56 protein-coding genes and 1 other RNA gene (2 of these 57 cut by a window edge) are annotated in these 57,671 nt (G+C 31.0%); 29 read left to right on the top strand and 28 right to left on the bottom strand.

Annotation, left to right across the window (positions count from 1 at the left end):
• The 3 genes in view from INR78_RS13600 to INR78_RS13590 are tightly spaced (at most 3 nt apart) and all read right to left on the bottom strand, a layout consistent with a single transcriptional unit that may run on beyond the window.
• A protein-coding gene (locus tag INR78_RS13600; RefSeq protein WP_223076953.1) for an HAD-IA family hydrolase crosses the window boundary here: on the bottom strand, positions 1-9 show its start. It extends 603 nt beyond the left edge of the window; the window shows 9 of its 612 coding nt (coding positions 1-9); its start codon is at positions 7-9; its stop codon lies beyond the left edge, outside the window.
• Between the two features lie 3 nt (positions 10-12).
• Complete coding sequence (gene ribD, locus INR78_RS13595; RefSeq protein WP_255593087.1) at positions 13-999, bottom strand: bifunctional diaminohydroxyphosphoribosylaminopyrimidine deaminase/5-amino-6-(5-phosphoribosylamino)uracil reductase RibD; 987 nt, start codon at positions 997-999, stop codon at positions 13-15.
• Position 1,000: 1 nt separating this feature from the next.
• Positions 1,001-1,456 carry an LEA type 2 family protein gene (locus INR78_RS13590; protein ID WP_223076952.1) on the bottom strand — a complete coding sequence of 152 codons (456 nt, stop codon included), beginning with the start codon at positions 1,454-1,456 and terminating at the stop codon, positions 1,001-1,003.
• A gap of 65 nt (positions 1,457-1,521) precedes the next feature.
• Here INR78_RS13590 and INR78_RS13585 point away from each other — a divergent pair, with 65 nt between their 5' ends.
• The 4 genes from INR78_RS13585 to INR78_RS13570 all read left to right on the top strand — a co-directional run bounded on the left by INR78_RS13585 (position 1,522) and on the right by INR78_RS13570 (position 5,891).
• Positions 1,522-2,013 (top strand): GNAT family N-acetyltransferase, encoded by a 492-nt coding sequence (locus tag INR78_RS13585; protein ID WP_223076951.1) that lies wholly within the window; start codon positions 1,522-1,524, stop codon positions 2,011-2,013.
• A gap of 7 nt (positions 2,014-2,020) precedes the next feature.
• Positions 2,021-2,908 carry a peptide chain release factor N(5)-glutamine methyltransferase gene (gene prmC, locus INR78_RS13580; RefSeq protein WP_223076950.1) on the top strand — a complete coding sequence of 296 codons (888 nt, stop codon included), beginning with the start codon at positions 2,021-2,023 and terminating at the stop codon, positions 2,906-2,908.
• 18 nt (positions 2,909-2,926) lie between these two features.
• Entirely contained in the window at positions 2,927-4,921 is a 1,995-nt protein-coding gene (gene ligA / locus INR78_RS13575; protein ID WP_223076949.1) for an NAD-dependent DNA ligase LigA, read from the top strand.
• A gap of 253 nt (positions 4,922-5,174) precedes the next feature.
• The gene (locus INR78_RS13570) at positions 5,175-5,891 is read left to right on the top strand and encodes a hypothetical protein (protein ID WP_223076948.1); all 717 of its coding nucleotides are present in this window, start codon (positions 5,175-5,177) and stop codon (positions 5,889-5,891) included.
• Here the strand turns inward: INR78_RS13570 and INR78_RS13565 are convergent.
• Together INR78_RS13565 and INR78_RS13560 are read right to left on the bottom strand one after the other, a co-directional pair.
• Positions 5,881-6,798 carry a bifunctional UDP-sugar hydrolase/5'-nucleotidase gene (locus INR78_RS13565; protein ID WP_223076947.1) on the bottom strand — a complete coding sequence of 306 codons (918 nt, stop codon included), beginning with the start codon at positions 6,796-6,798 and terminating at the stop codon, positions 5,881-5,883. The genes INR78_RS13570 and INR78_RS13565 overlap by 11 nt on opposite strands.
• A 2-nt stretch (positions 6,799-6,800) precedes the next feature.
• Positions 6,801-7,556, bottom strand: coding sequence for a 5'-nucleotidase C-terminal domain-containing protein (locus tag INR78_RS13560; RefSeq protein WP_223076946.1), 756 nt, complete (start codon positions 7,554-7,556; stop codon positions 6,801-6,803).
• A gap of 71 nt (positions 7,557-7,627) precedes the next feature.
• Here INR78_RS13560 and INR78_RS13555 point away from each other — a divergent pair, with 71 nt between their 5' ends.
• The 14 genes from INR78_RS13555 (at position 7,628) to INR78_RS13490 (ending at position 22,891) form a co-directional block, all read left to right on the top strand.
• Positions 7,628-8,143 carry a hypothetical protein gene (locus INR78_RS13555; protein ID WP_223076945.1) on the top strand — a complete coding sequence of 172 codons (516 nt, stop codon included), beginning with the start codon at positions 7,628-7,630 and terminating at the stop codon, positions 8,141-8,143.
• Between the two features lie 2 nt (positions 8,144-8,145).
• Complete coding sequence (gene dapA / locus INR78_RS13550; RefSeq protein WP_223076944.1) at positions 8,146-9,033, top strand: 4-hydroxy-tetrahydrodipicolinate synthase; 888 nt, start codon at positions 8,146-8,148, stop codon at positions 9,031-9,033.
• Between the two features lie 108 nt (positions 9,034-9,141).
• Positions 9,142-9,942 carry an outer membrane protein assembly factor BamD gene (locus INR78_RS13545; protein ID WP_223076943.1) on the top strand — a complete coding sequence of 267 codons (801 nt, stop codon included), beginning with the start codon at positions 9,142-9,144 and terminating at the stop codon, positions 9,940-9,942.
• Between the two features lie 4 nt (positions 9,943-9,946).
• Positions 9,947-10,273, top strand: a complete 327-nt coding sequence (locus tag INR78_RS13540; RefSeq protein ID WP_027878752.1) for a DNA-directed RNA polymerase subunit omega — start codon at positions 9,947-9,949, stop codon at positions 10,271-10,273.
• A 7-nt stretch (positions 10,274-10,280) separates the two neighbouring features.
• Positions 10,281-11,492, top strand: a complete 1,212-nt coding sequence (coaBC, locus tag INR78_RS13535) for a bifunctional phosphopantothenoylcysteine decarboxylase/phosphopantothenate--cysteine ligase CoaBC (protein ID WP_223076942.1) — start codon at positions 10,281-10,283, stop codon at positions 11,490-11,492.
• On the top strand, positions 11,485-12,375 hold the full coding sequence (locus INR78_RS13530; protein ID WP_223076941.1) for a DUF4835 family protein: 891 nt from the start codon (positions 11,485-11,487) through the stop codon (positions 12,373-12,375). Before coaBC ends, INR78_RS13530 begins: the two co-directional genes overlap by 8 nt.
• Before the next feature lie 50 nt (positions 12,376-12,425).
• Positions 12,426-14,078, top strand: a complete 1,653-nt coding sequence (gene recN / locus INR78_RS13525; protein WP_223076940.1) for a DNA repair protein RecN — start codon at positions 12,426-12,428, stop codon at positions 14,076-14,078.
• An 82-nt stretch (positions 14,079-14,160) separates the two neighbouring features.
• A complete protein-coding gene (locus tag INR78_RS13520; protein ID WP_027878756.1) occupies positions 14,161-14,982 on the top strand; it encodes an enoyl-ACP reductase in 822 nt (273 codons plus the stop codon).
• 203 nt (positions 14,983-15,185) lie between these two features.
• Positions 15,186-17,909 carry a fibronectin type III domain-containing protein gene (locus INR78_RS13515; protein WP_223076939.1) on the top strand — a complete coding sequence of 908 codons (2,724 nt, stop codon included), beginning with the start codon at positions 15,186-15,188 and terminating at the stop codon, positions 17,907-17,909.
• Positions 17,910-17,981: 72 nt separating this feature from the next.
• Positions 17,982-18,986: a glycosyltransferase family 2 protein gene (locus tag INR78_RS13510; protein ID WP_223076938.1), complete on the top strand. Its 1,005-nt coding sequence runs from the start codon at positions 17,982-17,984 to the stop codon at positions 18,984-18,986.
• Positions 18,987-19,949, top strand: coding sequence for a CdaR family protein (locus INR78_RS13505; protein WP_223076937.1), 963 nt, complete (start codon positions 18,987-18,989; stop codon positions 19,947-19,949).
• Complete coding sequence (gene coaE, locus INR78_RS13500) at positions 19,946-20,542, top strand: dephospho-CoA kinase (protein ID WP_223076936.1); 597 nt, start codon at positions 19,946-19,948, stop codon at positions 20,540-20,542. Before INR78_RS13505 ends, coaE begins: the two co-directional genes overlap by 4 nt.
• Before the next feature lie 70 nt (positions 20,543-20,612).
• Entirely contained in the window at positions 20,613-22,178 is a 1,566-nt protein-coding gene (locus INR78_RS13495) for a sensor histidine kinase KdpD (RefSeq protein ID WP_027878761.1), read from the top strand.
• A 5-nt stretch (positions 22,179-22,183) separates the two neighbouring features.
• Positions 22,184-22,891 (top strand): response regulator transcription factor, encoded by a 708-nt coding sequence (locus INR78_RS13490; protein ID WP_027878762.1) that lies wholly within the window; start codon positions 22,184-22,186, stop codon positions 22,889-22,891.
• Between the two features lie 57 nt (positions 22,892-22,948).
• On the opposite strand, the gene miaA is transcribed toward INR78_RS13490, so the two are convergent.
• The 7 genes from miaA to INR78_RS13455 form a co-directional block, all read right to left on the bottom strand.
• Positions 22,949-23,857 (bottom strand): tRNA (adenosine(37)-N6)-dimethylallyltransferase MiaA, encoded by a 909-nt coding sequence (gene miaA / locus INR78_RS13485; RefSeq protein WP_370632463.1) that lies wholly within the window; start codon positions 23,855-23,857, stop codon positions 22,949-22,951.
• Positions 23,858-23,859: 2 nt separating this feature from the next.
• Positions 23,860-24,720, bottom strand: a complete 861-nt coding sequence (locus INR78_RS13480; RefSeq protein ID WP_223076935.1) for an ion transporter — start codon at positions 24,718-24,720, stop codon at positions 23,860-23,862.
• A gap of 22 nt (positions 24,721-24,742) precedes the next feature.
• Positions 24,743-26,104: an exonuclease domain-containing protein gene (locus INR78_RS13475; protein ID WP_223078077.1), complete on the bottom strand. Its 1,362-nt coding sequence runs from the start codon at positions 26,102-26,104 to the stop codon at positions 24,743-24,745.
• Positions 26,105-26,139: 35 nt separating this feature from the next.
• Positions 26,140-26,811 (bottom strand): YggS family pyridoxal phosphate-dependent enzyme, encoded by a 672-nt coding sequence (locus INR78_RS13470; protein ID WP_223076934.1) that lies wholly within the window; start codon positions 26,809-26,811, stop codon positions 26,140-26,142.
• A gap of 13 nt (positions 26,812-26,824) precedes the next feature.
• Complete coding sequence (locus tag INR78_RS13465) at positions 26,825-28,063, bottom strand: DUF1015 domain-containing protein (protein WP_223076933.1); 1,239 nt, start codon at positions 28,061-28,063, stop codon at positions 26,825-26,827.
• A 68-nt stretch (positions 28,064-28,131) separates the two neighbouring features.
• Positions 28,132-29,019 carry a 3-hydroxybutyryl-CoA dehydrogenase gene (locus INR78_RS13460; RefSeq protein ID WP_223076932.1) on the bottom strand — a complete coding sequence of 296 codons (888 nt, stop codon included), beginning with the start codon at positions 29,017-29,019 and terminating at the stop codon, positions 28,132-28,134.
• A gap of 56 nt (positions 29,020-29,075) precedes the next feature.
• Positions 29,076-30,035, bottom strand: coding sequence for a Gfo/Idh/MocA family protein (locus tag INR78_RS13455; RefSeq protein WP_223076931.1), 960 nt, complete (start codon positions 30,033-30,035; stop codon positions 29,076-29,078).
• A gap of 158 nt (positions 30,036-30,193) precedes the next feature.
• Between INR78_RS13455 and INR78_RS13450 the strand changes: the two genes are divergently transcribed.
• Complete coding sequence (locus tag INR78_RS13450) at positions 30,194-30,835, top strand: protein-L-isoaspartate(D-aspartate) O-methyltransferase (RefSeq protein ID WP_223076930.1); 642 nt, start codon at positions 30,194-30,196, stop codon at positions 30,833-30,835.
• Between the two features lie 36 nt (positions 30,836-30,871).
• On the opposite strand, the gene INR78_RS13445 is transcribed toward INR78_RS13450, so the two are convergent.
• The 6 genes from INR78_RS13445 to deoC form a co-directional block, all read right to left on the bottom strand.
• Positions 30,872-32,326, bottom strand: a complete 1,455-nt coding sequence (locus INR78_RS13445; protein ID WP_223076929.1) for a P-loop NTPase fold protein — start codon at positions 32,324-32,326, stop codon at positions 30,872-30,874.
• Between the two features lie 132 nt (positions 32,327-32,458).
• Entirely contained in the window at positions 32,459-34,924 is a 2,466-nt protein-coding gene (locus tag INR78_RS13440) for a DUF5686 and carboxypeptidase regulatory-like domain-containing protein (protein WP_223076928.1), read from the bottom strand.
• A 104-nt stretch (positions 34,925-35,028) separates the two neighbouring features.
• On the bottom strand, positions 35,029-35,487 hold the full coding sequence (smpB, locus tag INR78_RS13435) for an SsrA-binding protein SmpB (protein ID WP_223076927.1): 459 nt from the start codon (positions 35,485-35,487) through the stop codon (positions 35,029-35,031).
• Between the two features lie 22 nt (positions 35,488-35,509).
• A complete protein-coding gene (locus INR78_RS13430; RefSeq protein ID WP_223076926.1) occupies positions 35,510-36,028 on the bottom strand; it encodes a histidine phosphatase family protein in 519 nt (172 codons plus the stop codon).
• A gap of 7 nt (positions 36,029-36,035) precedes the next feature.
• Entirely contained in the window at positions 36,036-36,734 is a 699-nt protein-coding gene (gene deoD / locus INR78_RS13425; RefSeq protein ID WP_106678180.1) for a purine-nucleoside phosphorylase, read from the bottom strand.
• A 65-nt stretch (positions 36,735-36,799) separates the two neighbouring features.
• The gene (gene deoC / locus INR78_RS13420; protein ID WP_223076925.1) at positions 36,800-37,471 is read right to left on the bottom strand and encodes a deoxyribose-phosphate aldolase; all 672 of its coding nucleotides are present in this window, start codon (positions 37,469-37,471) and stop codon (positions 36,800-36,802) included.
• A 170-nt stretch (positions 37,472-37,641) separates the two neighbouring features.
• On the opposite strand from deoC, the gene INR78_RS13415 reads away from it, so the two are divergent.
• Positions 37,642-38,181 carry a hypothetical protein gene (locus tag INR78_RS13415; protein WP_051169803.1) on the top strand — a complete coding sequence of 180 codons (540 nt, stop codon included), beginning with the start codon at positions 37,642-37,644 and terminating at the stop codon, positions 38,179-38,181.
• A gap of 95 nt (positions 38,182-38,276) precedes the next feature.
• Here the strand turns inward: INR78_RS13415 and INR78_RS13410 are convergent, their stop codons facing one another.
• Together INR78_RS13410 and clpB are read right to left on the bottom strand one after the other, a co-directional pair.
• A complete protein-coding gene (locus INR78_RS13410) occupies positions 38,277-38,651 on the bottom strand; it encodes a hypothetical protein (RefSeq protein ID WP_223076924.1) in 375 nt (124 codons plus the stop codon).
• 165 nt (positions 38,652-38,816) lie between these two features.
• Positions 38,817-41,423, bottom strand: coding sequence for an ATP-dependent chaperone ClpB (clpB, locus tag INR78_RS13405; protein ID WP_223076923.1), 2,607 nt, complete (start codon positions 41,421-41,423; stop codon positions 38,817-38,819).
• Positions 41,424-41,606: 183 nt separating this feature from the next.
• Here clpB and ytxJ point away from each other — a divergent pair, with 183 nt between their 5' ends.
• Genes ytxJ through INR78_RS13390 form a run of 3 tightly spaced genes read left to right on the top strand, consistent with a single transcriptional unit; the run spans position 41,607 to position 43,112 of the window.
• On the top strand, positions 41,607-41,987 hold the full coding sequence (gene ytxJ, locus INR78_RS13400) for a bacillithiol system redox-active protein YtxJ (protein ID WP_223078076.1): 381 nt from the start codon (positions 41,607-41,609) through the stop codon (positions 41,985-41,987).
• Between the two features lie 10 nt (positions 41,988-41,997).
• Positions 41,998-42,507 (top strand): DUF3124 domain-containing protein, encoded by a 510-nt coding sequence (locus tag INR78_RS13395; protein ID WP_223076922.1) that lies wholly within the window; start codon positions 41,998-42,000, stop codon positions 42,505-42,507.
• Positions 42,507-43,112, top strand: coding sequence for a MarC family protein (locus INR78_RS13390; RefSeq protein ID WP_223076921.1), 606 nt, complete (start codon positions 42,507-42,509; stop codon positions 43,110-43,112). Before INR78_RS13395 ends, INR78_RS13390 begins: the two co-directional genes overlap by 1 nt.
• A gap of 30 nt (positions 43,113-43,142) precedes the next feature.
• Here INR78_RS13390 and INR78_RS13385 read toward each other — a convergent pair whose 3' ends face one another.
• Positions 43,143-44,324, bottom strand: a complete 1,182-nt coding sequence (locus INR78_RS13385) for a hypothetical protein (RefSeq protein ID WP_255593084.1) — start codon at positions 44,322-44,324, stop codon at positions 43,143-43,145.
• 118 nt (positions 44,325-44,442) lie between these two features.
• Positions 44,443-45,735 carry a fumarylacetoacetase gene (gene fahA, locus INR78_RS13380; RefSeq protein WP_027878783.1) on the bottom strand — a complete coding sequence of 431 codons (1,293 nt, stop codon included), beginning with the start codon at positions 45,733-45,735 and terminating at the stop codon, positions 44,443-44,445.
• A gap of 110 nt (positions 45,736-45,845) precedes the next feature.
• Between fahA and glyA the strand changes: the two genes are divergently transcribed.
• Positions 45,846-47,117, top strand: coding sequence for a serine hydroxymethyltransferase (glyA, locus tag INR78_RS13375; protein WP_223076920.1), 1,272 nt, complete (start codon positions 45,846-45,848; stop codon positions 47,115-47,117).
• A gap of 162 nt (positions 47,118-47,279) precedes the next feature.
• Here the strand turns inward: glyA and INR78_RS13370 are convergent, their stop codons facing one another.
• The 4 genes from INR78_RS13370 to INR78_RS13355 all read right to left on the bottom strand — a co-directional run bounded on the left by INR78_RS13370 (position 47,280) and on the right by INR78_RS13355 (position 51,411).
• Positions 47,280-48,842 (bottom strand): hypothetical protein, encoded by a 1,563-nt coding sequence (locus INR78_RS13370; protein WP_223076919.1) that lies wholly within the window; start codon positions 48,840-48,842, stop codon positions 47,280-47,282.
• Positions 48,843-49,139: 297 nt separating this feature from the next.
• Positions 49,140-49,520 carry a thioesterase family protein gene (locus INR78_RS13365; protein WP_223076918.1) on the bottom strand — a complete coding sequence of 127 codons (381 nt, stop codon included), beginning with the start codon at positions 49,518-49,520 and terminating at the stop codon, positions 49,140-49,142.
• A gap of 10 nt (positions 49,521-49,530) precedes the next feature.
• A complete protein-coding gene (locus INR78_RS13360; protein ID WP_223076917.1) occupies positions 49,531-50,274 on the bottom strand; it encodes a carboxypeptidase-like regulatory domain-containing protein in 744 nt (247 codons plus the stop codon).
• Positions 50,275-50,376: 102 nt separating this feature from the next.
• On the bottom strand, positions 50,377-51,411 hold the full coding sequence (locus INR78_RS13355) for a glutaminyl-peptide cyclotransferase (RefSeq protein WP_223076916.1): 1,035 nt from the start codon (positions 51,409-51,411) through the stop codon (positions 50,377-50,379).
• 88 nt (positions 51,412-51,499) lie between these two features.
• Between INR78_RS13355 and ffs the strand changes: the two genes are divergently transcribed.
• The 3 genes from ffs (at position 51,500) to fsa (ending at position 53,245) form a co-directional block, all read left to right on the top strand.
• Positions 51,500-51,598: signal recognition particle sRNA small type (gene ffs / locus INR78_RS13350), an RNA gene on the top strand.
• 87 nt (positions 51,599-51,685) lie between these two features.
• On the top strand, positions 51,686-52,486 hold the full coding sequence (locus tag INR78_RS13345; protein WP_223076915.1) for an SDR family oxidoreductase: 801 nt from the start codon (positions 51,686-51,688) through the stop codon (positions 52,484-52,486).
• Between the two features lie 105 nt (positions 52,487-52,591).
• Entirely contained in the window at positions 52,592-53,245 is a 654-nt protein-coding gene (fsa, locus tag INR78_RS13340) for a fructose-6-phosphate aldolase (RefSeq protein WP_223076914.1), read from the top strand.
• A gap of 54 nt (positions 53,246-53,299) precedes the next feature.
• On the opposite strand, the gene INR78_RS13335 is transcribed toward fsa, so the two are convergent.
• Both INR78_RS13335 and INR78_RS13330 read right to left on the bottom strand, forming a co-directional pair.
• Positions 53,300-53,713, bottom strand: a complete 414-nt coding sequence (locus tag INR78_RS13335; protein WP_223076913.1) for a DUF2452 domain-containing protein — start codon at positions 53,711-53,713, stop codon at positions 53,300-53,302.
• A 31-nt stretch (positions 53,714-53,744) separates the two neighbouring features.
• Positions 53,745-55,307, bottom strand: coding sequence for a YdiU family protein (locus INR78_RS13330; RefSeq protein WP_223076912.1), 1,563 nt, complete (start codon positions 55,305-55,307; stop codon positions 53,745-53,747).
• Between the two features lie 169 nt (positions 55,308-55,476).
• Here INR78_RS13330 and INR78_RS13325 point away from each other — a divergent pair, with 169 nt between their 5' ends.
• Complete coding sequence (locus tag INR78_RS13325; protein ID WP_223076911.1) at positions 55,477-57,261, top strand: helix-turn-helix domain-containing protein; 1,785 nt, start codon at positions 55,477-55,479, stop codon at positions 57,259-57,261.
• Between the two features lie 101 nt (positions 57,262-57,362).
• Positions 57,363-57,671, top strand: the beginning of a protein-coding gene (locus INR78_RS13320) for a serine hydrolase (RefSeq protein WP_223076910.1). It continues 771 nt past the right edge of the window; 309 of the gene's 1,080 nt are visible here — the first part of the coding sequence; the start codon lies at positions 57,363-57,365; the stop codon falls past the right edge of the window.

Genomic DNA, 57,671 nt, shown 5'->3' with positions numbered 1-57,671 from the left:
TTTAATCATTTATTAATTGTTTTCGTTTTTGTAAATAGACAACGTGTCTTCTAAAATATGAGACTTTTCAATGAGTTGTCCATTAAATTTTGGTGCTTTTACACCAGATTTAAATATTGTTTTTCCTTTAAAAACTCGTGCTTCGTCCCAAAGGTTTTCATCAATAAACAGTTGTAATGTTTTTGCGCCACCTTCAATAATTACTGAGTTTATTTCAGATTTAAATAATTGATCGCAAATAGCTTTTACAGTTCTGTCTTTAAAGGTTAAAGTTTCAGCTTCAGCATTAAAAACTAAAAAAGTTTTATCCAGACTTTCGTTTTTATCTAACACAATTCGTGTTGGATTTTTACCAGTCCAATCTCGTACAGTTAACGTAGGATTGTCTTGTAAAACGGTATTTGTACCCACCAAAATAGCTTGTTCTTCGGCGCGCCATTTGTGTACTAACTGTCTAGAAAATGTATTGGTTATCCAAACTGGAGCTTGTTTGTCTCTTTGGTTTGGAGCAATAAAACCGTCTTCGGTTTCTGCCCATTTTAAAATAATATAAGGTCGTTTTTTATTATGAAATGTAAAAAAACGCTTGTGATGCGCTTTGCAATCTTCTTCACAAATACCAATTCTAACTTTGCAACCAGCTTCCATTAATTTTTTAATGCCTTTCCCTGCAACTTCAGGATTGTCATCTACACAACCAATTACAACATTTGGGATTTTGTGATGAATAATTAAATCGCTACAAGGTGGCGTTTTTCCGTAATGGCTGCAAGGTTCTAAGGTTACATAAAGTGTTGCTTTTTGTAGCAAACTTTTATCGGCTACTTTATTTATAGCATTAACTTCGGCGTGATTACCGCCATAAGCGCTAGTAAAAGCTTCGGCAATTATTTTGTTGTCAACTACAATAACACAACCAACCATTGGATTTGGGCGTGTTGTTCCTAATCCGTTTTTGGCAATTTGTAAAGCGCGTTGTATGTAAAATTGATCGTTCAAATTATAGTTTGATTTTTACGTTATCAATAACATCTACGTGGTATTTGTGCGAAAATCCCATGATTTTATAATCAATATCACCAACGTACTGTACTTTCATGTTTTTGGTTAGTAAGCTACCTAAAAGACTGCTTAAGTTTTTATCACTAAATAAACTATCTGTTGGAATTTTTGCGCGTAACGGAATGGTAAATTTATCTTTTGCAGGCACGTCAAAACTTTCGGTAGTAACAGACGAGATTTCGTTGTTATTAATAATTACTTTAAGATCATCTGTTTTTAAAGTACCGCCAATATCGTTAGGATTTAAAAATTCTGCTTCCGCTTTAAGCGTAATAAACTTAGAATTAGAATCTTCAACCTCAATAGTATTTACGCCAATAAATTCTGGTGTTTCGTTAACTGTACAGTTAAAAAAACAAGCCAATATTGTTAATAAGAATAACGCTTTCTTCATTGTTCTGTGATTAGGTTTGTTGTATCTTCAACCTCTAAAAATTTGTGTAAAAATAGCATTTTAAAGTGAGTAATTCGACTATTGAAATAAGAGAAATCCAACCAGAAGACAATAAGCAAATGGAAGCTGTAATTCGCGAAGTTTTTATAGAGTACAACTTGCCTTTAGTTGGTACGGCTTACGCAGATGCAGAAACACCAAAAATGTTTGAGTCTTACGCAGGCGATAAAGAAGTGTATTTTGTGGTTACTGTAGATGGAAAAGTTGAAGGTGGCGGCGGACTTAAACCACTTAACAACGCGCAAAACGAAGTTTGCGAAATCCAAAAAATGTATTTTTCTAATCGCTTACGCGGAAAAGGTTACGGTAAAAAATTATTTGTAAAATGCTTAGAAACCGCAAAATCTTATGGTTTTAAAAAAGCATATATAGAAACTATTCCAGAGCTTAAAGAAGCCATACATATTTATGAAACGAATGGTTTTAAGTTTTTAGATGGACCTTTAGGTGATACCGGTCATTTTAATTGTGGTATTTGGATGTTGAAAGATTTATAATGGTTTAATGAAATTAAAAGATTTAAAACACAAATTTCACGAGCATTTAGACGCCATTTACGATAAAGAAGAAGTGCAAACTTTTTTCTTTATGATTACAGAATACTACAATGCTATTAAACGTATTGATTTAGCTTTAAATACAGACTTGACTATTAAAGATGACTTTGTTTTAAAGTATGAAAGTGCTTTAAAAGCCTTAAAAAATCATGAACCAATACAATATATTATTGGACAAACTGAATTTTATGGATTGCCATTTTATGTTAATGAAAACACATTAATCCCAAGACCAGAAACTGAAGAATTGGTTGAATTAATTTTATCTAATATAACTACTAACGGTCAACTTGAGCTTATTAAAGGTGATCATCAATTTAATATTTTAGATATTGGTACAGGAACAGGTTGTATCGCTATTAGCTTAGCAAAACAATTGCCAAATGCTAATGTTTCTGCGATAGATGTTTCTGCGAAAGCGTTAGAAATGGCAAATAAAAATGCACAACTAAACCAAGTAGATATCGATTTTATTGAAAATGATATATTAAAAATCTGTAATTCTGAACTTAATTCAGCAACCAAATTTGATGTCATCGTTTCTAATCCACCATACGTTAGACAATTAGAGAAACAGCAAATGCAAGACAATGTGCTTAATCACGAGCCACATTTAGCATTGTTTGTCGAAGATGAAAATCCGCTAATATTTTATAGAGCAATTACACAATTTGCGACCAAAAATTTAAAACCAAATGGCGAATTGTATTTTGAAATTAATGAATATCTTGGAAAAGAAATGATTACGCTTTTAGAAGAATTTGGCTTTAAAAATATTCAGTTAAAGCAAGATCTTTTTGGAAAGGATAGAATGATTTGTGGTGTACTAAAATAAAGAACAAGTGACAAACCAATGAATATAGAACAGAAAATAACCCAACTACGTGACGAGCTTCGTCAGCATAACTATAATTACTACGTGCTTGATAATCCAACGATTAGCGATTACGATTTTGATATAAAACTTAAAGAATTACAAGCTTTAGAAGCAGCGCATCCAGAGTTTTATGACGCAAATTCTCCAACCTTACGTGTTGGTGGCGAAGTGACTAAAAACTTTAAAACGGTTGTACATGCACACAGAATGTACAGTTTGGATAATTCGTATTCTTTAGAAGATTTAAAAGATTGGGAAACTAGAATTAAAAAGTTGGTAGATGGTGATGTGCAATATACTTGCGAGCTTAAATATGATGGTGCATCTATAAATTTAACTTATAAAAACGGTACGTTAGTGCAAGCTGTTACACGTGGCGATGGTGTACAAGGTGATGATGTAACAGCAAACGTAAAAACCATAAATTCCGTGCCATTACAATTAAAACCGCCATTTCCTGAGCAATTTGAGATTAGAGGTGAAATTGTGCTTCCGTTTGAAGGATTTAACAAAATGAATGAAGAGCGAATTACTAACGGAGAAGAACCATATAGAAATCCGCGAAACACCGCATCTGGAAGTTTAAAACTACAAGATAGTGCCGAAGTAGCAAAGCGACCATTAGACTGTTTGTTATATGGTTTGGTTGGTAGTAATTTCAATTTCACAACGCAATTTGAAAGTTTAGAACGCGCCAGACAAATGGGTTTTAAAGCACCAAAAGAATCTAAATTATGCAATACAATAGATGAAGTTTTTGAATTTATAAACTATTGGGATCAAGCAAGGCATGAGTTACCTTACGAGACTGATGGAGTTGTAGTAAAAGTCAATAGTTTATACCAACAAGAAGAATTAGGTTTTACCGCCAAAGCACCACGTTGGGCAATCGCATATAAATTTAAAGCAGAGCAGGTAAGTACTGTTTTAAATGAAATTACTTATCAAGTTGGTCGTACTGGCGCCATTACACCAGTTGCTAATTTATTACCAGTAGAATTGGCAGGAACCATAGTAAAACGTGCGTCTTTACACAATGCAGATCAAATTGAAAAACTTGATATTAGAGTAGGAGATACGGTTTATGTAGAAAAAGGTGGCGAAATTATTCCTAAAATTATAGCGGTTAATTTAGAAGAACGACCAGCAGATTCTAAACCAACAGAATACATTACTAATTGTCCAGAGTGTAATACACCATTAGAACGTATTGAAGGCGAAGCAAAGCATTACTGTCCAAATTATAATGGTTGTAATCCTCAGATTATTGGAAGGATTCAGCATTATATTTCAAGAAAAGCAATGGATATTGAAGGTTTAGGTGGCGAAACCGTTGCGCTTTTAGTTAATGCTGGATTGATTAACAACTTTGCAGATTTGTATGAATTAACTAAAGAAGATATCCTTCCGTTAGAGCGAATGGCAGAAAAAAGCGCCGATAATTTAATTGCTGGTATTGAGGCTTCAAAGCAAATACCGTTTGAGCGTGTGTTGTTTGCTGTCGGTATACGTTTTGTAGGCGAAACTGTTGCTAAAAAACTAGCAAAACATTACAAATCTATTGATGCTTTACAAAATGCGAGTATTGAAGAGTTGGTTAATGTAGATGAAATTGGAACCAAAATAGCAGAAAGTGTAGTCGACTTCTTTTCAAATGAAGAAAATCAAAAAATCATTAGTAGATTAAAATCTTATGGTGTTCAGTTAGAAATTTCAGCAGAAAAATTAGCCAATCAAACCAATAAGTTAGAAGGGAATATTTTTGTTGTTTCAGGTGTGTTTTATCAAGTGTCAAGAACAGAACTTAAAAAACTAATTGAAGATAATGGAGGTAAAGTGTCTTCATCAATTTCATCTAAAACAAATTATGTAGTTGCAGGCGATAAAATGGGACCAAGTAAAAAGGAAAAAGCAGAAAAAATAGGTGTAGAGATTATAAGTGAGGAAGACTTTTTATTAATGATTAAATAGTAGGAATTTTCCTTGTAAAAATACAATTGTGGTAAAAACCGTAAAATTATTATATTCTTATACTTTTTTGTTTTTATTCATTTTTGTTTAGTTTTTTTTGTTTTTTTGTGTTTATTTTTAGTTTTTTGTTGCTAAAATATAATTATTATTAATAAAATTTAATCGCATTAACGTTCGTGTGTTTCGGTAAAACGCACAATTATTTGGTTAAAGTGTTTGTTAATGATATATTTGTTTTTCAAATGAGTAATTAATGAAGTTAAACAAATACAAAACAGTAACTTTTGTGTTAGTTATTTTGGTTGTAATATCATTATTTGGTAATTTATTTCAGAATAATATTCTGTCAGAAATTGCTTGGGTATTAATATTACCAACACTTATTTATTTTTATTCCATAAAGAAAAAACACAAAAATGTATTCTTTACTGTGTTTTTAATAGGTTTTGCGATTTCAGAATTTTTTAAAATGTGGATTTTCACTTCAGAATTATTTAATCATTATATTTCATATGTATTTATAATGACTGCGTATTGTAGTTTAATTACATTTTTTTTGAAAGGAATGGATGCAAAGCGACTGATTAAAAAATTTAAATTTCATATTTTTATTTTAATCACATTTAATCTATATATCTTGTATACGCTTAATCAGATGATATTACAAGATGATTCTTTGGAGGTTTTTACATTTCTGTTTTTTTTGGAAGTATTTTATAATCTATTAATCTTATCAATACTTTCTATGTCCTTATTGTATTATTTATACACTGAAACTAAGCAAGCGTTATTGCTGTTTTTAGCTTGCGTTTGTATTGTATTTTCTGAAATGATACAAGTAGCCTACTATTTTATAACAGAAGAAATTTTCTTAAAAATAGGCTACATTGTCTTAATGGCGATAGGGTTTAGCTTTATTTATTTTTATATTCTTTTAGACATAAAAAGCAAATCGTTAATTAAACAATAATCGAAGTTCCGTTAGCAGATTTACTCTTGCCTGCATCAAAATAAAAGTCTATTTTGCCTAAGTTAATGCCGTAACAACCTACCTGGTTTACAAGTACATTTTTGCCTTCTAAATTTTTTGCAACAGTTGGTTTTGGTAAAAACGTGTGTGTATGACCACCAATAATTAAGTCTATGTTTTTAGTTGATTTTGCTAGGTTTAAATCGCTAATTTTTTCTGGAGATTTGCTATAATGGTAACCTAAATGCGATAAGCAGATAATAAGATCGCATTGTTCTTGGTCTTTAAGAATTCTAGTCATTTCTTGAGACGTTTCAATAGGGTCTAAGTACACTGTTTCTTTGTACATTTTTTTATCTACTAAACCGTCTAATTTAATACCAATACCAAAAACACCTATTTTGATACCGTCTTTAATAAATATTTGATACGGTTTTACATGTGTATCCATTATAGTATTTTTAAAATCGTAATTGGCACTAATAAACTGAAAATTTGCATGAGGTAGTTGCGCATAAAGTCCGTCAATACCATTATCAAAATCATGATTACCAATAGTTGCAGCATCATATTTAAGTTTGCTCATTAGTTTAAATTCTAATTCGCCTCCATAATAATTAAAGTAAGGTGTTCCTTGAAAAATATCTCCTGCATCAAGAAGTAAAGTATTTGGGTTTTCTTTCCTAATACTTTCAATTAGTGTGGCACGTCTAGCAACACCACCTTGGTTTGCGTTACGGCTATCATCAGGTCCAAAAGGATCTATATGACTGTGTACGTCGTTAGTATGTAACACTGTAATTTTTTTAGTAGAAGAACCTGCTGCAAACGAAGAAAATCCATATCCTCCAATAGTTGCAAGTGCTGTCGCTGCTGTTGCTTGTTGTATAAAATCTCTACGTTTCATGCTTATTGTATTTGGGTAAATCTATCGTCTAATTTTGGATTAATAGTGTCTACTTTTTTAAAGTAGTCAATCATTGCGTTTCTTATTTTATAGTCTAAAGTGTAGACAGTGTCATTGGTTTTAAAAAACTTCATATTATCACCACCATTGTATAAATAATCATTAGTGGCTACATAATAAGTTTTATTACTATCTATTTTTTCTTTATTAATTAAAGCTTCAACTATATTATAATTTTTATCTATGGTTAATTTTAAACCTTCAATAGGATGCGCTTTTTTTGCTTTGCTTAGATAGTAAACTAAGCTGTCAATTTGTTGTCCTTTTAAAGCTACGACAACTATACTGTTTTCAAAAGGCATGACCTGATAAGCTGTTTCTGTAGTAATATTTCCTTTGTTAATAGCAGCTCTAATTCCGCCATGATTTAGTAAAACCATGTCAATGTTTTTTTCTGTTCTTTTATTAAAAATAGGATTACCTTCTTCTAAAACAATGTGCGCCATCAAATTACCAATTGCAGTATTTAAATTTCCGTCTTTTTTGTGGTAAGTTTTTGGTGCGTAAGACAACACTTTGCTCATGTCTTTTTCAAGGTTGTCTCTAAAAGGTTTTATAAAATCATCAATTTCTGTATCTAAAGCAATACTGTCTGACACAGGGATTTGTTTACCTTCAATTTTACTTAAATGATGCTCTTGTTTACAAGAAAACAAAAGACATATAATAGCTATTATTAGAAAGGAATTTTTTTGCATAATAATGTTGAAAAATTTCAAGTTAAATTCATGATACAATTACTACATTTGCATCAAAGCAATAAAGATAAATGATTTTAAAAGGTTTAAAAGAAAAATCTAATAAAAACTACATTGATAAATGTGTTAAAAATCGAGTAATGGTTTCTAACAGTAATATTATCAAAACAGTAGGGTTTATAGTAGACGATTCTGAATTTTTAGACCTTGATTGGATTAATAAATTATCAGAAGTTTTAAAAGTAAAAAAAGAAAACTTCGAAATATTAGCTCTAACAAATCCAAAATCTAAAACCGAAAGTATTTATCCAAATACATTTTCAAGAAAAGATTTAGGTTGGAAAGGAAATGCAAAAACCGAAACCTTAAAATCATTTCTTAACAAAAAAAGTGATTTGCTTATAAGTTATTATATTTCAGATAAACTTCCTTTAGTATTTGCTACAGCAACAAGTGAAGCCAAATTTAAAGTAGGTCTTATAGAAGAAACAAATGTTAATGATTTAGTCATAAAAACAGATATAAAAGACACGTCAACTTTTGAAAACGAGTTGGTTAAATATTTACGCATATTAAATAAACTATAGTTATGAATAACCCTTTTTTAGGCACAGGAATTGCAATTGTGACACCATATAACCAAGATGGATCGGTAGACCATGAAGCATTAAAAAAGATTGTAAATTTTAACGTAGAAAACGGTACAAATTACATAGTAATTAGTGGTACAACAGGAGAAAGTGTTACAATTACCAAACAAGAAAAAAAGGAGATTGTAAAAACTATAAAAGAAGCTAACGATAACAGGTTGCCACTAGTTTTAGGTATTGGAGGTAATAACACAGCTGCAGTTATTGAAGAGATAAACGCAACAGATTTATCAGATTTTGCTGGTATTTTATCAGTCTCTCCATACTATTCAAAGCCAACACAAGAAGGCATGTATCAACATTTTAAAGCAATTGCAGAAGCTTGTCCCGTACCAATTATCTTATATAATGTTCCTGGTCGTACCGCAAAAAATATGGAGCCAGCAACAGTTTTAAGGTTAGCTAATGATTTTGAAAATATAGTAGCAGTAAAAGAAGCTGGTAATAACCTACAACAGTATTATGAATTATTAAGAGATAAACCAGAAGATTTCTCTATAATTTCAGGCGATGACGATTTAGCTTTAGGTGTTGTTTTAGCAGGTGGAGCAGGAGTGATTTCGGTTATTGGTCAAGCATTTCCAAAGGAATTTTCAAAAATGATACAATTAGGATTAGAAGGTAAAGCAAAAGATGCTTATAATATTCATTATAAATTAATGGAAATTGTTGGCTTAATTTTCTCTGAAAACAACCCAGCTGGTATTAAAGCAGTTTTAAAAACTTTAGACTTGTGCTCTGATAAAGTAAGGTTGCCTTTAGTTGAAGCATCTTCGGAATTAAAAAACAAGATAGAAAGTTTTGTTTCAGCATTTTATAAAAGTTAAATAATGCTTAAACCTATTTTAAACTATAATCTAACGATTACTTTAGCGTTTAAATTATATTTTTAAAATCCATTTAAATAGCGTATTTTTGCGCTTCGTTAAAATTTTATGAAGCATTTATTTTACATTTTAGTCGCATCTGTTTTATTAAGTTCTTGTGGTGAATTTCAAAAGGTTTTAAAATCTGAAGATACAGCTGCAAAGTTTCAGTTAGGAGAACAATTGTATAACGAAGGTAAGTATAACAAAGCCAATCGTTTATTTACTCAAATTGTGCCTTCTTACAGAGGTAAACCTCAGGCAGAAAAGTTAATGTATCTATATGCAAATACTTTTTATGAAACAGGAGAGCATTATTTAGCAGGTTATCAATTTGAAAGATTTGTAACCGCATATCCAAGAAGCGAAAAGTTAGAAGAAGCCTATTATAAAAGTGCAATTAGTTATGCAGCATTGTCACCTGTATATTCTAAAGATCAACACGAAACAAAACACGCATTAGAAAAATTACAATTATTTGCTAATTTATACCCAAACTCTAGCTATATGCCAGAGATAAACCAAACTGTAAAAGATTTACAATACAAATTAGAGTTAAAAGCGTATAGTACAGCAAAGCAATATAATCATATAACAGATTACAAAGCTTCGATAAAATCTTTTGATAACTTTATAGTAGATTTTCCTGGGTCAAGCTTACGCGAAAAAGCATTGTTTTACAGGTTTGATTCTGCTTATCAATTAGCAATAAAAAGTATTGAAGATAAAAAACAAGAACGTTTAGAAAAAGCATTAACTTATTATAATGCTTTCAAAAAATTATACGCACAGTCCGAGTTTATTGAAGATGCAGATAAAATGAACGAAGACATTATTAAACAATTAGAACAATATAGTACAAATAGCTAATATTATGGATTTAAAAAAAATCGATGCTCCAGCATCTACAGTAACGTACAACAGAAATGAAGTAGATGCTCAAACAAATAACATTTACGAAGCAATTTCTATTATATCAAGAAGAGCTGAGCAAATTAATTCTGAAATCAAAAAAGAATTAATAGAGAAGTTAGAAGAGTTTGCTACTTACAATGATAGCTTAGAAGAAATCTTTGAAAACAAAGAGCAAATTGAAGTTTCTAAATTCTACGAAAAATTACCAAAACCACATGCTTTAGCGGTAAAAGAGTGGTTAGACGAAAAAATCTACTACCGTAATACAGAAGAAGACAACAAATAATAAACTAATGTCAATTTTAAGCGGCAAAAATATACTATTAGGCGTTAGCGCTGGTATTGCTGCATATAAAACAGCTACATTAGTTAGACAATTTATAAAAGCAGGTGCCAATGTACAAGTAGTCATGACACCTGCTTCTAAGGATTTTGTAACACCGTTAACATTATCCACTCTATCTAAAAATCCAGTTTACTCTACATTTACAGACGAAGAAGACGAAAACGCCACATGGAATAACCACGTAGAGCTAGGTCTTTGGGCAGATTACTTTGTAATCGCACCAGCAACAGCAAATACATTGTCAAAAATGGCAAATGGTACTTGCGATAATTTGTTATTAGCAACCTATTTATCGGCTAAATGTAAAGTGTATTTTGCACCAGCAATGGATTTGGATATGTACAAACATCCATCTACTTTAAATTCTTTTAAAAAACTACAATCCTTTGGTAATGTTATGATTCCTGCAACTTCAGGCGAATTAGCTAGCGGATTAGTAGGGCAAGGTAGAATGGCAGAACCAGAAGATATCGTTTCATTTATTGAAAAAGATATTTTAAATGGACTTCCGTTAAACGGAAAAAAAGTAATGATTACAGCAGGTCCAACCTACGAAGCTATAGATCCTGTTCGGTTTATAGGTAATCATTCCTCAGGAAAAATGGGTTTCGAGATTGCTAAAGCAGCAGCAAATTTAGGCGCAGAAGTTATTATAATTTCTGGTCCAACACATCAAAAGGTAACTCATAACTTAATTACCGTTGTACCTGTTGTAAGTGCTCAAGACATGTATGAAGCGGCGCACAACTATTTTAAATCTGTTGATGTTGCTATTGCAGCAGCAGCAGTTGCAGATTACAAGCCAAAAGAAGTAGCAACTCAAAAAATAAAAAAGGCAGAATCTACGTTATCCTTAGAATTAGAAAAAACAAAAGATGTCTTAGCGTCTTTAGGGCAAATTAAAGAACAACAATTTTTAGTTGGTTTTGCTTTAGAAACCAACAATGAACTGGAAAATGCAAAAAGCAAGCTTAAAAGAAAGAATTTAGATTTAATTGTTTTAAATTCGTTACAAGACAAAGGTGCAGGTTTTAAATCAGATACTAATAAAGTAACGTTAATAGATAAAAACGAAACAATTAATACTTTTGAATTAAAATCTAAAACCGAAGTTGCTAAAGACATTTTAAACACCATAATATCAGCTTTAGATGCGTAATATTTTTATTATTTTATTCTTAATTTCTTGCAATGTTTCATTGTTTGCACAAGAGTTTAACGCTAATGTTGTTGTAAATGCACAGCTAACAGGTAATGAAAATTTACAGCAATTTAAAACTCTAGAAAATCAGTTAAAAGAGTTTATTTCTAACACAAAATGGACTAATAAAACATTTTTACCACAAGAGAGAATTAACTGTAATTTGGTTATAAATATTAACGAATATTCTGGTAATAATTACAGTGCAACATTACAAATACAGTCGTCTAGACCAGTATTTGGTTCTACTTATACAACACCGGTATATAACATTAACGATAAAGATTTTTCTTTTGAGTATGTCGAGTTTCAAAACCTGATCTACAACCCAAATCAATACGTTTCTAATTTAATTTCTGTGCTATCATTTCATGTATACATGATTTTGGGGATGGATGCAGACTCTTTTCAGAAAAATGGAGGCGACATCTATTTTAAACAAGCACAAAATATTAGTAACTTTTCACAACAAACAGGTTATTCTGGCTGGAAGTTAGAAGACGGTTTGCAAAGTAGATTTGCTTTAATAGATAACCTAATGTCTCCAACTTATAAGGAGTTTAGAGACGTAATGTACAATTACCATAGAAGAGGATTAGACCAAATGAGTACTAATTTAAAGGATGCAAAAAACGAAATAGTTTTAGCGCTTTTAAATTTTAAAGAGATGAATAGAAGACGACCAAACTCTTATTTATCAAGGATATTTTTTGATGCAAAAGCAGAAGAAATTGAGCAAATATTTTCAAGTGGTCCAAGTGTAGATATCGTAGATTTGGTAGATACACTAAATAAAGTAGCGCCAATACATTCGTCTAAATGGCGAAACATTAAGTTTTAAAGCTTACGGCTTAGATTTAGTTTTCAACTTTATTATTTTCAAATTAAAATATGCTAACTGGATTATCCATAAAAAACTACGCATTAATAGATCAATTACAGGTCAATTTTAATGACGGATTTACTATTATTACTGGTGAAACTGGTGCAGGTAAATCTATTCTTTTAGGCGGTTTATCTCTAATTTTAGGTAAGCGTGCAGATCTATCTAGTTTAAGAGATACCGAAAAAAAATGTATCATAGAAGCTACTTTTGATATATCAAACTATAATTTGAAGTCTCTTTTTATAGCTGAAGATTTAGATTACGAAGCGCAAACTATAATAAGAAGAGAAATTTTACCATCAGGAAAATCTAGAGCGTTTGTTAACGATTCTCCAGTAAAATTAAATAGTCTTCAACTGTTAGGCGAAAAGTTGATAGATATACATTCTCAACACGAAACATTACAATTAACAGATGATAATTTTCAGTTTCAAGTAATTGATGCTTTAGCAGAAACTTCAGAAAACTTAGTGACTTATAAAGGATATTTAAAAACATATAAATCACTTCAAAAGGAATTAAAGCAACTTCAACAATTTCAAGCAGAAGCGATAAAGGAACACGACTATAATTCATTTTTATTATACGAATTAGTGTCGGCAAACCTAAAACCAGACGAGTTAGCAGAACTTGAAGAAGAATTTGAAGTGTTAAGTAACGTAGAGTCTATTCAAGAAAAATTAGAATCGGTAAACCAATTATTAAGTGAAGAGCAAATAGGTGTTTTGACCAATTTAAGAGAAGTAAAAAACACGATGCAAAAATTAGCGTTAATTTCTGCTAATTATAAAGACTTGTCAGAACGCGTCAATAGTACTTTAATTGAATTGGATGATGTAGCGACAGAAGTTGAACGTTTTCAAACGGAATTAGACGTTAACCCAAAACGACTTGAAGAAGTCGAAGGTAAACTATCTGCAATCAACAATCTAATGCAAAAACATATTGTGCAGACCATACCAGAGTTAATTGAAATTAGAGAACAATTAGCACAAAAGGTAGAAGCTACAGAAAATGTTGATAAAGATATTTTAAATAAAGAAAAAGAGATAAAAGCAGTGGTCAAGCAATTAGATAGTGAAGCTGCAATAATCACAAAAAAACGTAATGAAGCTATACCAAAATTAATTACTCAATTAGAAGCGATTTTATCGCAATTAGGTATGCCAAATGCTCAGTTTAAAATTACTTTAAACAAAAGCGAAATCTTTTTATTTAATGGTAAAGACGAATTAGATTTCTTATTTTCAGCAAATAAAGGCGGACAATTTAATACGCTTAAAAAAGCAGCTTCTGGTGGTGAATTGTCAAGAATTATGCTGGCGATTAAATCAATACTTTCAAAATATATAAAACTACCAAGTATAATTTTTGATGAAATTGATACAGGTGTTTCTGGAGAAATTTCTAATAAAATGGCAGAGATTATGTCGCAAATGAGTCAAAAAATGCAGGTATTTAGTATAACCCATTTACCGCAAATCGCGGCAAAAGGTAACACTCATTTTAAAGTTTACAAGCAAGATATCGATAATGTAACTACATCTAATCTAGTTAAATTAGAATATGATGAAAGAGTAGTAGAGCTTGCGCAAATGCTTGGCGGAGCTGCCTTATCAGAATCTGCAATAGCTCATGCCAAACAATTATTAAATTAAAGTAACTTAAGTAATAGTTATTTTATAAATTTGAATTCTTAAAGACACAAGGTTAATAAAATTAAAAGAAACAACTAAAAATATGTCATTCAATTTATTAAAAGGAAAAAAAGGAATCATATTTGGAGCATTGGATCCAAATTCAATAGCTTGGAAAACAGCAGAAAGAGTACATGAAGAAGGCGGAGAGTTTGTTCTAACTAACGCACCAATAGCAATGCGTATGGGACAAATAGATGAGTTAGCAAGTAAAACAGGTTCTCATATTATACCTGCAGACGCAACATCTTTAGAAGATTTAGAAAACTTAGTAGAAAAATCTATGGAACTTTTAGGAGGAAAAATAGATTTTGTACTTCACTCTATAGGAATGTCTGTTAACGTACGTAAAGGACGTGCTTACACAGATCAAAATTATGATTGGACACAAAAAGGAACAGATGTATCTGCAATGTCTTTTCATAAAACGATGCAAACATTATATAAGAAGGATGCAATGAACGAATGGGGAAGTATTGTAGCTTTAACTTACATGGCTGCACAACGCGTATTTCCAGATTATAATGATATGGCAGATAATAAAGCCTATTTAGAGAGTATAGCACGTAGCTTTGGTTATTTCTTTGGAAGAGATAAAAAAGTAAGAGTAAATACAATTTCTCAATCACCAACACCAACAACAGCAGGTCAAGGTGTAAAAGGATTTGATGGATTTATTTCTTATGCAGAAAAAATGTCGCCTTTAGGTAATGCAACAGCAATAGATTGTGCTAACTATACAATTACGTTATTTAGTGACTTAACAAAAAGAGTTACCTTACAAAACCTATATAACGATGGAGGATTTAGTAATATGGGAGTAAGTGATGCGGTAATGGAAGCTTTTGTAGATAAAGAGCAATAAAAACCTTAAAAAAATATAAATACTTTAAACGTCTTACTTCGGTAAGACGTTTTTTTTGAATGAATATGCTGAAAATTTAAACAATTATCATTTCACCCTTTTTATATGTTTTTTAACGATTTGTTTACGTGATAGCAAAATCATTAACAATAAATTAATACTTTTAGGAAGTAAACTAAAATTTAACTAAACTTATAATTAATATGAAAAAAATTACTTTATTGCTTTTTGCAATTTTTTCTTTGACCTTTTGTTGGCAGAGTATGGCACAAGTCACCGTAGGTACAGGAACCTATACAAATGCTTATAGTGCATATCCACTAGGTGCTTTTTACGGATATTCTTATGCTCAATCTATTTATTTAGCGTCAGAAATTAATGCTTCTGGAGACATTACTGCCATCACTTTTGAAATGGCAGATGCAGATGCTATTCCAAATTCTGATGACATGATAGATTTATGGATAGGTCATACTACTAAAGTAGAATTTGATACTACATCTGATTGGGTAGATGTTTCTACATTAACCCAAGTAATGACTAGTGGGACTTTAACTAAATCTGGTACTACTATAACTTTTACGTTTAATGCTCCATTTACATATAATGGAACAGATAACCTTATTATTGCTTTAGATGCAAGCGAACCTAATTATGATACTAGTGGAGATATGATAGTAGGTACTAATGTTGGTGCTAATAGAACATTAAGACATATAAGTGATTCTGTGAATTTTGACCCAGAAGCACCTATAACAGGAGTATTAACCAATTATATTGGAAACGCTACATTTATGGGGATTGCTCAAGCATGTCCATCTCCTTCAGACCTAACAGCGACAAACATTATGACTACATCTGCAGATTTATCATGGACAGCAGGAGGAACAGAAACTTTATGGAATGTTGAGATCGTTGATGTTACAGCAGGTGGTACAGTAACAGGAACAGTTACAGATTCAGGTGTTGCAAACCCTTTCTTGGCATCAGGGTTAACTCCTGATAATAGTTATGAATATTATGTTCAAGCAGATTGTGGTGGTGATACAAGTGCATGGGTTGGACCATTCTCTTTTTCTACTTTGCCTACATGTGCAGAACCTTCAAGTTTAACTATTACAAATATAACAACAACATCTGCAGATTTAAGTTGGACAGTTGGAGGGACAGAGACCTCATGGAATATTGAGTTAGTAGATGTGACAGCAGGTGGAACAGTAACAGGAACAGCAACATCAACAGGAATAACAAATCCATATACATTATCAGGTCTTACAGCAGGTAATCAATATGAATATTATGTACAAGCAGATTGTGGTGGTGGAGATACAAGTACTTGGGTTGGTCCTTATACTTTTACTACATTATGTAATCCTATAACTTCATATCCATGGTCAGAGGACTTTGAATCAGTTTCTACACCAGATTTACCTTCTTGTTGGAGTCATATTAATAATAATGGAGATACAGATAATTGGAGAACTTACACGACTTATGGAGTAGGTGGATCAACAACAGCAGGACTTTATACAGATTTTAATTCAGGTAATAATGATGATTATTTAGTATTACCTCAATTTACATTAACAGGTAATGAACGTTTAAAATTTAGTGTAAGAGCTAGAAGTTCTTCAGAACCAAATGACTATAGAGTAGTGTTATCTACTTCAGGAAGCACACCAACAGATTTTACCGAAGAATTATTACCATTAACTCAAGTTTCTAGTACAACACAGACTGAGATAGCGCCTATAGATTTAAGTAGTTATACAGGAGATGTATATATAGCAATACATGTTCCATCTGGAGGTTTAGATGGTTATTATATCTATTTTGATGAATTTGTAGTAGAGCCAATCCCAAGCTGTGTAGAACCTTCAGATTTAACAGCAACAAATATCATGGCTACTTCAGCTGATTTAGGTTGGACAGAAAACGGAACAGCCTCAACTTACAATGTAGAAGTTGTATTAGCAGGCGATGCTGCAACAGGTACTGCAACTGATACAGCTGTAGCTAATGGTTTTACAAAGAGTGGCTTAACTGACAATACAGACTACGAATTCTACGTACAAGCCATTTGTGGTGGTGACACTAGTGTTTGGTCTGGTCCTTATGCATTTACTACATTATGTGCAGCTATAGTACCTAACTATATTGCTGATTTTTCTACAATAGCACCAAGTTGTTGGACAGAAGGTAATAATACTGATGTAGCTACTGGTCCAGATGGAAATAACGGAAGCTGGACTAATGATGACTTTTTAAATACAGTAGGTATAGAAGCAGCTAAAATCAATTTGTATTCTAACACTCAGCAAGATTGGTTGGTGAGTCCAGTATTTGATTTTTCGTCTGGTGGATACGGATTAGCTTTTGATGTTGGTGTTACAGCATGGAACTCTACTGTTGCGGAGACACCTAACCTAATGGGTTCTGATGATGAGGTACTTTTATTAATTTCAGAAGATAATGGTGTAACTTGGACTACTCTAGAGGCATTTAATGTTGAAAATGCACCGTCACACACAGGTGATAATAAGATATATGATCTTAGTACAATAACATCTTCTACAGTTAAGTTTGCATTTTGGGCAACAGAAGGCTCAGTAGATGATGCAGAAGATATAGACTTTTTTGTAGCCAATTTTAATGTTGATTCATATGCTACTTTAGGAGTTTCAGAAGTTGAAGATAAAGCAACATTTACTTACTATCCAAACCCAGTAAACAATAACTTAACATTATCTGCTCAAAAAGAGATTAATAATGTGTCTGTTTACAATATGGTTGGTCAAGAGGTATTTAGAAATGTACCAAATGCTATGACAGAAGTTGTAGATATGTCTAGCTTACAAGCTGGTGCTTACTTTGTTAAAGTAACTATCGGTAATGCAACTAAGACAGTAAAAGTTATTAAAAACTAACTTTTAATATATATAATAAAAGAGCCACCTATTTAGGTGGCTTTTTTTATGGGTTTAACTTACTTTTGTTTTATGAAATTAGAGTTTTCATTTATAATCCCAGTTTATAATCGTCCAAATGAAATAGAAGAACTACTACAAAGTTTTTCTAAATTAAAAGGAGATATCCCTTTTGAGGTTGTTATTATTGAAGATGGTTCTACTTTAACCTCTAAAGCGGTAATTAGAAAGTATCAGTCAATTTTGGATATTTCATATTTTTTTAAACCAAATTCTGGTCCTGGAGATTCTAGAAATTACGGGATGAAAAAAGCAAAAGGTAATTACTTTATTATATTAGATAGCGATTGCCTTTTACCATCAAATTATTTAATTGAAGTAAAAAATAGTTTAGATAACGATTATGTAGATTGTTTTGGTGGTCCTGACGCTGCACATAAAAGTTTTACATCACTTCAAAAAGCAATAGATTTTAGTATGACTTCTGTAATTACTACAGGAGGAATTAGAGGAAATAAAAAATCTGTAGACAAATTTCAACCAAGAAGTTTTAATATGGGATTATCTAAAAAAGGGTTTTTAGATACTAACGGTTTTGGAAATATCCATCCTGGTGAAGATCCTGATTTATCTATTAGATTATGGAACTTGGGTTATAAAACCAAACTGATACCAGAAGCATTTGTCTATCATAAACGTCGTATATCTTGGTCTAAATTTTATAAACAAGTATATAAGTTTGGGTCGGTAAGACCAATCTTAAATTTATGGCATCCTTCAACAAAAAAAATTACCTATTGGTTTCCTAGTGTGTTTATTACAGGTTTATTATTTTCAATAGTGTTAGCTGTATTAAACGTTTATTTACCAATATTAGCTTATGTTTTGTATTTTAGTGTTGCTTTTATTTTAGCTATTTTAAAGACAAAAAACTTAATGGTTGCTATTAAAAGTGTCTTAGCAATTATAATTCAGTTTTTTGGTTATGGATATGGTTTTTTAAAGTCAACTATAATATTATCTTTAAGTAGTAAAAAGCCAGAAGATCTATTTCCTAGTTTATTTTTTAAATCATAAATGAGTCCAATAAAAAATAAAATATCACAATTATTTAAAAGTAAAAAACTTAATGTTTTTGTGCTTTTTTTTGTTATTTCTTTGACCATTTTAATATTATCTAAATTATCACAAAATTATCAAGGTACTTTAGTTTTTAAAGTAAAGCCTACAAATGCTAAAGAAACTCAGGTTATTTTAAACGATACATCTAATCAATTAAAAATTACTTTAGACACTTATGGTTTTAAATGGTTAAGGTATGCAATTAATAAACCAACAGTTGAAGTCGATTTAGAATCTGATGTGATTTTAAAAGATTCAACTTTAATTTGGACAGAAAAAAAAGGATTTTCAAATATTAGCAAGCAATTTGGTAAAAATATAAAGGTTGTAAACGTAAATCCAGATAGTTTAATATTTAGATACGATGTTAACCAAATAAAAAAGATTCCAGTAAAAACAGATTTTAATATAACTTATGCGCAAGGCTTTAACACTTTAGATAACGTTAAAGTTTATCCAGATTCTATTAAAATAATTGGTCCAGCTAGTTTGTTAAAAGATATAAACTACGTAAAAACTAAACATAAAGATTTTAAAGATTTAAAATCAAATGTCAATACAATAGTAGATTTGGTTATAGATAGTATTAGTGATGATGTTAAAGTTGAAACAAATAAAGTTCAGTTTAAAATAGAAGTTTCAAAGTTTACAGAAGGTGTTGTTACATTACCTATATCAATAATTAATGTTCCAGATCATATAAAAATCAATTACTTTCCTAAACAATTAACAGTTAAATACGCTACAACAATCGATAATTTTAATTCAATTTCTGAAGAAGATTTTAAAATAGAATGTGATTACAAAAACTCAAAAAATAAATCATATTTAATACCCAAAATTGTTACTAAACCAAATAACATAAAAAATGTTAGGCTACAAGAGCAACAAATAGAATTTATTATAACCCAACAATGAAAACTTTAGTAGGATTAACTGGCGGAATAGGAAGTGGTAAAACCACAATAGCTAATTTTTTTAAAGAGTTAGGTGTGCCAATTTATATTGCAGATACAGAAGCAAAAGCGCTTATGAATCGGTCTAAAGTAATTAAAAGAAAATTAATAGCTCTGTTTGGTGATAATGCTTATCAAAACGGAAAATTAAATCGTGATTTTTTATCAAAACAAATCTTTAACAATAAAGATTTATTACAAAAAATGAATGCTATTGTCCATCCAAAAGTAGCTAGTCACTTTAAAAGATGGGTAAAAAAACAAGAAGCGCCTTACGTAATTAGTGAAGCAGCAATCCTTTTTGAAAACGGTAGCTATAAAAAATATGACTACATAATAACGGTTACAGCACCAGAAGAAGTTAGGCTAAAAAGAGTTATGTCTAGAGATAGTGCGTCAAAAGAAAAAGTAAAATCTGTGATGAATAACCAATGGAAAGATGAAGAAAAAATTAAGCTTTCAGATTATGTAATTCAAAATATAAATCTAGAAGAAGCTAAAGCCCAAGTACTACAAATACATCAAAATCTGTTACAAAAACTACAAAAAGACTAAATTTTAACATTTTTGTTAATGTAAGGTTAAAAGCAAGGAAGGGTAAATGTTAAAATCTTAATTTTGGGTGATGAACAAAAGAGTTTTTCTTGCTTTAGTTGTCTTAATGAGCCTGTCCTTGATAGGGATAATATTAGTGCAGGCTTACTATATCAACAATTCTCTTAGAAACACAGAAGAGCAATTTAATTTTAATGTAAAAAAAGCATTAAGTTATGTTTCTAAAACAATAGAAGATCAAGAGTATAATAAACATCTTTTTTGGGTTACAAAATCTATACAAGAAAGCGGAACAAAAGCAGATACAACTGCAATTTTAAACTTTTATGTAGAGCAAAAAAATAGAGATAATAACGAAACCCTAATTTACAGAAACGGTATTTTAGAAGAAAATTTTAAACTATCGTCTGCGCTCTTTGACATAGGTTTAGATAGTATAAACGTAAAAAGAATACTAAGCGAAAAAGAAACTAAAGTAGTAGATAACAATTTAGTTGAAGGTGGTACAAGCCTAACAGCACTTTTATCAGAAATTAGTACAAAAGAATATGCAGAAGTCTTCTCTAAAAACTCTTACGAAGAGTTTGCATATAGAAGACCAATACACAAGCGTGTTACAGTAGACGAAATTAATAGACTTCTTAGTTTAAAACTATTAGAAGACGATATAGATATAGATTACGAATTTGCCATTTACAGTAACGAATTAGCAACAAAAGTAAAAACAGAAGATTTTGAAAAAAATGAAGGCGCTACCTTTAGTGTTCCAATTTTTTTAAACAAAAATGATAAAAACAACTATAGACTACTAGTTAATTTCCCTGATCGTAAAGAGTTTATTCTTTCTTCAATTATGACTATGCTAATATTATCAATAGTATTTACATCGGTAATTATCTTAGCATACTCAAGTGCACTTTATCAATTAATTAAACAACGTCAAATCTCACAAATAAAGACAGACTTTATTAATAACATGACGCACGAATTTAAAACGCCAATAGCAACAATTAATTTGGCATTAGATTCTATAAAAAACCCTAAAATATTAGAAGATAAAGATAAAGTATTACGTTATTTAGGAATGATACGTGAAGAAAACAAACGTATGCACGCACAAGTAGAAAACGTTTTAAGAATATCTAAACTTGAAAAAAATGAACTAAACATAAGTAAAGAACGAGTAGATCTGCATGAATTAGTCGAAGAAGCAATAATGCACGTAGAACTAATAATTGAAGATAGAGGTGGAGAGATAACCGTTAATCTAAACGCAGACAAAACCTCTGTTTTAGCAAACGACTCTCATTTTACAAATGTATTAGTAAATATTCTGGATAATGCCATTAAGTATTCTCCAGAAGCACCAAAAATAATAGTAACAACAGAAGTTGTAGGTAATAATATTTTAGTGCACGTAAAAGACCACGGAAGTGGTATGAGCAAATCAGCACAAAAACGTGTGTTCGAAAAATTTTATAGAGAACATACAGGAGATATACATAATGTAAAAGGACATGGGTTAGGATTAGCCTATGTAAAAAGAATAATAGAAGACCATCAAGGTCACATATCGGTAGAAAGTGAAAAAGACAAAGGAAGTACGTTTACAATCAAACTTCCGTTAATATCATAAAAACTATGGAAGAAGTACAAAAAAGAATACTATTAGTAGAAGACGATCCAAATTTTGGAACTGTCCTTAAAGATTATTTAACTATGAATGATTACGAAGTAACACATGCCAAAAACGGTATGGAAGGCTTCGAAAAATTTAAAAGAGGTGATTTTGATTTATGTATCTTAGACGTCATGATGCCTTATAAGGATGGTTTTACTTTAGCTAAAGAAATTAGAGAAAAAAACGAAGATATTCCTATTGTTTTCCTTACAGCAAAAGCTATGAAAGAAGACGTGCTTAAAGGATATAAAGTAGGAGCAGATGATTACTTAAATAAACCTTTTGATAGCGAAGTACTTTTAATGAAAATTAAAGCTATCATGCAACGTAAAGCAACAGACTCTTTAGCAGATAGTAAACAATTTGAATTTACTATTGGAGATTTTCATTTAAACTCTAAATTAAGATTTCTTACGTTTAAAGAAGACGAGCCAATTAAGCTATCGCCAAAAGAAAACGAATTACTACGTTTATTAGCGTTACATGAGAATGATTTAATGCCTCGTGAACTTGCTTTAACAAAAATTTGGAGAGATGATAACTATTTTACATCAAGAAGTATGGATGTTTACATAGCAAAACTTAGAAAATATTTAAAAGTAGATCCTAATGTTGAAATTTTAAATATTCACGGAGAAGGATTTAGATTAGTCGTTAATAAAGACTAGTTTTAGTTTAATTTACAATAAAAAAGGTCAGCTAATTATTAGCTGACCTTTTTTTTACTACATAGTATTTTTTATTGACGTTATAATTTTTTCTAAAGGAGCTAAATAGTCAAACCAAAGTGTGTCATTGTTTCTTTTAAACCAGGTTAATTGTCGTTTAGCAAATCTTCGGCTATTTTTTTTAATTTCAGAAATAGCAAAGTCTAATGACCAAGTATTGTCTAAAGCGTTAAAGATTTCTTTGTAACCAACCGTATTTAATGCGTTTAAATGTTTGTATTCAATTAAAGATTTAACTTCATCAATTAAACCATTTTCAACCATAATATCAACACGCTTGTTAATACGGTTGTAAATAATCTCTCTATCTGCTGTTAGACCAATTGTAATTGTTTTAAATGGTCTTTTGTTTTTTTCTTTATTTAAAAACGAAGAATATGGTTTGTTTGTTCCTATACAAATTTCTAAAGCACGAATAACACGATGTGGATTATCAATAGCAATTGTATTATAAGCAACTATATCTAAATTTTTAAGCTGAAGCTGAAGCGCTTCCAAACCTTCCTTTTTAAGTGTATAATTAAGTTGTTCTCTAATTTTTGGATCTACATCAGGAAAATAATCTAATCCTTTTGTCACAGCATCTACATACAAACCTGAGCCGCCAACCATAATTACTATATCATGTTTTTGATGTAGCTCTTCAATTTTTTTTAGCGCATCTTTTTCAAAAGCACCAACATTGTAATCTTCTGTAATGGATTTATGATGAATAAAATGATGCGGAGCAGCAGCTAATTCTTCTTCTGTTGGAGCAGCAGTACCAATACTCATTTCTTTAAAAAACTGTCTAGAATCTGCCGAAATTATTTCAGTCTTAAAATAATTTGCCAATTTTATGCTAAGCGCTGTTTTGCCAATTGCTGTAGGACCAACAATAGAAATTAAGTATTTTTTATTGTTCAAAATTAATGAAGGTTATTACCGCAGGTTTTACAAAAATTAGCATCGTTATCATGGTCTTTTTCAAGACAATTACTGCAAATTTGTGTGTTTGTTCTTATTTGTTTTACTGTTGGTTTTTTTATGGTTTGTGTGTTCTCTTTATAATTTTTAGAATATTCTACAGATACAATTCCTGTAGGAATAGCAATAACACCATAACCAATAATCATTATTATTGAAGAAATTAATTGTCCTAATGCAGTAGCTGGAGCAATATCGCCATAACCTACAGTTGTAAGTGTAACTATTGCCCAGTACACGCTTCTTGGTATGCTTGTAAAGCCACTATCTTGACCACTTTCTACTATGTACATTACAGCGCCAAGAATAACACAAACTATAAGCACAAAAAATACAAATACAGCTATTTTTGCACGACTTGCTCTAAGCGCTTTAATTAGATTATTAGACTCACCAACATATCTTGCTAGTTTTAAAATTCTAAATACGCGCATTAATCGTAATGCTCTAAAGGCTATTAAAGAGTGCGACCCGAGTATAAAAAAGGATAAATATTTAGGAATTGTAGATAATAAATCTACAACTCCGTAAAAACTAAAAATGTATTTTTTAGGCTGAGTTACCACAGCTATACGTGCAATATATTCTATAGTAAAAAGTATGGTTATGACCCATTCTGCTGCATTTAAAAAATCGATATATTTTGTAGCAAACTCTTCTACACTTTCAAGCATAACTAAAATTATACTTGTAATTATTAGAAGTAGTAAAATAATGTCAAACAATTTTCCGGCAGGTGTATCTGCTTCATAAATAATTTCATGAAGTTTCTCTTTCCAGTTATTTTGTTTGTTGGCTTTCATATAAATAAAAGTACAATTAAAATTATAATTGAATGATTTTTAGACGCTTATTACGTCTTAAATAGCTTTGTATGATATGTTGTTGATCTCTATTATTTTCCATTGGTGTGATAATAGATTCCAAAATATCTAAATTATTAATTTGATAGTTTAAGCTGTAAAAACCAAACCCTTTAAAAATGCCATTTTTAATTAAAATAGCACTACGTTCGTCAACATCACGACCTCGATCTATAATCACCATATTTTGTTGGTCGTAGCTATGTTTTTTTAATAATTGATTAACGCGATTATTGTAGTCTTCTGCAGATTCTTCCTGTATACAAGCGCCTTTACATTTTTTTAATTCGTAATTAAAACAGCTTGTGTTGGTTTTATAAATTCCTGTTAGTTTTTGGCAAAGATTATAGTCTTCTATTGCTTTTTCTAAAAAGTGTTTACCGCTTTGTCTGTTGCTAAACGTTGTAATATTAGCTTTGTCTTTATAGGCTTTATCAATGGTTAGATTTATATAACCTCTATGGTCTGTAAAACTGTAAAGTGCATGCGTAAAAATATTACGTCTTAACGCTCTATTAAAAGCAGGTTTTGTTTTTTTAATTTCTTCACTTTCTTTTAAAAGCGCAACTAATTCGCTTCCTGTTTTTTCAAAAGTAACTGCAGCGACCAAACTTTGTATTTTTTTTGACTTTGGATTTGTACCCGTAAAATGTTGATTAACGCGGTTTTTTATGTTTTTGCTTTTGCCTATGTAAATAATTTCTCCGTCCGATTTATGAATGTAATACACGCCAGTTTCACTAGGTAAATCTTGAACTATATCTATTAACCTTGGTTCCATTTGAAATTTAGGCTCTTTTCTAACGGACTCTTGTATAATGTTTTTATTAGTGTCTTTATCTAGTAATAACTGAAATAATTTAACCGTAGCTTTTGCATCTCCTGCTGCACGATGCCTATCGCTTACTGGTATTCCTAAAGCGCGAACAAGTTTACCTAAACTATAGCTTTTTTGGTCTGGAATTAAATCTTTAGAAAGCTCTACAGTGCATAGCGTTTCACGTTCGTAATCAAAACCTAATCGTTTAAATTCTGTACGAAGTATGCGATAATCAAATTTCGCATTGTGAGCTACTAATATGGTGTTTTCGGTAATTTCTACGATACGTTTAGCAACTTCATAAAACTTAGGCGCATTTTTAAGCATATTACTATTAATCCCAGTAAGATTAACCACAAATGGCTGAATCTCTCTTTCGGGATTGACTAAACTTATAAATTGATCTACAACTTTATGTCCATCAAATTTATAAATAGCAATTTCGGTAATACCTTCTTCATTGTATTTACCGCCTGTAGTTTCTATGTCGACTATTGAATATATTTGTTTATGCGTTTTTTTGTTAATCTGATTATTAACTAATTGTTGTAATTTCTTTCGCCAAAAATACTACTTCCAACGCGAACCATTGTACTACCGCATTCTATAGCTAATTTGTAATCGCCACTCATGCCCATACTAATAGTTTGCAAGTTGCAATTTGAAGTTTGTATGTCTTTTAAATCGTCAAAAGCAGATTTTAAGCGTAAAAATTCTTCTTTTATTTGATCTTTATTATCTGTAAATGTTGCCATTCCCATAAGACCAACGATGTTTATGTTTTTTAATTCTGAAACGGTTTCAGAAAGCAATAATTCTTCAGAATCTTTAATGCGCATTCCAAATTTACTATCTTCTTCAGCAATTTTAATTTGAAGTAAACAGTTAATTATTCTATCGTGTTTTATGGCTTGTTTGTTTATTTCTTTTAGTAGTTTAAGACTATCTACACCGTGAATTAAATCTACAAACTCAGCCATATATTTAACCTTGTTACGCTGTACATGACCAATCATATGCCATTTAATATCCTTTGGCATTTCTTGATACTTATCTGCCATTTCTTGGATTTTATTTTCTCCAAAAATGCGTTGTCCAGCGTTGTAAGCTTCCATTAGATCGCTTACAGGTTTTGTTTTAGATACAGCTACAAGTGTAACATGATCTGGTAATGTTTGTTTTATAGTAGCTAAGTTATGTTTTATGCTCATAGATTAAATTGAATTAAAACTCATAAATAGTAACGCCACTTCTTAATTTAGGTTCTATATATGTGCTTTTTGGTGGCATTGTTAGATTTTGGTCTGCGATAAGTTTCATTTGCTCGATAGTTGCAGGAATCATACCAAATCCAACTTTAAAAGTGTTACTATCTACCATACTTTTTAAATTTACAATGTCTTTTTTACCGCTTAAATACATAATGCGGTTATCGTTTCTTAGATCTGTAATGCCTAAAATTGGTTCTAAGATAGTTTTGTATAGTATTTGCGCATCTAATTGATCTAAAGCGGTATTAAAAATATAATTAGATTTTCTTAAATACAACGAATAAAACTCACCATCTAAATACATACTAAAATGATGTTGTTTAGTAGGTTGATAAGGCATGATACCTCTGTTTTCTATTCTAAACATCGTATCTAGTTGAATTAAAAACTCTTCTTTTGTTAATCCGTTTAAATCTTTAACCAAGCGATTAAATTGATTAATTTTTAATTCTTCTTCACAGATTAAATAACTCATAAAATAATTATAAGTTTCGTTTCCTGTATGTTGTAGATTGTTAGATTTTAAATCTTCACAAAGTAATTTTGAAGACGAAGATCTATGATGTCCATCTGCTATATATAATTTTTTTATGTTGCTAAACGCATCGCTAATAGCGTTTATATCTTCGGGATTATCAATTAACCAAAGGTAATGCGTATCTCGGTAAGTAGTAGTAAACTCAAACTCTGCACGTTCCTTTTGTTTTTCCTTAATAATCGCGCTAATAGTATTATTTTTAGGATAGGTAAGTAGTACAGGCTCTGCATTAAACCCAACTGTTTTTAAATAATCTTTAAAAATAACTTCTCTAGACGCAATGGTATCTTCGTGTTTTTTTATAACGTTGTTGTTATAATCTTCAACACTTGCAGCTGCAACAATACCATTAAACTCTTGATTATCTCTATCTACAATTTTGTAAATGTAATAACAAGGTGATTGATCTTGAATAAAAATACCATCTTCTTTAAACTCTAAATATCTGTTTTTTACAAGATTGTATCTAGCTTCTCCAGAAATTTCTTTATCATATTTATAACCTGGATTAACAATATGTAAAAAAGAAAACGGATTATAATCTAATCTTGCCTCACGTTCGGCTTGCGTATAGCTTTGATACGATCTTGAAGCAACTAGACTTACCTTGTCTCTTGTTGGTCTTACAGCTTTAAATGGTAAAATTTTACTCATAAACAAAAACAAAATAAGGTAAACATCAACTTTAGTTGAATTTACCTTATTGTCTGATTATTATTTAATTAACTAAATTGTTTTGAAACGTTTTCGGCTTTTCTACTTTCTGAATAATCGTAAAAACCTTCTCCAGATTTTACACCTAATTTACCTGCACGAACCATATTTACTAATAATGGGCAAGGTGCGTATTTAGGGTTTTTAAATCCGTTGTACATCACTTCTAAGATGGATAAACATACATCAAGACCAATAAAATCTGCTAATTGTAATGGTCCCATTGGATGTGCCATACCTAACTTCATTACGGTATCAATTTCAGTAACACCAGCAACACCGTTGTATAACGTTTCGATAGACTCGTTAATCATTGGCATTAAAATACGATTGGCAACAAAACCAGGATAATCATTAACTTCTACAGGAACTTTACCTAAAGTTTTAGATAATTCCATAATCGTATTTGTAACCTCATCTGTCGTGTTGTAACCTCTAATAATTTCTACTAATTTCATGATTGGTACAGGATTCATAAAATGCATACCAATCACTTTGTCAGGTCTGTTGGTTACAGCAGCAATCTGTGTGATAGAAATAGAAGATGTGTTTGTTGCTAAGATGGTTTCTTCCGGACAAACTTCGCTTAACTGCTTAAAGATTTTAAGTTTTAAGTCTACATTTTCGGTAGCTGCTTCTACAACTAAACCAACATTTTTAACGCCATCTTCTGTAGTTGTAAATGTGGTAATGTTTGCTAAAGTTTCAGCTTTATCAGCTTCTGTAATTTTTTCTTTAGCGACCATGCGATCTAAATTTTTTGCAATGGTATCCATACCTCTTTTTAAAGACGCGTCGCTAATGTCTATTAAGTTAACTTTAAATCCTGATTGTGCAAAAGTATGGGCAATACCATTACCCATTGTTCCTGCGCCAATAACTGCTACATGTTTCATGTTTGTATGTTGAATTTTATTTCCGCGAAAGCGAAATTTTTAAATTATAAATTAGTTTAAAATTGATCGATAATCATTGTGGCTACACGTAAAGCCTCTGTACCATCGTGTAATGTTACAACTGGTGTTGTGTTAGTGTTTATGGCGTTGGCAAAACTTTCTAGCTCGTCTAAAATGGCATTGTTAGCTGATATTTCTGGGTTGTCAAAATAGATTTGCTTTTTAATACCTTCGGCATTTTGTAAAATCATATCAAAATCTCCAGGTTGTTCTGGTGCGTCTTTCATTTTTACGACTTCACATTTCTTTTCTAAAAAGTCTACCGAAATGTATGCATCACGCTGGAAAAAACGTGTTTTACGCATGTTTTTAAGTGAAATTCTACTTGCTGTAATATTGGCTACGCAACCGTTAACAAACTCGATACGCGCATTTGCAATATCTGGTGTGTCACTAATTACCGAAACGCCACTTGCAGATACGTTTTTAACTTTAGATTTTACAACGCTTAAAATAACGTCTATATCGTGAATCATTAAGTCTAAAACCACAGGTACGTCTGTACCACGTGGATTAAATTCGGCCAATCGATGCGCTTCAATAAACATTGGGCTATCTAATTGGTCTTTTACTGCTGTAAATGCAGGATTAAAACGCTCTACATGACCAACTTGACCTTTTACACCGTGTTCTGCAACCAAAGTTCTAATAGCTTCTGCTTCTTGCACCGTGTTAGTAATTGGTTTTTCAATAAAAATATGTTTGCCTTTTTTAATGGCTTGTCTAGCGCAGTCAAAGTGCGATAATGTTGGTGTAACAATATCTACAACATCTACTGCGTCAATTAATTTTTCTATAGTTTCAAAATATTTGTAGCCAAATTCAGCTTCTACTTTTTTACCGTTTTCTTGGTCTGCATCGTAAAAACCTACTAATTCAAATTTTTCTGATTGTTTAAGTAGTCTTAAATGAATTTTTCCAAGGTGACCAGCACCTAATACACCAGCTTTAAGCATAGATTATTCTGTTTTTAACAAAAATAAGTTTTTTAAACAGTTTTTTAAATGAATTTGATAATTAAATCTTTGATTTAAGAAGAATTTATAAATTGAAAATTTTTATTTTGAGCTTCAAAATTTTAAAGTAATTTTAGCCTTCTAAACTAGCCCATATTTTGAAAGATACGTTTAAACATAAAGGATTAAGACAGAAACTAGTAGCAGTTTTAAAAGCAAAAGGTATTACTAATAACGATGTTTTAAATGCTATTGGTAAGATACCAAGACACTTATTTATGGATTCTAGTTTTTTAGATCATGCGTATCAAGATAAGGCGTTTCCTATTGCGGCAGATCAAACCATATCGCAGCCTTATACGGTAGCTTTTCAAACCGAATTAATGCAAGTAAAACGTGGTGATAAAGTTTTAGAAATTGGTACAGGTAGCGGTTATCAAACTGCTGTGTTATGCGAGCTTGGTGCTAAAGTGTATAGTATAGAAAGACAACATGAATTATTTAAACTAACCAGTCGTTTTTTACCAAAAATAGGCTATCGTGCTAAAAAACTAATATTTGGTGATGGCTATAAAGGGTTGGTAGAAGAAGCACCTTTTGATAGTATTATTGTTACTGCTGGCGCACCATTTGTACCAAAACCCTTATTAGCGCAACTTAAAATTGATGGTCGTTTGGTAATACCTGTTGGAGATAACGTGCAAACCATGACACTTTTTGTTAGAAAAGGGCAAACCGATTTTGAAAAAACTGAGTTTGGCGAGTTTAGATTTGTACCGCTATTGGAGGATAAGAATTAGTCGAGAATTAGCAACTACTTATAGCCATTGTTGCGTTTAGTTTTTTATTCTTGTTAAATTTAGATATTCTTCAAAAGCTATTTTTAAAAGTGGTGCAAATGGGAAGTCCAACCTCTTTATATCAGGATTATCAAGGTATGTAACTTCTTTAATATTTGCAGTTGTTTCGTCTCTCCAACCTCCATACCTCATAGCAGAATATTTAATAGAAATATTTAAATCAGCGTTATTATATTCAAAATCACCTTCTGAGGTTTTATGATTTTTGTAATCTATTAAAGCTATCAAATCCCCATATCGTCTAAGTTGTATTTCATCAACAAGCTTTGAAGGATTTCTTTCTGCTAGTTTTTCTAGTGCTGTTCTCAAGCTTGTTATTGAGCCATAAAATGAGATTAAGAAATCAAAAACTAATATTTTCTGAAAATGCCAACTAGATGCTCTATTGTGATTTTTACCAATTTTAAAATCAAAGAATTTTAACGTATACTCTTTATCAAATAGTTTTAATAACGTTCTAAGGTTTAATAAATCATTGTTAATTAAATCTTCTAAAATTTCTTTAAAATTTACTGTAGTGGTTCTATTTCTTGCACCTAAGTTTATTATGTGGTCGTATTCACCTTGTATTTTAATTGACGCTAATATTGTTTCAACTGATTTACTTACAATTTCTTTGTTATCAAAGTAGTGGATTTCTCTACTATAAAATTTATCAATATATCCTGAGAAGTCTACTTTTGTCCCATATTTTGAATGGAATAAATTTCTAATGTTTTCAATGTCACAAACAAGGATTATTTTATGGAATCCAAATTTATTTTCGTTAAAATTCCCAATGTCAAAATGACAAGCAAAGACGTTTAGTATTCTAAAAATGTGTTCAGGGTCAAGTCTATCTAAATCATCTATAACCAGAACTATTTCTTTATCACTTTCTTTAAGTTTTTCAATTAGTCCTGAAATCAATTCGGTTATTCTGTTTTCCTCATAAATAGAATTGTCTCTTGCGGTTAATTCTTTTAAAAAATCGATTAACTCTTTTTTTTCGTCAATCTGTGATTCAGAGTTATGCTCTTTAATATTGTTTACGATTTTTTTTAAATTTTCATAAATATCACTGAAAGCTTTTCCGATTTTCCCACCACTTTTTGCTAAAAGAGACATCGTATCTAAAAAATTATCTTTTAAATAAAACTGAGCGGTCAGCAATTTTGAAAAATCTGTTTTTTCATATTCTACATTTTTACCAAGAAGTTCGAAAGCAATATCATATTTTATATAATCTATTATGTCATCGTTATTTGATATTGAATAGTTGACTGGCGACAGTAAGAATAGTTCGTAATCATCCAAATGTTTATTGAAAAATTCCTTTAAAAAATAGGTTTTTCCTATACCAAATATTCCTGAAAAAATCATCTGGTTATTATCTGGAAGAGTTATGTGAGATTTAAATCTTTCAATTTCGGATGTAATGTCGATTTTCAATTTTTCGCGATTATTTTAAATTAGGAATAATGAACTGATAATGCAAATTTCCAATTCGCATTATCCTTTATCAAACGAAGTTAATTGATTTTTTATTCAATATCAAATCTAGATTTGCAGTGTAAAATTCAATTAAAAACTAAACCCAAACAAAAAGGTATCATTAACTAATCCGCTTCCAGAATAAGCGCGCACGTAATCTACACGTAAAAACCTAACTTTTCCCCAACCTAAGTTACTTAAACCTATAGAGAACTCGTTGTAAGGCTTGTTTTCTTTAGTTAATGCAGCGTTGTAGCCTAATACTAAATTGTAGTTAAGTTTATTTATTAAAGGGATTTTATTTAAAATATAGCCTTTAAAGTTGTGCTCTGTATGGATTTCGGCATAGTTGTTATTGGTACTTAAATCGTAATATGGTAAGATTTTAAAGCTGTTTATATAATTGCCATCCATAACAATATTGGTTTGGTTTCCGTTAAAGTGATGGTAATCTATAAACGCAATATTATCTGCATTATTAAATACGCCAGCTTTTAAGAAGTAAGTTAAATCTCCTTTGTTGCTTAAGTTTACATTTTGATATAATTGCGCTTTAAACAAATCAAAATTGTAGTTGCTAATGCTGCTGCCAAATCCTTTTTCGTAACCTAAAAATAGCGTCGGAATTTTACTATTCGGGATGTTATATTTTCCGTTAGGATAACTTAAATAGTTTTGACCAAAATTAATACGCGTGTTTAAATTTAGCTTATATATATGATGATTTGCAAAAGAAGGAATACCGTAAGCAGTAGGATCTACTGGATTGTTACTAGTGTATTCTCTGTCTGCTTTTGGGTACCAAGCTTGATCTGTGGTATTGAAAAGTGATTTTCGGTTATTGTAACTTAAATTAGAGTAGAAGTGAAGCCCATTGACTAATTCTTGATTATAATTTGCTTGTACAAAACTACGGTCGTAAAGCTTTAAATAGTTTTTTTCGAACCATAAAGAATACGATGTATTTAATAAAGGTAAACTAGTTAAACTTGGATTAAATTGCTCTACTTTACTACCACCAGAAAGCGATACAAATGCACGATTTTTATTGTTGAATCTATAGTTTATAGTACCGGTACCTCGTAATCTATCATCTGCAAAACCATAATTAACATCAGATTTTATGTTGAAATATTTTTCGCTGTCTTTATAGCGTTTTGTATAATCTGCGGTTACTGTTCCGTTCCAACCTTGAACAGTATTAAATTGAATTGCTGAAATTGGAGATGAAATTGAAAAACGTTTCTTTTTAAACGAATTTTTATACGTGTAACCGCCTAAAATATCACCAAGTTTAAATTTATTTTCTACTTGATCTACCGAATCTAAGTAAGGCTGAGATTCTCTAACCAATTGTATGCTATCTTTTTTGATGTAATCTTTAACTTCTGCATCTGTAAGTGGTACAGGTCGTTTTTCTTGCCAATATAAGCTGTCTTTTTTGTTGGCGTTATCTTTAAATGAAAGAATCTCGCGTGAGAAATTGTTCTTATCTAAGTTAGGATTAAAATCATAGTCGCTGTAGACTGCGGTAAAGCGTCCGCTACCATTAAAGCCCATAAAACCAAAGGTGAAATCGAATATTTGAGAAATTTTTCCCCAAACCTTTTCGTCTTCAAAATATGAATAGGACTGATTTATTGTGAACAAATCTACAGGTGCAATTTGTGCTTGTTGTCCAGTAATGTTAAGTTCTAACCCAAATAAACTCCATTGATCTTCTACAATATAAATGAATCCATCAAAGGTTTTGTCGTTTTTACGCTTAGGCAAAACTTCAATTTTATTAACTAAATGTCCAGAATCGTCATAAAACGTACCGACTAACTTGTAGTTGTAATAATTAAAGGCGAAGTCTGCAATTGGTGAAACGATTTCGGTTTCAAGACTTATGGTGTTTTCGTAAAAATTAAAGTCGACATCTGTCGCATTATTAAAACTAAAACCATTGCTGTTACCGCTAACTTTAGATGCTGTAATGGTTTCTTTTAAAGGTTTTGGCGATAATTTTTCTAATTTAGAAATGGTTTCAGAAAGATAGATAATACCACTTCTAGTCGAGTCTAAGCTACCTTCAAGATCGCCAACTTCTTGCCCAAAAATCTTTTCTGGTGCATCTTTAAGTTGTAATAATCCTCTGGAATAAAAGTCAGCAGTATACGTATTGTATTTTTCTAGGTTTTCTTTTCTTTTGGCAATCGTGTTTCTAATAATTTGTATTGCAGGATCTTCTTTTGCGTTTAAGACAACTTCATCTAAGTTAATATCTTCGTCTTCTAAAACAGCGTCTAACGTAAAAGGAAAACTGTTGATGGTCACAGTTTTTTTCAATGTTTTAAACCCTAAATATTGAAACACTACAGTGTAATTTCCTGTGTTTTTAATATCTAATTGGTAATAACCATCGTTATTAGTGGTTGTTCCTTTACGTGTGTTTTCAACAAAAATATTGACTACCGCAAGTGGTTTGTTTTCTTTAGACGTTACAGTTCCTACAACTTGTGCAGAAAGTTTAATAGAAAACAATAGAAGTAATAAAAGTAAAGATTTTTTCATTATGTTGGTTTTATAGTATAGACGTCATTTTTACTTAAATGGTTGCCTATATAAAGCCAAACATAATTTTTTTTACTGAATTATGTAATTATCAGAGACTTAAATTAATTATAAATTTTCTTAATACGATCTAGATTACGTTTGTTATCACGGTCTTTAATAGTTTCCCTTTTATCGTAAAGCTTTTTACCTTTAGCTAAGGCTATATCAAGCTTAGCAAGACCTCTTTCATTAATAAATAAACGTAGTGGTATGATAGTTAAACCAGACGTATTGACTTCTTTTTCTAACTTTTTAAGCTCACGTCTGTTAAGTAATAATTTACGTTCTGCTTTAGGTTTGTGGTTGTAGTAATTACCAAAAACATACTCTTGTATGGTCATATTGATTACAAATAATTCGCCATGGTCATTAAACTCGCAAAAACTTTCGGTAATAGAGGCTTTACTGTCTCTAATGGATTTAATTTCGGTACCAGTTAGGACAATTCCTGCAGTGTATTTGTCTAAAATTTCATATTGAAATTTAGCTTTTTTATTAAGTATGTTTATTTTCTTTTGCATTAGGGCAAAGTTACTAATTATATTATTGAATGCTTAACAAATAATCTGTTTTAGATTGATTTTTTATGGTAACTATATAAAGGTTTCCATTAACAGAGTCGTTTATATTTTGATGTTTTTCTTCATTTAAAACTTTATTGACAAACGAAGGAGTTGTATTGCTATGTCCAACTACTAAAACGGTTTTTCCTTTAGTATTATTAATAAACTCTTTACTGTACAACTCATTAGGTTTATAAAACTGAATGGGAATATTTTGTTTATTGGCAGTCGGTTGAGCTGTTTGTATAGTCCTGTTATAATTAGTTGAATATATTTTGTCAAATGTAATGTGCTTAAAAACGTCACTCCATTTTTTAGCTCTTTTGTGACCTTCAATAGTTAAATTAGGGTTTTTATTTGAAGGATTAGAACGATCTTTTTCTGCGTGTCTTATAAAATAATAAGTAGTGGTTTTAACAGCATTTTTTTCTTTTGGTTCTGATGTTTGTTCACAAGAAAAAAAAGTTAAGGTTATTAATAAGAATAAAAAATGTCTCATGGTTTATTTAGGCTAGTTCTAAAGCAATTTCAATCATTTCAGAAAAGGTAGTTTCGCGTTCTTCGCTAGTTGTTCTTTCTCCTGTTACTAAAGAATCTGAAATGGTTAAGATTGTAAGCGCATTAACCTTGTGTTTTGCAGCAACAGTATATAAGCCTGCAGTTTCCATTTCAACACAAAGTAACCCAAATTTTGACCATTTTTTGTACGATTCAAAATCGTCTGCATAAAACTCGTCACTAGTAAAAATGTTTCCTGCTTTAATAGGAATATTTTTGGCTCTAGCTACATTAACAGCTTTTTCAAATAATTCAAAATTAGCTGTAGGTGCATAATCTGCGCCACCAAAACGCAATTCGTTTAATCCAGAGTTAGAAGATGCCGCCATAGCAATAACAATGTCTCTAATTTTTACATGTTCTTGATAGGATCCAGCGCTACCAACTCTTATTAGATTTTTAACGCCGTATTCTGTAATAAGCTCGTGTGCGTAAATAGAAATACTAGGTACGCCCATACCTGTTCCCATCACAGATATTTTATTGCCTTTATAAGTACCTGTGTAACCAAACATGTTTCTTACACGGTTAAAGCAAACAGGGTTTTCAAGAAAAGTTTCTGCAATCCATTTAGCACGTAAAGGATCACCAGGAAGTAATATGGTTTCTGCTATTTCGCCTTTTTTGGCTTCAATATGTACGCTCATTTTTTAGTTAAAAGTATTTAAAGTGACTAAAGTGACTAAAGTGTCTAAAGTATTTAGAGTTGTGATTAATAATTACCTTCTTCGGCTTTTTGACCAGTTACAATTGCAATTCCGTTAGAAGTGCCAATACGTTCTGCACCAGCTTCTATATAGGCTTTTGCGGTTTCGGTATCTCTAATTCCACCAGAAGCTTTAATTTTTACATTGCATTTTTGGGAAACACTTTTCATTATTTCAACGTCATGTATTGTTGCGCCACCAGTACCAAAACCAGTAGATGTTTTGATAAAATCTGCTCCAGAGTTAATGGCTAACTCACTAGCCTTTATAATTTCAATTTCTTCTAAATAACAAGTTTCTAAAATGACTTTTAGTATGTTATTGGGCATAACTTGTTTTACAGCTTCTATGTCTTGCCAAACGGCATCAAATTTTTTACTTTTTAAGAAACCAACGTTAATTACCATATCAATTTCATCTGCGCCATCTTTTAGGGCTTGTTTGGTTTCTTCAACTTTTGCTTTTGTACTCATAGCGCCTAACGGAAAACCTATAACGCTACATACTTTAACATCTGAGTTGTTTAATTGAGTTTTAGCTAAACTAACATAGCAACTATTAACACAAACGGAGAAAAATTTGTGCTTTTTTGCTTCGTTGCATAGGTTAATAATATCTTGCTCTATAGCTATAGCTTTTAGAAGTGTGTGGTCTATATATGTGTTTAAAGAATTCATGTAAATTAATATTATGATATAAAGTTATATAAATTTTATACAGAATAATAATCTAATGGATGTTCATTTTTAAGATGAAGTAAAAACTTTTGAAAAGCATGATAAAAGTCAGTTTTTAAGCTCTAGGACTGCTATAAATTTGTGTCAGTAACTAAAATAAATATTACGACATGAAAAAATTATTATTACCATTAGCATTAATTTTATTAATATCATTTAAAGTATCTGCTCAAGAAGATAACCAAGGATTAAAAGGTGCTTGGTGGGCATTAGGACAACTAGAGTTTAATGATGATGAAGCATCAGATACAAGTACTTTTGGAATTATGCCTGTAGTAGGAACATTTGTTTCTCCTTCTGTTACAGTTGGTTTAGGTGTAGGTTATAGTTCTGTAAAAGTAGCAGATGCAGATGCTGTAGATGCAGTAACAGTAATGCCTTTAGCAAGAAAATACTGGAATATTAATGAGAAATTTTACATTTTTGGTCAAGCAGATGTACCATTAACTTTTTATGATGGAGCAACTGGTTATGGTTTTAATTTAAGACCAGGTGTTGACTTTTTTGTATCTAACGTATTAACTTTAGAAGCAACTTTTGGACAGTTTGGTTATAATGCAATTTCTCCAGATGAAGGAGATGCAGTAGGCACAACGTCTTTAGGTTTCAATTCTATGGATGTAAATTTTGGTATCAAATTATTATTTTAAGAGTTAGTTAGTTTAACCAAAATTTTCGAAAAGCCACTTTTTTCAAAGTGGCTTTTTTGATATTATATTATCATTATAAATCTAAATACCAGTAGTTATTTTAAAATGATTTTTTCTACCCAATTAATAGCATCTGTTAGATTATTAAAAATTTCAAAAGGCTTATTAAAAAATTGTCTTTCAAACTCAGCGCTTTGTCTCATTTTTAAATCATTTGGTATAACAGCAATAGCAACTAAATTAGACATTTTTTCAACTTCTTTATATACTAAAGGATTTACAGAGTAAGAGGTAACTCTGTTAGATATATAAGCCATATTTTTTCCTTTAAAGTGTTTTTTTAGTATTTGTCTAAGCTCTTTTGTTTCTTCTAAATCAATGGTAACACCTTCTTTAACTTGCTTAATTAAAAAGTTGTCAAAAACAAATACTTCTGCATGACTAATGTTGTAGTAGTGAATAAGTCCCATAGCTTTTAAAATGCAGTTCCTTATAAAGATATAAAAAAAAGCAACACTACACTTTTTCTATAAGAAAAGTCTTGTGCTGCTTTTTCAACTAACCAACCAATTATGAAAACGGTCTAACCTTTATAATATTATATGTCTTTTTAGTATTAACAGAACTTTATGAAATTATAATTCGTCTTCAACTAAATCGCCTTGATTTCTAAATACAAGTTCACCGTCAAACGCATCTAGTAAAATGATACTATCTGTATTTATTTTTCCAGCTAAAATCTCTTTACTTAATTGATTTAATACTTCTTTTTGTATTACTCGTTTTACTGGTCTTGCTCCATATTCTGGATTATAACCTTTTTCTGCTAAGTATGCTATTGCTTCTGGTGTAGCGTCAAAAGTTATACCTTGTTTAGCAATCATTTTAGTTACACTTTTTAATTGTAATCCTACAATTTGTGTAATGTTGTCTTGTGTTAAAGGTGTAAACATTATTGTATCGTCAATACGGTTTAAAAACTCTGGACGTACCGTTTGTTTTAGTAATCCTAACACATCTACTTTTGCAGCTTCCATAGCAGATTCTACATCTTTTGTAGCTTCAAAACGTTCTTGTATAATGTGACTTCCCATGTTTGAAGTCATGATTATAATTGTGTTTTTAAAGTCAGCCATCCTACCTTTATTATCTGTTAAATGACCTTCGTCTAAAACTTGTAATAGAATATTGAACGTATCCGGATGTGCTTTTTCAATTTCGTCTAACAATACAACTGAATAAGGTTTACGTCTTACTGCTTCGGTTAATTGTCCTCCTTCGTCATAGCCAACATATCCTGGAGGCGCACCAACTAATCTACTAACGGCATGACGTTCTTGATACTCGCTCATATCTATTCTTGTCATTGCGTTTTCGTCATCAAAAAGATACTCGGCTAACGCTTTAGCAAGTTCGGTTTTACCAACACCAGTTGTTCCTAAAAATAGGAATGTACCAATTGGTTTTTGTGGGTTTTGTAAACCTGCTCGACTACGTCTAACCGCATCACTTACTGCTTCTATAGCTTCGTCTTGACCAACAACACGTTTATGAAGCTCGTCTTCAAGTTTTAAAAGCTTTTCGCGTTCGCTTTGAAGCATTTTAGTAACAGGAATACCTGTCCATTTTGCAACAACTTCTGCAATATCATCATAGTTAACTTCTTCTTTAATTAAGCTATGTTCTGATTGCGATTGCAAGTCTTTTTGAAGGCTTTCCAGTTTTTCTTGCGCTTCTTTTATTTTACCATATCTAAGCTCGGCTACTTTACCATAGTTACCTTCTCGTTCTGCACGTTCGGCTTCAAGCTTAAAGTTTTCAATATCTTGTTTTGTGTTTTGGATATTGTCTACAACTTCTTTTTCGCTTTTCCACTTGGCGTTAATCTCGTTACGTTCTTCTTTAAGATTAGCAAGATCACTTCTTAAAGATTTCAGTTTTACTTCATCTTTTTCGCGCTTAATGGCTTCGATTTCAATTTCTAACTGCATTATTTTTCTATCCAGAACATCAAGTTCTTCTGGTTTAGAATTAATTTCCATACGCAGTTTTGAAGCTGCTTCATCCATTAAGTCGATAGCTTTATCTGGTAAAAATCTGTTGGTGATGTAGCGTTGAGATAACTCTACAGCGCCAATAATAGCTTCGTCTTTAATACGTACTTTATGATGCGTTTCGTACTTTTCTTTAATACCTCTAAGTATAGAAATGGCACTTTCTGTATCTGGCTCGTCTACCATTACTTTTTGAAAACGACGCTCTAAAGCTTTGTCTTTTTCGAAGTATTTTTGATACTCGTCAAGTGTAGTTGCACCAATTGATCTTAACTCACCACGTGCTAATGCAGGTTTTAGGATGTTAGCTGCGTCCATTGCACCTTGCCCGCCACCAGCACCAACAAGCGTATGGATTTCGTCTATGAAAAGAACGATATCACCTTCGCTAGTCGTCACTTCTTTGATTACAGCTTTAAGACGTTCTTCGAATTCACCTTTAAATTTAGCACCTGCAATAAGTGCACCCATATCTAAAGCAAAAATTTGCTTTTCTTTTAAGTTTTCTGGTACATCGCCATCTACAATACGATGTGCTAAACCTTCGGCAATAGCGGTTTTACCAGTACCAGGTTCACCTACCAAAATAGGGTTGTTTTTGGTACGACGCGATAAGATTTGTAAAATACGTCTAATCTCTTCGTCACGACCAATTACTGGATCTAGCTTACCGTCTTTAGCTAATTGATTTAGGTTTTTTGCGTACTTGTTTAAAGAATTATAAGTATCTTCTTGACTTTGAGATGTTACACGATCTCCTTTTCTAAGTTCCTCAATTGCAGCTTTTAAACCTTTTTCGGTGACGCTTTGGTCTTTTAGCATTTGTGCAATCTTGCTATTAGATTTTAAGATAGCTAAGATTAAATGCTCTATAGACACAAAATCGTCTTTCATGTTTTTTGCAATGATAGACGCTTCGTTTAGTGTTTTACCAGCTTCGCGAGATAACATAAGATCTGCGCCAGAGACTTTTGCAAAACTTTCTAGTTGTTTATCTAAAGCTTGTTTTAAGACTATTGTGTTAACATTTAACTTTTTTAATAAGAAAGGTAACACGTTTTCATCAACTTCTAAGATACCTTTAAAAAGGTGCTCGTTTTCTATTTGTTGATGCCCATAACTTTGCGCAATTTGTTGCGATTGTTGTATGGCTTCTTGCGATTTTATTGTATAATTGTTTAAGTTCATTTTTTTAAAATTTAGCAATGTTTGATTGCTTTATTTCAATTATCTTACCAATAGTATTTTAGCGACAAAATGTCTGTTAGCTACTGGTTTTTAGTGACTTTTAGTCAGTTTGTAAGTTTTAAAATTGAAGTCGACTTACTATATAAATTAACTTTCGCTATTGCGGAAAATGAATTATACATTATGTTTGGAAAACTTTTTGGAAATAATAAAACGCCTAAGGAAGAGAAAGTACTACCTTGGCAAAACTTAACAAGTATAGAGCAATTAGATGAAATTGAATTATCATCTAAAGGAAAAACACAGCTGATATTTAAACATTCTACAAGATGTGGAATTAGTAGAATGGTTTTAAACCAATTTACTGAAGCTTATGATTTAGATCTAAATGCAGATTTATATTATTTAGATTTGTTAAATTATAGAGATGTATCTAATGAGGTTGGTTACAAATTTCAAGTGATGCATCAATCACCACAATTACTAATTATTAAAAATGGAGTAGTGGTTATTCATGCTAGTCACGGTGCAATAAATGATTTAGATTTAAGTACCTTTATATAAAATTAATTTTATGAAAAAAGTAGCGCTTTTAATTACTGTTGTTAGTTTTTTGTTGAGTTGTGAAACCAAGCAAAATAATGAGCCTAAACCATCTAGTCATTTAGAATCTATGAAATGGACAGGAACTATTAATGATTCTCTAGTGTCTGGTAGTTCTTATTTATCGGTATATTCTCAAATATACAGTACTACAGAGCATAAAACACATGATTTGACCGCTACCGTTAGCATAAGAAATACAAATAGAACTGATACAATTTATATTAATAGCGCAGACTATTTTAATACAAAAGGCGACTTAATAAGACATTATATAAAACAACCAATTTTTGTAAAGCCTATGCAAACCATAGAAATTGTTATAGACGAAAATGATATTGAAGGAGGTACAGGAGCTAATTTTATTTTTGATTGGTCTGTAAAAAAGCTTACAAATGCTCCATATTTTGAAGCTGTTATGATATCTACTTCAGGACAACAAGGATTATCATTCACTACAAAAGGAGTTGATTTAAATTAATGAAAGAAATATTTACTACCATATTATTTTTGATTGCTGTAATAGATCCTTTAGGGTCTGTACCTGTATATTTAGAGGCTACTAAACATTTTGATAAGAAATATAAAAAACGTGTTGCTATAAGAGCTAGTGTAATAGCTTTCTTTGTTTTATTATTCTTTATAGTTATTGGACAATTAATATTAGAAGGGTTGAATGTTACATTAAATGCTTTTCAGATTTCTGGAGGCGTCATTCTATTTTTATTTGCTTTGACTATGATTTTTGGTAGTGGCAAACCAGAAAGCGAAAAACATCTTATTAAAGATTATAAGCATGTAACTATTTTTCCTGTAGCAATACCTTCTATAGCATCTCCTGGAGCAATAATGGCTGTAGTTTTAATGACCGATAACCATATTTACTCTATAAACCAACAATTAATTACGACATTTTTAGTTCTTTTTGTGGTTGCGCTAACAGGAGTCTTGTTGTTAGTAGCTGCTAATGTCCAAAAAAGAATAGGTGAGTATGGTATAACTGTAATTAGTAAGATTATGGGATTAATATTAGCATCTTACGCAGTGCAAAGCGTATTAACAGGCTTAAAAGACTTTTTTGCATAAAAAAACTCCCAATTAAGGGAGTTTTTCAGTTTATGAGAATGTCATTTGTTTTATAATACTTTTTAACTTCTGTTTTAAGTCTTCATTTGTATCATAAACCATTTGCTCATTTGTTGGAAATGGTACAGCTCTATTACCCAACAACCTTTTATCATCATCACTTAAAGCACGTCTATCTCCTCTAAATCTTCCGTAGAAGTTTTCAAAAATAAATTCTGAATCTATAGGAAAACTTTCTAACACCTGATTTTGTTTTAAGTCAGTAAATACAACTTGACCAATTACTTGAGTTGATTTTACTTGCTGTACTTCAGATAATCTAGCTAAAACTCTAACTATTTTATCTTGTTTTATATCATTTCCAGAACTGTCTTTAGCAACATTTCCGTTTTCGTCTAAAACATATTCCCAACCATCTACAATTTCAGCTTCTCTAACATATTCTTTTTCATAAAAATGTTCTGGAGAGATATTTATACGTTTAAGCTGCAATTGCATGGCATAATCATAATTAATTTCTGCAGATGCATTAGCATGATATAAAGTCCAAAAATTATCGTTTAAGCCATAAGTATCAAAGTCTAATAATTCTTCTTCTAATCTTGTAGGTACAATTTGGTTAGTTTCATTTTTAATAGAAACTATTACAAAGTCTGTTCCTTTAAAATGTGCTTGGTCCATTAAAGATCTAACATCTTTAAAATTAGGGTTGATGCGCTCTATGTCTTCTAATAAACCGTAGGCTTCTCTTGCGTTGTATTTATCTGAAGTGCTTAATAATTGTATTGCTTGACTGTATTTATAGTCGGAAACTTTAGATTTATAATCTATAATATCTGAGGTATAATTATTAAATTTAAATTTAATTGTTTTACCATTTATTTGAAGTGGTAAAACACTTTTTATAGAGTTTTGTCTACTATTTAAACGTGTGTAAAGATTGTAAATAGTCTCATAATACTCTGGATTACCATCTTGTTTTAGTTGGTTAATTCTGTAATGATTATCCTCTACAACTTTATAATAAGCGTCTCTTAACATAAGCACATAATCTTGTTTACGCTTAGCATTCTTATTTGTTTCAAGCTTTTTTAATGCATTATTAATTGCTTGATCGTAGTTACCAGTGTTTAACTGTTTTTCGATTTGTTTTCTTCCCACACAAGACGATAGTGCCAGAAAAAGTACTGTAATAATTGTAAAGTTTTTCATCTTCTTTGGGTTTTAAGGGTTATTAGGTTAAGTATTTTCAAGATGCGTGCCAAAACTAAAAATAAAACCCTTTAGATGGTCTAAAGGGTTTTATTTTTATAAAAAAAGATGTTATTTATTATTTATTCTTTTTTGGTTCAAAAACAGGTAATAGTTTTGTTTTTACTTCACCAAAACCAATGCGTGTTCCGTCTTTTTCGCAATAACCACGCATAATTACAGTATCATTGTCATTTATAAATTTACGCTCGGTACCATCTGCCATTTTTAAAGGTTTTTCTCCGCGCCATGATAGTTCTAACATTGATCCGTAACTGTCTGGTGTAGAGCCAGAAATTGTTCCGCTTCCCATCATATCTCCAGAGTTAACAGGACATCCGTTAACAGTATGATGTGCTAATTGTTGAGACATGCTCCAATACATATATTTAAAGTTAGATTTACTAACTACTTTTTCTTTAGCTTTTTCTGGTTGGATTGCAACCTCTAAGTTAATATCATAACTTTTTTGTCCTTTTTGTTGTAAGTAAGGAAGTTGCTTTTTTAAAGGTTTAGGTCCATCTGTTTTAAATGGTTGTAATGCATCTAATGTCACTATCCAAGGAGAAATTGAAGAGGCAAAGTTTTTTGCTAAGAAAGGACCTAATGGTACATATTCCCATTTTTGAATATCACGTGCAGACCAATCATTAAATAAGACTAATCCAAATATGTATTCTTCAGCTTCATCTACAGGAATTGGTTCTCCTAAATCGTTAGCATCTGTAGTTATAAAAGCCATTTCTAATTCAAAATCTACTAATTTACTTGGACCAAAAACAGGCTCTTCAGCACCAGCAGGTAAAGTTTGTCCTTGTGGTCTGTGTACTGGTATTCCTGAAGGAATAATAGAGCTGCTTCTACCATGATAGCCAACAGGTATGTGTAACCAGTTTGGTAACAATGCATTATCTGGATCTCTAAACATAGTACCAACATTTGTAGCATGTTCTATACTAGAGTAAAAGTCGGTATAATCACCAACTTGAACAGGTAATTGCATTTCAATTTCATCTAATCTAAATAATACAATTTCCTTGTGTTTTACATTGTTTTTTAATGTGTCGTTTTCAGCATCAAAAATTTCAGCAATTCTATTTCTTACAGCGCGCCATGTGTTGCGTCCATCTGCAATAAAATCGTTTAAAGTGTCTTGTAAGAAAATATCGTCAGTTAATGGGATACCATCAAAATAACCTAATTGATGTAAAGCGCCTAAATCTATTGCAGTATCACCAATACGTGTTCCGATGGTAATTATATCATCTCTGGTTAAAAAAACGCCAAAAGGTATGTTCTGTATAGGGAAATCTGAATTTTTATCGACGTGTAACCACGATTTTCTATCCGGATTGTTAGCTGTTAAAGGCATAAATATTTGTTGATTTGTTGTTTATAAATTCTAAGTAAATATATGTTTTTTGAATTATTTACAAGACATATTTCTTATTTTTGATAAATTTTTAACGAGTAACAAAAATTATGCAACGCGACGAACAAATATTTGAATTAATTGAAGCAGAAAAAGACAGACAGTTACACGGTATAGAGCTTATTGCTTCCGAAAACTTTGTAAGCGACCAAGTTATGGAAGCTGCTGGATCTGTACTAACTAATAAATACGCCGAAGGTTATCCTGGTAAGCGTTATTATGGTGGATGTGAAGTTGTTGATGAGGTAGAACAAATTGCAATAGACCGTGCAAAAGCATTGTTTGGTGCAGAGTATGCTAACGTACAACCACATTCTGGTAGCCAAGCTAATACAGCAGTTTACCATGCGTGTTTAAAACCAGGTGATAAAATTTTAGGTTTTGATTTATCTCATGGAGGACATTTAACACACGGATCTCCAGTAAATTTTTCTGGTAAATTATACAATCCTGTATTTTATGGAGTAGAAGAGGAGACAGGTGTTTTAAATTACGATAAAATACAAGAGATTGCTACCAAAGAAAAACCGCAATTAATCATTGCTGGTGCTTCTGCTTACTCTAGGGATATAGATTTTAAGCGTTTCCGTGAAATAGCAGATAGCGTAGGAGCTATTTTATTAGCAGATATTTCTCACCCATCTGGATTAATTGCTAAAGGTATTTTAAACGATCCAATGCCACATTGCCATATCGTAACTACAACGACACATAAAACATTACGTGGTCCAAGAGGCGGAATGATTTTAATGGGTAAAGATTTTGAAAATCCGTTTGGTATCACACTTAAAAACGGAAAACCACGTATGATGTCTTCTTTATTAGACTCTGGTGTGTTCCCAGGTAATCAAGGTGGACCATTAGAGCATATTATTGCTGCTAAAGCAATTGCTTTTGGAGAAGCATTAACAGATGACTTTTTACACTACATGTTACAAGTAAAGAAAAACGCAGCAGCTATGGCAAAAGCGTTTGTAGATCGTGGCTATAATATTATTTCTGGTGGTACAGATAACCACATGATGTTAATCGATTTACGTAACAAAAATATTACCGGTAAAGATGCAGAACAAGCATTGGTAAAAGCAGATATTACTGTAAACAAAAATATGGTGCCATTTGACGATAAAAGTCCGTTTGTAACTTCTGGAATTAGAATTGGTACACCAGCTATAACCACAAGAGGCTTAAAAGAAGGCGATATGGAAGCTATAGTTAATCTTATTGATGAAGTGATTACAAACCACGAAGACGAAGATAAATTAGATACCATTGCAGTAAAAGTAAATGCAATGATGAGTGATTTACCATTATTTGCTTAAATAGATAATTTCGCTTTCGCGGAAAGAAAAAGCTCACTGAAAAAGTGAGCTTTTTTTGTTTATTAGTCATTGTCATTCAGAGCGAAAGTGAAGAATCTTAAAAATAGATAACTATAGATTCTTCAGTCGTTCTTCCTTCTTCCTTCTGAACGACAAAAATTTTTACTCAAAAATAACATGCTGATAAGCACCTAAATCCGGACTTGCTGTACGATTAATACCTAAAATATCATTTGGTACTTGCGTAGCAAACGTAGCATTACCTTGTCCATTTGCTGCAGAATTTTCACCAATAATTAAGTCGTTTTCAAAAGGCGCTCTAAAATTAGGCGCTTCATTAAAAATGATATTTTCGTAATGGTTAATATTGTTGAAATCGTAATTATCACCATCAAAATTTCCGCTAGAATTATCAAATCGTAATAAGCAGTTGGTTAATTTAAAATTAAAAACTACGCTTGCGTCTTCAATTTCATCTACAATTAATTCTGGATTATCATTACCGTAAATAATACAGTTGTTAAAATTAGCTTCGGTTAAATCTGCTATTGTTGCAGAGTTATCTGCGTTAATTACAAAGTTGTTAATTAATAATGCAGGAAATTGTCTAAAACTGCTATCCCAATAATTAGCAATCGTACTATGTGTTACGTTGTATTTTCCTCCTAAAGTTGCGCCAAAACTAGCTTGACCAGAATTGTTGATAACTAAATTTTCGGCGTTTATCGATGTGTTTCTTCCTAAAATACCAAAAGTACTAGAGTTGTAAATCTGCGAATTGGTAATGGTTAATTTGTTAGTAGGCATACCTGCATTTGGGTTAGCATCAGATAAAATACCAACCGTACCATTTTTTATTGTTGCGTAATTTATGATGTTATTTTGGCTATCTTCAAATAGCCAAATGGTTCCCCATTGTCCTGGTACATCACTATAAATAGGCTCTAAACGGTCGCCTTCAAAAATAACTTCGTTTTCTAAAAGGTCTTGGTCATTACTTAACGCACCATTTATATTTAAAGATGCATTTTCTTGAACAATTAAACCTGAATTTGCATGAAAATGTACACGTGCACCAGCTTTTACAGTTAAGGTTTCGCCAGCAGGTACTGCTGCGTAACCGTAAATAACGTAGGGTTTTTCATTAGTAAAGGTTAATTCTTCAGGTAACAACTCGCGACCTTGCAAATCGGTTTCAACCGGTTGTCCATCAATAGTTAGGGTTAATGTTTCTACAATTTGAGTAGTTTCATCTCTATCAGGGTAAATAAAAACAGCATCTTTTATTAAGGTTACTAAATCTACATCTTGCTGTAAATTGCCTGAGTCAAAAAGGATTTTGTCGGTGTATAAAAATTCAAAATCTGTTGCCATATGATTTTGAATATCTTCTGTAATTTCGATAAAAACAAACATGCTGTCTTTTGCTAAAATTTCGACATTGTCAAAGTTTTTTCCAGCCATTCCGTCTACGTTTAATCGGTAACCAGATGTTTCGCCATTTTCTAGTCTAATGTTAGGAACGTAGATGTCTTCATCTGAATTATTATAAACTTTTAAAGTGTAAGTACTTGAGCCAATATTGGTAAAAACAGTGTCTAAATACACAGTGTCCTTAGAGAAACCTAAAGTACCATTGCTTGGTTGAAAGTCAAAATCTTTACGACAAGAACTCCACGTTAAAATGAAAATAAAAAGTGCAGTAAAATAGAGTAGGCGCTTCATATAATTGGCAGTTATCCTTTTAATAGTTGACTAAAATATAACTTTTTTAAAGGCTATTTAGTATGTGTGTTTAAAATTATTAAAATCTATTATAGAATTTCTTGAAAACCGTTAATTTGAGTGAATTTTAAGTCTCAAAATGGGAAAAATTGAATAGAAAATAGAGTTTTTTAATTCAAACAAGTTTTCGATACAGTTTTTCGTACCTCAAAACCACTCGAACTGACGCTTAATTATTATTTTGAAATCAAAATGAACAACAGGTTTAAACTGACAAAAATTAAATCATGCTTTAAATTAAAATAGATCGATAATTTCTTGCGGAATTCGGTTTGGTTTTAAAGTTTTACTATTCATAAAACACCATTTAGTTTCAGAATAGGCGCAAAGTTTTTTATCCACTAAAATTTCGACAATACGTATAGAAAATAAACCTTCACAAGATTTTACATAGGTTTTTAGTGTTACTGTTTCTCCTAAAAGAATTTGATGTTTATAGTCAATGTTGTGAGATAACATAACCCAAAAATACTGCTTTAGGATAGTTGTCGATACTTCGGTTTCCCAATGCGAAATAGCAATATCATTAACCCATTTTACATATCTAATGTTATTAACGTGGTTATTTTGGTCTAAATCCTCTTTGGTAACTAGTATTTGTTTTTGATGAATTTTCATAACACTAAATTTAGTCCTTCTCTTTATAAGCTTCAACTATGGCGTTAAATTCTTTTGCAGATTGCACTAAATATTCGATTAAATACACTTCTTTTTCTGGTTGTAATAGCTTACTATCTATATAGGAAGCTTCTATGTATTGAATAAATAAATCCTGTTGATGATTTTGTATTTTTAATGTGTTTTTGAAGAAGAATTGATCTAGTGTTTTAGAGTTTTCAAAGGTTGAAATTAACTCTTCGTAAGTAGCATATTGTATAGGTTGTTGTTTGTTTTTATTTTTAAAAAGTTTACCAATCATATTAAAGACTTGAATAAAATCTATACCACCATCATTTAAATTTCCATATAAATGTGGATTATTTTTTATGTCTTCTAATATTTGATTATGTAAATTAGTTTCTACCTCTTCTATAGTTGCTAATTTAGGCATGTGTTTTTCTCTTAAAATAACTTCTTCTAATTCGTTATTAATTTTTTTTAATTCGATTACAAATGTATCGTCTGTATGTGAAGCATTAACGACTAAAGTTTGTTCATGATAAAAGATAGAACTAAAATGTAATGTGTCATTAACTTTTGCTGGGATAGTAAAATGTCCTTTTTTATTAGAAACCGTAAACTTTTTTGTATTGAGGTTTACAATCTTAATATTTTCTATTGCAGCAATAGAGTCGTAAACTATTCCATTTACTTTTTGAGCATTAGCAAAAAAACAAGTAAAGAGCGTTAGTATGAAAGCAAAATACCTCAATAGACTTTAGGTTAGTTAGTCCATCAAAAATAGAATTATTGCTTAGTCAATTTTAAAAATTATAAAACTTTAACGCTTTGTTTTTAAATGTTTAACAGTGTTTTATTGAATGATTTTTACCTCAAACAATTTGTCCCAACGTTTACCAGTTAAGAAAAAAGTTTTGGTTTCTGGGTTGTAGGCTATACCGTTAAGCGTATTTTCGTCTAAAGAAAAATTGTCTATTTGATCTGTTAATATTTTGCAGTCTATTACAGCATCTACAGCACCGTTTTTAGGATTAATTACAGCAATACCTTTACGTTGCCAAATGTTTGCATAGATTTTATTATTAGCCCATTCTATTTCATTTAAACGACCAATTTTTCCTTTAGCTGTACATACTTGGATATGGTCAGTTTCTACCAAAGTTTCAGGGTTTATAGTCCAAATCAAACTAGTACCATCGCTTTTGTAAAGCTGTTTACCGTCATTACAAAATCCCCAACCTTCTTTACTTTTACCGTAATTAAAACTTCCCGTTTTTTCTAAAGTTTCTGCATTATAGGTAAATCCTTTTTTTGCCATCCAAGTTAAATGGTAAACTTTATTATTTAAAATAGTTAAACCTTCTCCAAAAAAAGCATCAGGAATACTTATTTCTTGTAAAACATCACCAGTTTTATAGTCAATTTTTCTAATCTTAGACTCGCCACGTTGTCCAGTACTTTCATATAAAACGCCATTATTAAACTCTAATCCTTGAGTAAAAGATGTTTTATCATGTGGATAGGTGTTTAATATTTCAACTTTATAAAATTTAGGGTTTTTATCATTTAATATGGAAATAACTTCGGTTACCTCAACAGTTTTATCATCAAATTTTACAGAAGCTGTAATGGTATGTTCACCTAATTTAAAACCTGATAGTGGTTGATTTTTAGAAATTGATTTACCATCTAAAGAAAAATCTACCGAAGAAATTTCAATATTTTTCGGATTAATAAGAGCGACTTCTAGCGTTTTATCAATGCTAATTGTGCTGTTTTCTGTATTAGTTTTTATAGATAAACTTTTTTTTAGGGTTTCTACGTCTTCACCACAAGCCGTTAATAAAACGGTTAAAATTATGATTGTAAGCTGTTTAAGTGTATTCATTTTAAAAAGAAATTATTCAGCAAGTTATTTATTAAAATTCATTATAAAAAATCATTGTGAAAAAATTAAAAGTGTGTATCTTTGCAGCCGGCAAGTCCTACACAACCAGCTCCTGCTGAATCCTCCAGGTCGGGAACGAAGCAAAGGTACGCGGTCGTAGCGGTGTGATGTAGGTAGCTTGCCTTTTTTTGTACCCAAAACTTAACGTTTTAGAGTTAAGATTTTTTAAATTCGCTTTACTTTTATTTCAAAATTCAAAACTTATTTTTCTACAATGTCTAAAGTTATATTAATTACAGGAGGATCTTCAGGAATTGGTAAATCTATAGGTGATTTTTTAACCCAAAAAGGGTACATTGTCTATGGTACCAGTCGTAACCCTAAAAACTACACCAATAGTAATTTTAATTTAGTTGCTTTAGATGTTAATAATACTGAAACTATTAACGAAGCTGTAAAAACCGTTATTGACGCCGAAGGTAGGTTGGATGTTTTAGTTAATAATGCAGGTGTTGGTATTACTGGAGCTATAGAAGAAATACCTGCAGAACAAATACAACATAACTTTAATACTAACTTTTTTGGACCAATTAATGTAATAAAAGCGGTATTGCCACAAATGCGAAAGCAGCAATCTGGTTTGGTTATTAATATTACATCTATTGCTGGCTATATGGGATTACCTTACAGAGGAATATACAGTGCAAGTAAAGGTGCTTTAGAGATTTTAACCGAAGCATTTAGAATGGAAACTAAAGACTTTGGAGTCAAATTTACAAACATTGCTCCAGGAGATTTTGCAACTAATATTGCTGCAGGACGTTATCATGCACCAGTATTAAAAGACTCGCCATATACAAAATACCCTAATGTATTAAAAGACATAGATGAAGATGTAAGTAGTAGTGGATCACCAATTGCAGTTGCCAAAAAAGTGCATGAAGTAATTAATACTAAAAATCCAAAAATACATTATAAAGTTGGTGCTTTTATGCAGAAGTTTTCTATTGTATTAAAGTTTTTACTTCCAGATAAAATGTACGAAAAATTGCTTTTAAACCATTACAAGCTTTAAGAAGATAAAATGTTAATATTATTTAATATTAAATTTTAATCAACATGTATTAAAGTTGTACTTTCGTAAGCACAAATTATACACAACTAATAAATACTATTTAAAATGAAATTTTTTATTGATACTGCCAATTTAGACCAAATTAGAGAAGCACAAGATATGGGTATTCTTGATGGTGTTACTACAAATCCATCTTTAATGGCTAAAGAAGGTATTACAGGTCATGATAATATCTTAAAACACTATGTAGATATTTGTAATATTGTAGATGGAGATGTAAGTGCAGAAGTGATATCTACAGACTATGAAGGTATGGTAAAAGAAGGTGAAGCTTTAGCCGAATTACATGACCAAATTGTTATCAAATTACCAATGATAAAAGATGGTGTAAAAGCTTGTAAATATTTTAGTGATAAAGGAATTAAAACTAATGTAACATTAGTATTCTCTCCAGGTCAAGCTTTATTAGCAGCAAAAGCAGGAGCGACTTATGTAAGTCCGTTTATTGGTCGTTTAGATGATATTTCTACAGATGGATTAAACCTAATTGCAGAAATTAGACACATCTTTGATAACTACAATTTTGATACTGAAATTTTAGCAGCTTCTGTACGTCACACAATGCACGTTATAGATTGTGCTAAGATTGGTGCAGATGTAATGACAGGACCATTAAGTTCTATTGAAGGTTTACTAAAACATCCTTTAACAGATAGTGGTTTAGCTAAGTTTTTAGAAGATTATAAAAAAGGAAACTAGTTGTATTGCTAGAACAAAATAAAAAAGTCCTAAGTGTTTTGCTTAGGACTTTTTTTATTGATCATTTTCTACTTTTTTCCACATATGTTCAGAATTAAGATAAAAACTACCTACAAAATCAAAATTGCATTCCGAAGGAGCAATTATTGATAAAAACGGTAAGTTGTTTTTATCTCTGTACAAGTGATAAACTTCACCTAAAATAGGCTCGAAATTAAATTTAGCATTATACACAAGGTTATTATACTCAAGCTCTTCCATCATTCTATCATATTCTGCTTTAAGCTCTAAATATTTTGCCTTAATTTGTTTATTGGCTTTATGTATGTTTTTATTCTTCCAAGTAATATTTTCCTTTACAACAATTGCTGGCGCGCCAACATTGGTTGCATAAGGTTTTAATGCAGCATCATAAGAATTTGTGTTATTATTAAACACTACATTATCAGGTTTTTTCTCTGTAGACATTGCTAATTTATTTTAGGCAAAGATACTAATTTTAAGAGCTACAAGATAGCATAGAACAACCTACTTTGTGTCTTGCCCATTCTGGTCGTTTTGCAAACCATTTTTGATGTACTGGTTGCTCTGCATAAGGTTGCTTTAATAGATTAAATAACTCGTCGATTAAACTGTAATTACCTTTATTGGCATCATCTATTGCTAGTTGCGCCATGTAGTTTCTTAAAACATATTTAGGGTTAATACTGTTCATTTGTTTTTTTCTCGCTTTCGCGGAAATTGTCTCACGCTTTAATCGTTCAGCATAAGATAAAAACCACAGGTTCCATCGCGTTTTAATGGCTTCGGTAATTGTTTTTGGTGTATAAAATGCTTCAGAAATTAATTGAAATCCTTCCGAATGTTTTTCACTTTCAAAATCTGCCAATAACCTAAAGAATATGGTAAAATCAGTTTCAGTTAGTTGTAAACAATCTTCTAACTCTTGAATTAAAACAGCGTCTTTTTCATCTTTCAATTGTAACCCTAATTTAGAGCGCATCATCGTTTTGTAGCGCTCTATTTTTTGTTCTCCAAAGTTGCCTAAAATAGCCTCAAAACCTTCAGCTTCATTTACTAAAGGATATAAAGCATTAGCAAGCTGAAATAAATTCCAATGCACAACATTTACTTGTGCGCCATAACGGTAACGTTTGCGTTGTGCATCTGTGGTATTTGGCGTCCAACCAGGCTCGTAACCTTCTAACCAACCATAAGGACCATAATCTATAGTTTGTCCTAAAATGGACATGTTATCGGTGTTCATTACACCATGAACAAAACCAACACGTTGCCAATGGATGACCATATCAAGACTTCGGTTAGCTACTTCGTTAAAAAACTTTAAATAAACATCTTTACTCGGTTTTCCTAAGAAAGAATAATGTGTGTTAATGGTATAATCTACAAGCGTTTTTAAGGTTTTAAAGTCTTGTCTTGCTGAGAATATTTCAAAATTACCAAAGCGTAAAAAGCTTTGCGACACACGACAAACAATTGCGCCTTTTTCATATTCTGGATTGCCGTCATATAATTTATCACGCAACACTTGGTCGCCAGTAAGTGCTAAACTTAAAGCACGCGTTGTTGGTATACCTAAATGGTGCATTGCTTCGCTACACAAATACTCACGGATAGAGCTTCTTAAAACAGCTAATCCATCAGCGCTTCTGGAATAAGGTGTTTCTCCAGCACCTTTTAATTGTAATTTCCAGTTAGTGTTATCGTGTTCAACTTCAAATAAATTAATTGCTCTACCATCGCCTAATTGTCCTGCCCAATGTCCAAATTGGTGTCCACCATAACACATGGCGTAAGGTTTGGTATTATCAAGAATTTTATTTCCTGTAAAAATGCTTAGAAACTCTTCAGTATTTGCGTCTTCAGCAGTTAAACCTAAGATTTCTAATACTTCTGGAGATACATGAATTAGCTTTGGATTAGACGTTTTTTTAGGTGAAACAAAGCTATAACACGCTTCCTTGACTTGTCTACGACTGTTTTCTGTTTTAGAATCTGCAGGAAGCTGGTTTATAAAGCTATTTTTTATGTTGAATTTCATTAAACCTTTTCTTTTTCAATACAAAGATAAGGATTGTTTATTTGCTTCTTTAATTAACTAGTCACATTAAATTGTTTTAAATTTTATGATAAACTAACATATTAAAGCCTTAATTTATTAATATTGTCTATTGATTTTTATTTAAAATAATTAGAGTTCATTACAAATAATGATAGATAATAAGTCTATAGCTGTTCTACCTTTTGTCAATATGAGTAATGATATTGATAACGATTACTTTTGTGACGGAATTACAGAAGAAATTATTAATGCTTTAACCAAAATTAAGGGACTAAAAGTAATTGCTAGAACTTCTTCTTTTGCTTTTAAAAACAAAAGCATTGATGTTAGACATATTGGTAGTCAATTAAGTGTAGCAACCATCTTAGAAGGTAGTATTAGAATATTTAAAGATAGAATCCGTATTAATACCCAGTTAATACGAACAAATGATGGTTTTCAAATTTGGTCACAAAATTTTGATAGAAAATTAGATCATATTTTTGAACTTCAAGATGAAATAAGTTTAATAATTGCAGAACAGATTAGGGAAAACTTTGGGCACTTACATATACATAACCACATATCTATAATTGGTACTAAAGATATTTATGCTTATAAGTTATATTTAAAAGGTAGAGCTTATCAACTTAATTGGGTTTTAGAAGATTATCTTAAGGCTATAGATTATTATAAAAAAAGTATAGCAGTTGATACGAATTTTTATGATGCTTACTTTGCATTAAGTAGATCCTATGGTATTTTATCTAGTTGGGGATTTATAGATAAAACAGAAGGAGAAAGATTAGCTAAATACTATTTAAGTAAGGGTTTAAAAATTAATTCATCATCTTATTTAGCATATTTTTCTCAATCCTCATTAAGTTTTTGGAACCAATGGAATTACACTAAAGGCATAAATTTATTAAAAGAGACATTACATAAAAACCCAAACTATGCTATAGCTTATGAGGGTATTGCCGAAATATATATGGCTACTAATCAGCTAGAAAAAGCTTTGCTAAATATTAATAAGGCTATAGAAATTAGTCCATTGTCACCTAATCATCATTTTACTAAAGGAAATATTTATTTTCTAAAAAAAATGTATAATGAATCTATTATACATTTAAATGAATGTTTAAAAATAGATCCAAATTTTAGTCTAGCTATTGAAACTAAATTAGCATGTTATATATTTCTAAATGATACTTCAAAATTTGAAAACTTTATTGCTGTAATGCCACAACTAAATAATCCTGAAATTTGCAAAGCGTTATTTAGTTTGATTAATAAAAAGCAATTAAAAAGACCTATTAACATTGCCACTATTGATATAGATGAAAGTTTTAAAAATATATATCCTTGGTATTTTTATTTATTGATACATTATGGTGATACAGAAAAGGCACTAGATGTTTTTGAAGATAAAATGAAATTAAAAGTAGGTCAATTAGTTAATTTTCAATTAGATCCTTTCTTAGATCCTTTGAGAGAAAACAAGCGTTTCCTATTAATAACAAAGCAAATTATTTCTTTAGAATCATTCTCAGAAAATAAAGAAGTTATAAATAAAGATGAAAGAGAAATTTCAAAACCTTTTAATGATTCTGAGATCAAGGAGTATAAGTCGATATTAGAGAATTTTATAAAAAAAAATAAGCCATTTTTAAATCCAAATCTTTCATTAAAAGAATTAGGAGGAAGTATTGATTTACATCCTAATAAATTGTCTTGGTTACTTAATACTGAATTCAATAAAAATTTTAATGATTTTATAAACTACTTTCGTCTTAATCATTTCAAAACTATAGCCTTAGATCCTAAAAATTCTCATCTTACTATTCTTGGGTTAGCTTATGATAGTGGTTTTAATTCTAAAAGCGTATTTAATACTTACTTTAAAAAAGCCGAAGGTATTACACCTAGAGTTTGGATGAAGCAAAACTTGTAGTAAATTGTAATAAGTTCGTTTCAGATTATAATTTAGCACGACTCATAACTGTTTATACTTCAATTTTGCATTATCAAATAATCAATTAAAAACGAACAGTTATGACAACATTGCACAAATTATTAGTCGCTTTAGCCATTACCATGGTCATCCTTTTTACATCATGTTCATCAGATGATGACAACAACACTCCTTCCATTGATTACACAACTGCTGAAAATTTATTAACCGATATCAACTTTCAAGGTTATACTATTATCACAAAAAATGGAAATGATTTAGTCCGACAAGGATTTGGTTTAGCAAATGAAAATACTGCACTTCCTCAAGATTACCAATTAGGCTATCGTATTGGTTCTGTATCAAAAACCTTAACTGCAGCAGCAATTATTCAGCTAAAACGTGATGGT

It is taken from the genome of Mesoflavibacter sp. SCSIO 43206 (assembly GCF_019904215.1).
Taxonomy (GTDB): domain Bacteria; phylum Bacteroidota; class Bacteroidia; order Flavobacteriales; family Flavobacteriaceae; genus Mesoflavibacter; species Mesoflavibacter zeaxanthinifaciens.
Note: the sequence above shows the minus strand (reverse complement) of the source record. Positions and strands in the feature narration are given on the sequence as shown.

Coding starts and splice junctions, on each gene's coding strand:
- INR78_RS13430 (WP_223076926.1), bottom strand. CDS start 36,028: ATGAGACATTTTTTATTCTTATTAATAACCTTAACTTTTTTTTCTTGT.
- INR78_RS13460 (WP_223076932.1), bottom strand. CDS start 29,019: ATGAAACATGTAGCAGTTATTGGCGCAGGAACAATGGGTAATGGTATT.
- coaBC (WP_223076942.1), top strand. CDS start 10,281: ATGTCAATTTTAAGCGGCAAAAATATACTATTAGGCGTTAGCGCTGGT.
- INR78_RS13370 (WP_223076919.1), bottom strand. CDS start 48,842: ATGAAGCGCCTACTCTATTTTACTGCACTTTTTATTTTCATTTTAACG.
- fahA (WP_027878783.1), bottom strand. CDS start 45,735: ATGCCTTTAACAGCTAACAATCCGGATAGAAAATCGTGGTTACACGTC.
- INR78_RS13335 (WP_223076913.1), bottom strand. CDS start 53,713: ATGTCTACAGAGAAAAAACCTGATAATGTAGTGTTTAATAATAACACA.
- INR78_RS13390 (WP_223076921.1), top strand. CDS start 42,507: ATGAAAGAAATATTTACTACCATATTATTTTTGATTGCTGTAATAGAT.
- ytxJ (WP_223078076.1), top strand. CDS start 41,607: ATGTTTGGAAAACTTTTTGGAAATAATAAAACGCCTAAGGAAGAGAAA.
- coaE (WP_223076936.1), top strand. CDS start 19,946: ATGAAAACTTTAGTAGGATTAACTGGCGGAATAGGAAGTGGTAAAACC.
- INR78_RS13410 (WP_223076924.1), bottom strand. CDS start 38,651: ATGGGACTTATTCACTACTACAACATTAGTCATGCAGAAGTATTTGTT.
- deoD (WP_106678180.1), bottom strand. CDS start 36,734: ATGAGCGTACATATTGAAGCCAAAAAAGGCGAAATAGCAGAAACCATA.
- INR78_RS13530 (WP_223076941.1), top strand. CDS start 11,485: ATGCGTAATATTTTTATTATTTTATTCTTAATTTCTTGCAATGTTTCA.
- INR78_RS13480 (WP_223076935.1), bottom strand. CDS start 24,720: ATGAAAGCCAACAAACAAAATAACTGGAAAGAGAAACTTCATGAAATT.
- INR78_RS13395 (WP_223076922.1), top strand. CDS start 41,998: ATGAAAAAAGTAGCGCTTTTAATTACTGTTGTTAGTTTTTTGTTGAGT.
- INR78_RS13555 (WP_223076945.1), top strand. CDS start 7,628: ATGATTTTAAAAGGTTTAAAAGAAAAATCTAATAAAAACTACATTGAT.
- INR78_RS13455 (WP_223076931.1), bottom strand. CDS start 30,035: ATGCTTAAAGCTGGTGTATTAGGTGCTGGTCACCTTGGAAAAATTCAT.
- INR78_RS13590 (WP_223076952.1), bottom strand. CDS start 1,456: ATGAAGAAAGCGTTATTCTTATTAACAATATTGGCTTGTTTTTTTAAC.
- INR78_RS13505 (WP_223076937.1), top strand. CDS start 18,987: ATGAGTCCAATAAAAAATAAAATATCACAATTATTTAAAAGTAAAAAA.
- deoC (WP_223076925.1), bottom strand. CDS start 37,471: ATGAATTCTTTAAACACATATATAGACCACACACTTCTAAAAGCTATA.
- INR78_RS13415 (WP_051169803.1), top strand. CDS start 37,642: ATGAAAAAATTATTATTACCATTAGCATTAATTTTATTAATATCATTT.
- INR78_RS13355 (WP_223076916.1), bottom strand. CDS start 51,411: ATGAATACACTTAAACAGCTTACAATCATAATTTTAACCGTTTTATTA.
- INR78_RS13465 (WP_223076933.1), bottom strand. CDS start 28,063: ATGAGTAAAATTTTACCATTTAAAGCTGTAAGACCAACAAGAGACAAG.
- INR78_RS13560 (WP_223076946.1), bottom strand. CDS start 7,556: ATGCAAAAAAATTCCTTTCTAATAATAGCTATTATATGTCTTTTGTTT.
- INR78_RS13520 (WP_027878756.1), top strand. CDS start 14,161: ATGTCATTCAATTTATTAAAAGGAAAAAAAGGAATCATATTTGGAGCA.
- INR78_RS13365 (WP_223076918.1), bottom strand. CDS start 49,520: ATGAAAATTCATCAAAAACAAATACTAGTTACCAAAGAGGATTTAGAC.
- INR78_RS13495 (WP_027878761.1), top strand. CDS start 20,613: ATGAACAAAAGAGTTTTTCTTGCTTTAGTTGTCTTAATGAGCCTGTCC.
- INR78_RS13510 (WP_223076938.1), top strand. CDS start 17,982: ATGAAATTAGAGTTTTCATTTATAATCCCAGTTTATAATCGTCCAAAT.
- clpB (WP_223076923.1), bottom strand. CDS start 41,423: ATGAACTTAAACAATTATACAATAAAATCGCAAGAAGCCATACAACAA.
- INR78_RS13330 (WP_223076912.1), bottom strand. CDS start 55,307: ATGAAATTCAACATAAAAAATAGCTTTATAAACCAGCTTCCTGCAGAT.
- INR78_RS13565 (WP_223076947.1), bottom strand. CDS start 6,798: ATGAAACGTAGAGATTTTATACAACAAGCAACAGCAGCGACAGCACTT.
- ligA (WP_223076949.1), top strand. CDS start 2,927: ATGAATATAGAACAGAAAATAACCCAACTACGTGACGAGCTTCGTCAG.
- INR78_RS13440 (WP_223076928.1), bottom strand. CDS start 34,924: ATGAAAAAATCTTTACTTTTATTACTTCTATTGTTTTCTATTAAACTT.
- INR78_RS13540 (WP_027878752.1), top strand. CDS start 9,947: ATGGATTTAAAAAAAATCGATGCTCCAGCATCTACAGTAACGTACAAC.
- dapA (WP_223076944.1), top strand. CDS start 8,146: ATGAATAACCCTTTTTTAGGCACAGGAATTGCAATTGTGACACCATAT.
- INR78_RS13545 (WP_223076943.1), top strand. CDS start 9,142: ATGAAGCATTTATTTTACATTTTAGTCGCATCTGTTTTATTAAGTTCT.
- recN (WP_223076940.1), top strand. CDS start 12,426: ATGCTAACTGGATTATCCATAAAAAACTACGCATTAATAGATCAATTA.
- INR78_RS13490 (WP_027878762.1), top strand. CDS start 22,184: ATGGAAGAAGTACAAAAAAGAATACTATTAGTAGAAGACGATCCAAAT.
- INR78_RS13325 (WP_223076911.1), top strand. CDS start 55,477: ATGATAGATAATAAGTCTATAGCTGTTCTACCTTTTGTCAATATGAGT.
- INR78_RS13385 (WP_255593084.1), bottom strand. CDS start 44,324: ATGAAAAACTTTACAATTATTACAGTACTTTTTCTGGCACTATCGTCT.
- INR78_RS13515 (WP_223076939.1), top strand. CDS start 15,186: ATGAAAAAAATTACTTTATTGCTTTTTGCAATTTTTTCTTTGACCTTT.
- fsa (WP_223076914.1), top strand. CDS start 52,592: ATGAAATTTTTTATTGATACTGCCAATTTAGACCAAATTAGAGAAGCA.
- INR78_RS13345 (WP_223076915.1), top strand. CDS start 51,686: ATGTCTAAAGTTATATTAATTACAGGAGGATCTTCAGGAATTGGTAAA.
- prmC (WP_223076950.1), top strand. CDS start 2,021: ATGAAATTAAAAGATTTAAAACACAAATTTCACGAGCATTTAGACGCC.
- INR78_RS13570 (WP_223076948.1), top strand. CDS start 5,175: ATGAAGTTAAACAAATACAAAACAGTAACTTTTGTGTTAGTTATTTTG.
- glyA (WP_223076920.1), top strand. CDS start 45,846: ATGCAACGCGACGAACAAATATTTGAATTAATTGAAGCAGAAAAAGAC.
- smpB (WP_223076927.1), bottom strand. CDS start 35,487: ATGCAAAAGAAAATAAACATACTTAATAAAAAAGCTAAATTTCAATAT.
- INR78_RS13470 (WP_223076934.1), bottom strand. CDS start 26,811: ATGAGCATAAAACATAACTTAGCTACTATAAAACAAACATTACCAGAT.